The 55971-nt window shown below is 69.1% G+C and carries 54 protein-coding genes and 1 pseudogene (1 of these 55 cut by a window edge); 14 read left to right on the plus strand and 41 right to left on the minus strand.

Annotation, left to right across the window (positions count from 1 at the left end; genetic code table 11):
* Positions 1-395: 395 nt before the first annotated feature.
* Positions 396-2186 carry an ABC-F family ATP-binding cassette domain-containing protein gene (locus ACIBGM_RS22395; protein WP_396386647.1) on the minus strand — a complete coding sequence of 597 codons (1791 nt, stop codon included), beginning with the start codon at positions 2184-2186 and terminating at the stop codon, positions 396-398.
* Positions 2187-2235: 49 nt separating this feature from the next.
* Here ACIBGM_RS22395 and ACIBGM_RS22400 point away from each other — a divergent pair, with 49 nt between their 5' ends.
* A complete protein-coding gene (locus tag ACIBGM_RS22400) occupies positions 2236-3081 on the plus strand; it encodes a fructosamine kinase family protein (protein WP_396386648.1) in 846 nt (281 codons plus the stop codon).
* 4 nt (positions 3082-3085) lie between these two features.
* On the opposite strand, the gene ACIBGM_RS22405 is transcribed toward ACIBGM_RS22400, so the two are convergent.
* The 14 genes from ACIBGM_RS22405 to ACIBGM_RS22470 form a co-directional block, all read right to left on the minus strand.
* Complete coding sequence (locus ACIBGM_RS22405; protein WP_396386649.1) at positions 3086-4984, minus strand: GTP-binding protein; 1899 nt, start codon at positions 4982-4984, stop codon at positions 3086-3088.
* Between the two features lie 226 nt (positions 4985-5210).
* Entirely contained in the window at positions 5211-6149 is a 939-nt protein-coding gene (locus ACIBGM_RS22410; RefSeq protein WP_396386650.1) for a 4-(cytidine 5'-diphospho)-2-C-methyl-D-erythritol kinase, read from the minus strand.
* A gap of 3 nt (positions 6150-6152) precedes the next feature.
* Complete coding sequence (gene rsmA, locus ACIBGM_RS22415) at positions 6153-6971, minus strand: 16S rRNA (adenine(1518)-N(6)/adenine(1519)-N(6))-dimethyltransferase RsmA (RefSeq protein ID WP_396386651.1); 819 nt, start codon at positions 6969-6971, stop codon at positions 6153-6155.
* A gap of 73 nt (positions 6972-7044) precedes the next feature.
* Positions 7045-8163 carry a ubiquitin-like domain-containing protein gene (locus ACIBGM_RS22420; RefSeq protein WP_396386652.1) on the minus strand — a complete coding sequence of 373 codons (1119 nt, stop codon included), beginning with the start codon at positions 8161-8163 and terminating at the stop codon, positions 7045-7047.
* A 215-nt stretch (positions 8164-8378) separates the two neighbouring features.
* Positions 8379-8993: a nitroreductase family protein gene (locus tag ACIBGM_RS22425; protein WP_360525317.1), complete on the minus strand. Its 615-nt coding sequence runs from the start codon at positions 8991-8993 to the stop codon at positions 8379-8381.
* A complete protein-coding gene (locus ACIBGM_RS22430) occupies positions 8975-9886 on the minus strand; it encodes an ornithine cyclodeaminase family protein (RefSeq protein ID WP_396386653.1) in 912 nt (303 codons plus the stop codon). Before ACIBGM_RS22430 ends, ACIBGM_RS22425 begins: the two co-directional genes overlap by 19 nt.
* Positions 9883-10797 (minus strand): TatD family hydrolase, encoded by a 915-nt coding sequence (locus ACIBGM_RS22435; RefSeq protein ID WP_360525323.1) that lies wholly within the window; start codon positions 10795-10797, stop codon positions 9883-9885. The genes ACIBGM_RS22430 and ACIBGM_RS22435 overlap by 4 nt, the downstream gene beginning before the upstream one ends.
* A gap of 17 nt (positions 10798-10814) precedes the next feature.
* On the minus strand, positions 10815-11240 hold the full coding sequence (locus ACIBGM_RS22440; protein WP_396386654.1) for an SRPBCC domain-containing protein: 426 nt from the start codon (positions 11238-11240) through the stop codon (positions 10815-10817).
* A 64-nt stretch (positions 11241-11304) separates the two neighbouring features.
* Positions 11305-13059: a methionine--tRNA ligase gene (gene metG, locus ACIBGM_RS22445; protein ID WP_396386655.1), complete on the minus strand. Its 1755-nt coding sequence runs from the start codon at positions 13057-13059 to the stop codon at positions 11305-11307.
* Between the two features lie 41 nt (positions 13060-13100).
* Entirely contained in the window at positions 13101-14363 is a 1263-nt protein-coding gene (locus tag ACIBGM_RS22450) for an RNA polymerase sigma factor (RefSeq protein ID WP_396386656.1), read from the minus strand.
* Positions 14360-14749: a YciI family protein gene (locus ACIBGM_RS22455; protein ID WP_360525335.1), complete on the minus strand. Its 390-nt coding sequence runs from the start codon at positions 14747-14749 to the stop codon at positions 14360-14362. The genes ACIBGM_RS22450 and ACIBGM_RS22455 overlap by 4 nt, the downstream gene beginning before the upstream one ends.
* A complete protein-coding gene (locus tag ACIBGM_RS22460; RefSeq protein ID WP_396386657.1) occupies positions 14746-15177 on the minus strand; it encodes a hypothetical protein in 432 nt (143 codons plus the stop codon). Before ACIBGM_RS22460 ends, ACIBGM_RS22455 begins: the two co-directional genes overlap by 4 nt.
* A gap of 32 nt (positions 15178-15209) precedes the next feature.
* On the minus strand, positions 15210-15635 hold the full coding sequence (locus ACIBGM_RS22465) for a DoxX family protein (protein ID WP_396386658.1): 426 nt from the start codon (positions 15633-15635) through the stop codon (positions 15210-15212).
* Positions 15636-15741: 106 nt separating this feature from the next.
* Positions 15742-16653, minus strand: coding sequence for an NADP-dependent oxidoreductase (locus ACIBGM_RS22470; RefSeq protein ID WP_396386659.1), 912 nt, complete (start codon positions 16651-16653; stop codon positions 15742-15744).
* Between the two features lie 139 nt (positions 16654-16792).
* Between ACIBGM_RS22470 and sigJ the strand changes: the two genes are divergently transcribed.
* The 4 genes from sigJ to ACIBGM_RS22490 all read left to right on the plus strand — a co-directional run bounded on the left by sigJ (position 16793) and on the right by ACIBGM_RS22490 (position 20873).
* Positions 16793-17737, plus strand: coding sequence for an RNA polymerase sigma factor SigJ (gene sigJ / locus ACIBGM_RS22475; RefSeq protein ID WP_396386660.1), 945 nt, complete (start codon positions 16793-16795; stop codon positions 17735-17737).
* A gap of 90 nt (positions 17738-17827) precedes the next feature.
* Positions 17828-19033: an NAD(P)/FAD-dependent oxidoreductase gene (locus ACIBGM_RS22480; RefSeq protein WP_396386661.1), complete on the plus strand. Its 1206-nt coding sequence runs from the start codon at positions 17828-17830 to the stop codon at positions 19031-19033.
* Positions 19034-19038: 5 nt separating this feature from the next.
* Positions 19039-20307, plus strand: a complete 1269-nt coding sequence (locus tag ACIBGM_RS22485; RefSeq protein WP_396386662.1) for a LuxR C-terminal-related transcriptional regulator — start codon at positions 19039-19041, stop codon at positions 20305-20307.
* 95 nt (positions 20308-20402) lie between these two features.
* Positions 20403-20873 carry a nitroreductase family deazaflavin-dependent oxidoreductase gene (locus ACIBGM_RS22490; RefSeq protein WP_396386663.1) on the plus strand — a complete coding sequence of 157 codons (471 nt, stop codon included), beginning with the start codon at positions 20403-20405 and terminating at the stop codon, positions 20871-20873.
* Here ACIBGM_RS22490 and metG (ACIBGM_RS22495) read toward each other — a convergent pair.
* Together metG (ACIBGM_RS22495) and rsmI are read right to left on the minus strand one after the other, a co-directional pair.
* Positions 20830-22395 (minus strand): methionine--tRNA ligase, encoded by a 1566-nt coding sequence (gene metG, locus ACIBGM_RS22495; RefSeq protein ID WP_396386664.1) that lies wholly within the window; start codon positions 22393-22395, stop codon positions 20830-20832. The two genes, ACIBGM_RS22490 and metG (ACIBGM_RS22495), sit on opposite strands and share 44 nt — an antisense overlap.
* Positions 22396-22424: 29 nt before the next feature.
* Entirely contained in the window at positions 22425-23276 is an 852-nt protein-coding gene (rsmI, locus tag ACIBGM_RS22500; protein WP_396386665.1) for a 16S rRNA (cytidine(1402)-2'-O)-methyltransferase, read from the minus strand.
* A gap of 186 nt (positions 23277-23462) precedes the next feature.
* Here rsmI and ACIBGM_RS22505 point away from each other — a divergent pair, with 186 nt between their 5' ends.
* Positions 23463-25013: a dolichyl-phosphate-mannose--protein mannosyltransferase gene (locus ACIBGM_RS22505; RefSeq protein WP_396386812.1), complete on the plus strand. Its 1551-nt coding sequence runs from the start codon at positions 23463-23465 to the stop codon at positions 25011-25013.
* 63 nt (positions 25014-25076) lie between these two features.
* On the opposite strand, the gene ACIBGM_RS22510 is transcribed toward ACIBGM_RS22505, so the two are convergent.
* Genes ACIBGM_RS22510 through ACIBGM_RS22550 form a run of 9 tightly spaced genes read right to left on the minus strand, consistent with a single transcriptional unit; the run spans position 25077 to position 34150 of the window.
* The gene (locus ACIBGM_RS22510; RefSeq protein ID WP_360525359.1) at positions 25077-25742 is read right to left on the minus strand and encodes a DUF1707 domain-containing protein; all 666 of its coding nucleotides are present in this window, start codon (positions 25740-25742) and stop codon (positions 25077-25079) included.
* A gap of 20 nt (positions 25743-25762) precedes the next feature.
* Positions 25763-26998, minus strand: a complete 1236-nt coding sequence (locus ACIBGM_RS22515) for an MFS transporter (RefSeq protein WP_396386666.1) — start codon at positions 26996-26998, stop codon at positions 25763-25765.
* A complete protein-coding gene (locus tag ACIBGM_RS22520) occupies positions 26995-27804 on the minus strand; it encodes a Rossmann-like domain-containing protein (protein WP_396386667.1) in 810 nt (269 codons plus the stop codon). The genes ACIBGM_RS22515 and ACIBGM_RS22520 overlap by 4 nt, the downstream gene beginning before the upstream one ends.
* Entirely contained in the window at positions 27801-28250 is a 450-nt protein-coding gene (locus ACIBGM_RS22525) for a phytanoyl-CoA dioxygenase family protein (RefSeq protein WP_360525368.1), read from the minus strand. Before ACIBGM_RS22525 ends, ACIBGM_RS22520 begins: the two co-directional genes overlap by 4 nt.
* A gap of 8 nt (positions 28251-28258) precedes the next feature.
* Complete coding sequence (locus ACIBGM_RS22530) at positions 28259-29317, minus strand: pyridoxal-phosphate dependent enzyme (protein WP_396386668.1); 1059 nt, start codon at positions 29315-29317, stop codon at positions 28259-28261.
* Positions 29314-30879: an ATP-binding cassette domain-containing protein gene (locus ACIBGM_RS22535; RefSeq protein WP_360525374.1), complete on the minus strand. Its 1566-nt coding sequence runs from the start codon at positions 30877-30879 to the stop codon at positions 29314-29316. The genes ACIBGM_RS22530 and ACIBGM_RS22535 overlap by 4 nt, the downstream gene beginning before the upstream one ends.
* Positions 30876-31682 (minus strand): ABC transporter permease, encoded by an 807-nt coding sequence (locus ACIBGM_RS22540; RefSeq protein WP_396386669.1) that lies wholly within the window; start codon positions 31680-31682, stop codon positions 30876-30878. Before ACIBGM_RS22540 ends, ACIBGM_RS22535 begins: the two co-directional genes overlap by 4 nt.
* Positions 31679-32617: an ABC transporter permease gene (locus ACIBGM_RS22545; RefSeq protein WP_396386670.1), complete on the minus strand. Its 939-nt coding sequence runs from the start codon at positions 32615-32617 to the stop codon at positions 31679-31681. The genes ACIBGM_RS22540 and ACIBGM_RS22545 overlap by 4 nt, the downstream gene beginning before the upstream one ends.
* The gene (locus ACIBGM_RS22550) at positions 32618-34150 is read right to left on the minus strand and encodes an ABC transporter substrate-binding protein (RefSeq protein WP_360525382.1); all 1533 of its coding nucleotides are present in this window, start codon (positions 34148-34150) and stop codon (positions 32618-32620) included.
* 535 nt (positions 34151-34685) lie between these two features.
* Here ACIBGM_RS22550 and ACIBGM_RS22555 point away from each other — a divergent pair.
* Positions 34686-34835 carry a hypothetical protein gene (locus tag ACIBGM_RS22555; RefSeq protein WP_360525384.1) on the plus strand — a complete coding sequence of 50 codons (150 nt, stop codon included), beginning with the start codon at positions 34686-34688 and terminating at the stop codon, positions 34833-34835.
* 153 nt (positions 34836-34988) lie between these two features.
* On the opposite strand, the gene ACIBGM_RS22560 is transcribed toward ACIBGM_RS22555, so the two are convergent.
* Positions 34989-35552: an NADPH-dependent FMN reductase gene (locus ACIBGM_RS22560; protein WP_396386671.1), complete on the minus strand. Its 564-nt coding sequence runs from the start codon at positions 35550-35552 to the stop codon at positions 34989-34991.
* A 530-nt stretch (positions 35553-36082) separates the two neighbouring features.
* Between ACIBGM_RS22560 and ACIBGM_RS22565 the strand changes: the two genes are divergently transcribed.
* The gene (locus ACIBGM_RS22565) at positions 36083-36568 is read left to right on the plus strand and encodes a MarR family winged helix-turn-helix transcriptional regulator (RefSeq protein WP_396386672.1); all 486 of its coding nucleotides are present in this window, start codon (positions 36083-36085) and stop codon (positions 36566-36568) included.
* Between the two features lie 892 nt (positions 36569-37460).
* Here the strand turns inward: ACIBGM_RS22565 and ACIBGM_RS22570 are convergent.
* The 5 genes from ACIBGM_RS22570 to ACIBGM_RS22590 are packed head-to-tail and all read right to left on the minus strand — an operon-like array spanning position 37461 to position 41124.
* Positions 37461-38480: a copper resistance D family protein gene (locus tag ACIBGM_RS22570; RefSeq protein ID WP_396386673.1), complete on the minus strand. Its 1020-nt coding sequence runs from the start codon at positions 38478-38480 to the stop codon at positions 37461-37463.
* Positions 38477-38989 (minus strand): copper resistance protein CopC, encoded by a 513-nt coding sequence (locus ACIBGM_RS22575; protein WP_360525396.1) that lies wholly within the window; start codon positions 38987-38989, stop codon positions 38477-38479. The genes ACIBGM_RS22570 and ACIBGM_RS22575 overlap by 4 nt, the downstream gene beginning before the upstream one ends.
* Positions 38990-38991: 2 nt before the next feature.
* Complete coding sequence (locus ACIBGM_RS22580; RefSeq protein WP_396386674.1) at positions 38992-39693, minus strand: YcnI family protein; 702 nt, start codon at positions 39691-39693, stop codon at positions 38992-38994.
* Positions 39694-39745: 52 nt separating this feature from the next.
* Entirely contained in the window at positions 39746-40279 is a 534-nt protein-coding gene (locus ACIBGM_RS22585) for a hypothetical protein (protein WP_396386675.1), read from the minus strand.
* A 14-nt stretch (positions 40280-40293) separates the two neighbouring features.
* Complete coding sequence (locus tag ACIBGM_RS22590) at positions 40294-41124, minus strand: alpha/beta hydrolase (protein WP_360525405.1); 831 nt, start codon at positions 41122-41124, stop codon at positions 40294-40296.
* A 135-nt stretch (positions 41125-41259) separates the two neighbouring features.
* On the opposite strand from ACIBGM_RS22590, the gene ACIBGM_RS22595 reads away from it, so the two are divergent.
* The 3 genes from ACIBGM_RS22595 to ACIBGM_RS22605 are packed head-to-tail and all read left to right on the plus strand — an operon-like array spanning position 41260 to position 45076.
* Positions 41260-42102 (plus strand): ROK family protein, encoded by an 843-nt coding sequence (locus tag ACIBGM_RS22595; protein WP_360525408.1) that lies wholly within the window; start codon positions 41260-41262, stop codon positions 42100-42102.
* A 31-nt stretch (positions 42103-42133) separates the two neighbouring features.
* The gene (locus tag ACIBGM_RS22600) at positions 42134-42808 is read left to right on the plus strand and encodes a pentapeptide repeat-containing protein (RefSeq protein ID WP_360525411.1); all 675 of its coding nucleotides are present in this window, start codon (positions 42134-42136) and stop codon (positions 42806-42808) included.
* 51 nt (positions 42809-42859) lie between these two features.
* The gene (locus ACIBGM_RS22605) at positions 42860-45076 is read left to right on the plus strand and encodes an NADP-dependent isocitrate dehydrogenase (protein WP_396386676.1); all 2217 of its coding nucleotides are present in this window, start codon (positions 42860-42862) and stop codon (positions 45074-45076) included.
* A 75-nt stretch (positions 45077-45151) separates the two neighbouring features.
* Here the strand turns inward: ACIBGM_RS22605 and ACIBGM_RS22610 are convergent, their stop codons facing one another.
* A complete protein-coding gene (locus ACIBGM_RS22610; RefSeq protein ID WP_360525417.1) occupies positions 45152-46135 on the minus strand; it encodes a LuxR C-terminal-related transcriptional regulator in 984 nt (327 codons plus the stop codon).
* A 31-nt stretch (positions 46136-46166) separates the two neighbouring features.
* Positions 46167-47006 (minus strand): hypothetical protein, encoded by an 840-nt coding sequence (locus tag ACIBGM_RS22615; RefSeq protein WP_396386677.1) that lies wholly within the window; start codon positions 47004-47006, stop codon positions 46167-46169.
* Between the two features lie 150 nt (positions 47007-47156).
* Between ACIBGM_RS22615 and ACIBGM_RS22620 the strand changes: the two genes are divergently transcribed.
* Positions 47157-48215, plus strand: coding sequence for a hypothetical protein (locus ACIBGM_RS22620; RefSeq protein ID WP_360525423.1), 1059 nt, complete (start codon positions 47157-47159; stop codon positions 48213-48215).
* 342 nt (positions 48216-48557) lie between these two features.
* Here the strand turns inward: ACIBGM_RS22620 and ACIBGM_RS22625 are convergent, their stop codons facing one another.
* Positions 48558-49994, minus strand: a complete 1437-nt coding sequence (locus tag ACIBGM_RS22625) for a GuaB1 family IMP dehydrogenase-related protein (protein WP_396386678.1) — start codon at positions 49992-49994, stop codon at positions 48558-48560.
* A 70-nt stretch (positions 49995-50064) separates the two neighbouring features.
* Between ACIBGM_RS22625 and ACIBGM_RS22630 the strand changes: the two genes are divergently transcribed.
* Both ACIBGM_RS22630 and ACIBGM_RS22635 read left to right on the plus strand, forming a co-directional pair.
* Entirely contained in the window at positions 50065-51015 is a 951-nt protein-coding gene (locus ACIBGM_RS22630) for a phosphotransferase (protein WP_396386679.1), read from the plus strand.
* Between the two features lie 81 nt (positions 51016-51096).
* Positions 51097-51699, plus strand: a complete 603-nt coding sequence (locus tag ACIBGM_RS22635) for a sigma factor-like helix-turn-helix DNA-binding protein (RefSeq protein WP_396386813.1) — start codon at positions 51097-51099, stop codon at positions 51697-51699.
* Here the strand turns inward: ACIBGM_RS22635 and ACIBGM_RS22640 are convergent.
* From ACIBGM_RS22640 to ACIBGM_RS22665, 6 genes and pseudogenes are all read right to left on the minus strand, one after another.
* Complete coding sequence (locus ACIBGM_RS22640) at positions 51659-52018, minus strand: nucleotidyl transferase AbiEii/AbiGii toxin family protein (RefSeq protein ID WP_396386814.1); 360 nt, start codon at positions 52016-52018, stop codon at positions 51659-51661. The two genes, ACIBGM_RS22635 and ACIBGM_RS22640, sit on opposite strands and share 41 nt — an antisense overlap.
* Positions 52019-52079: 61 nt before the next feature.
* Positions 52080-52256: pseudogene (locus ACIBGM_RS22645) on the minus strand (nucleotidyl transferase AbiEii/AbiGii toxin family protein); the annotation flags it as partial.
* Between the two features lie 59 nt (positions 52257-52315).
* Entirely contained in the window at positions 52316-52834 is a 519-nt protein-coding gene (locus ACIBGM_RS22650) for a helix-turn-helix transcriptional regulator (protein ID WP_396386680.1), read from the minus strand.
* Positions 52835-52941: 107 nt separating this feature from the next.
* A complete protein-coding gene (gene katG / locus ACIBGM_RS22655) occupies positions 52942-55161 on the minus strand; it encodes a catalase/peroxidase HPI (RefSeq protein ID WP_396386681.1) in 2220 nt (739 codons plus the stop codon).
* A gap of 33 nt (positions 55162-55194) precedes the next feature.
* Entirely contained in the window at positions 55195-55626 is a 432-nt protein-coding gene (locus tag ACIBGM_RS22660) for a Fur family transcriptional regulator (RefSeq protein ID WP_360525438.1), read from the minus strand.
* A gap of 263 nt (positions 55627-55889) precedes the next feature.
* Positions 55890-55971: the end of a Type 1 glutamine amidotransferase-like domain-containing protein gene (locus tag ACIBGM_RS22665; protein WP_396386682.1), read on the minus strand. 662 nt of this gene lie beyond the right edge of the window; only the last 82 of its 744 coding nucleotides appear in the window; the start codon falls outside the window, past its right edge; its stop codon occupies positions 55890-55892.

Below are 55971 nucleotides of genomic sequence, written 5' to 3' on the forward strand. Positions count from 1 at the left end.
CACCCCGGTTCCGATCGTTGCTAGTTGCAACGAGATCGTGAGACTGCTGTAGCGGTCGACTATCGACACTGAGTGATCGACCGCACTAGGGTCCTCACTGTCGGTGGTTGACCGACCACGAAACGTCAAGAATATGGTGACTTCGGCGGCAAGAGGTGGTCCGCCGAAAGTGGCCGCGCGGTGTCCGGGGCTCGGGGCCCGAACAACGCCGGCCGGCACGGGGCCCGCTCACCCGGAGGCGCGGCGCGCCCTCCGAATCACAGGGGATCGGAGGGTGCGCCGCGACTCAGTTGTGTTTCCACACGTTTTCCACAGGCGCGCGTTGCATATTACTCACCGGTCGTGGTCGTGCTTCGGTTCACAGCCTCGGGAATACGATCAAATGCGGACGCAGCTCATTCAGCGCGTTCGGCGGCGTCGAACCAGGCGGTTTCGAGTTCGGCGCGTTCCTCGGCCAGTTTGCGCAACTCGGTGTCCAGCTCGGCCAGCCGCTCGTAGTTGCTGGCGTTGGTGGCCAACTGGTCGTGCAGCTTCGCCTCGGTCTCGGTCAACTTGGCGAGCTGGCGCTCGATCCGGTTCAGCTCCTTCTTCGCCGCCCGGGCCGCTGCCGCGTCAACCACCGCCTCGGCCGCTGCGGGCTTCGCGTCCACGGCTGGGCTTTCGCTGACCGTCGTACGGCGGGGAGCGGCGTCGCCGAGCTCGTCGATGTACTGGTCGACGCCGCGCGGCAGGTGCCGGACCCGGCCGTCGCCCATGATCGCGTAGACCATGTCGCTGACCCGTTCCAGGAAGTAGCGGTCGTGCGTCACCGTGACGACCACGCCCGGCCAACTGTCCAGGAAGTCCTCCAGGACCGTCAGCGTCTCGACGTCGAGGTCATTGGTCGGCTCGTCGAGGATCAGCACGTTCGGCTCGTCGAGCAGGATGCGCAGCAGCTGCAGCCGCCGGCGTTCACCACCGGACAGGTCGGAGATCCGCGTGGTCAGCTTGTCGCCGCTGAACCCGAACCGCTCCAGCAACTGCGACGACGTCAGCTCACCACCGCGGCCGGCGAGTGCCGCAGTACGGCGGATGGCGGTGATGTGCTCCAGGACGGTCGCCGTACTGTCGATCTCCTCGAGGTTCTGCGTCAGGCTGGCGACGCGGACCGTCTTGCCCTGCTTCACGACGCCGCGGTCCGGCGCGAGCTGGCCGGTGAGGACCCTGAGGAACGTCGTCTTGCCGGCGCCGTTCGGGCCGAGCAGGCCGACCCGGTCGGCCGGGCCCAGGCGGAACGTGACGTGGTCGAGCATGACGCGGTCGCCGAAGCTCAGGCTGACGTCCTCGGCGTCGAACACGTCCTTGCCGAGCCGCGCGGTCGCCAGCTGCGACAGGGCGAGCTTGTCGCGCGGGGGCGGCTCGTTCTCGATCAGGGCGTTGGCGGCGTCGATCCGGAACTTGGGCTTGCTGGTCCGGGCCGGTGCGCCGCGACGCAGCCAGGCCAGCTCCTTCTTCAGGAGGTTCTGCCGCTTGGTCTCGGTCACCTGGGCCGTCCGGGCACGCTCCGCCTTGGCCAGGACGTAGGCGGCGTACCCACCGTCGTACGACGTGACGCGGCCGCCCTGGACCTCCCAGGTGTCGGTGCAGACCGCGTCGAGGAACCAGCGGTCGTGGGTGACGACGAGCAGGGCGCCGGCCCGGTCGACCACGTGCTTGGCGAGCCAGTCGACCGCCTCGATGTCGAGGTGGTTGGTCGGCTCGTCGAGGATCAGCAGGTCGACCTCGGTGAGGAGGAGCCGGGCCAGTGACGCGCGACGGCGTTCACCACCGCTCAGGGTGCCGACCAGCGCTTGGTGGTCGACTCCGCCGAGCAGGTGCTCCATCACCGAGCGCGCCCGCGGATCGGCCGCCCACGTGTAGGTCTCGGCGTTGCCGAGCACTGCGTGCAGGACCGTGTGCTGGGGGTCGAGGTCGTCGGTCTGGCCGAGGTACCCGAGCCGGACGTCGCGGTTGTGGACGATCCGGCCGCTGTCCGGTTCCTCCCGCCGGGCCAGGAGCTGGAGCAGCGTCGACTTGCCGTCGCCGTTGCGCCCGACCACGCCGACCCGCTCACCCCGGCCGATGCCGAGGCTCACAGTGTCGAGGAGTGTCCGAGTCCCGAAGCCCTTGGAAACAGCTTCCAGATTGACCAAGTTAGGTGCCGCCATATCGCGGACCAGAGTATCCGACGCCTGCCCGCGTGCCAGGATCGTCCACGTGCTGACTCGATCCTGGCTGGACGGCCTCGACCTGGGCGACCCGGTTTCCTGCGATCCGCTGGAAGGCGGAGTCGCCAACAAGACCTACCGGGTGCGTACGACGCTCGGCCGGTCGGCGATCGTGAAGACGCACGACGATCCGCCGCCGCGGCTGTACGAGCTCGAGGCCGACGGGCTGAACGCACTGCGGGTGCCTGGTGGGTTCGCCGTACCTGAGGTGTTGCGGGTGGCCGCGGACTTCCTCGTGCTCTCGGATCTCGGCAGCGCTGCGCTGGCGGACCAGTCGCCGGACTTCTGGCGGGACGCCGGCCATCGCCTGGCGATGCAGCACCAGCAGACGTCGGACAAGTTCGGCTATCACCAGGACAACTACCTGGGGCTACTCCCTCAGCGGAACCCGTGGACCTCCGACGGCCACGCCTTCTTCGCAGAACACCGCCTGCTGCGCTTCCTGGAAGTCCCGCGCTGCTACAACGCCCTCCCTGCGACCGACCGCCACCGCCTGGAGCGCGTCGCCTCCCGCCTCCCCGACCTGATCCCGGACCAGCCCCCGTCCCTGATCCACGGCGACCTGTGGCACGGCAACCTCCTCCCGGGTCCCGCCCTGATCGACCCGGCGGTCTACTACGGCTGGCCCGAAGCCGAGCTCTCCATGCTCGACGGCTGCGGCAACATCCCCGACACCTTCTACACCGCCTACGAAGAGCTCAACCCCCTCACCGAAGGCTGGCAAGCCCGCCTCCCCCTCCTCCACCTCCGAGAACACCTAGCCGTCCTCGCCCACTTCGGCAACACCGGCGAAGCCCTGACCAAGATCCAACAAACCCTCAACCACTTCAGCTGAGGCCTCAGGACTGGTTGAGGTGGAGGAGGTATTGCTTTTGGTTTAGGGGGTTGCCGTCGGTTCGGGGGCGGGTGGGGGTTGGGGAGGGGGCGGGGGTGTAGGTGGTGGTTGTGGGGGTGAGGATGCCTTCGCCGTGGGTGGCGCCGGGGAGGTGGGTTTCGAAGGTGTGGGTGGTGGCGGCGGGGAGGGTGCCGGTGAGGTGGGCGGTCTGGTCGGAAAGGGTGGTTTGGTCCACGACGGCTCGGGATTCGGCGAGCAGGGCGAGGACTCGGGAGATCGAGTCGGGTGGGATGTCGAGCTCGAAGTGCTGGACGGGTTCGAGGACGGTGGTGCCGGCCTCGGCGATGGCCTGCATGAGGACCAGTGGCACCAGGCGGCGGAAGTCGGCGGCGACGGTGTCCACGGACGAGTAGCCGGTGTGGGTGACGGCGACCTCCAGGTCGGGAATCTCCCAGCCGTACAGGCCCTGCTGCACCGTCAGCCGGACGGTCTCCTCGATCGCGGTGTGGAAGGCCCGCGGTAGCGCGCCGAGCTCGGACTCGACCCGGTAGTCCACACCAGCCTCCCCCGGCGACACCCGGAAGCCGACGGTCGCGGCCCACAGGTTGTCAGGGGCACCCATTTCCCGGTACGCCGTTCCGACGCCGGTCAGCCGCTCGACATGGATCGGCGTGGTCTCGCTGAAGTCGACGGCCACGCCGTACTCGGACTCCAGGAGCGACGCGATCACCTCCTTCTGCACTTCGCCGTACAGGCTGACCGTGATGTCGTCGGCCTTACGGACGCGGATCAGCGGGTCCTGCTCGGCGAGCTGGGTCAGCGCCTGGAAGAGCTTCATCCGGTCCCGCGCCCGCACGACCGTCTCGAGCGTCGGCGGCGCGAACAACCGCCCGACCCCGTCAGCCCGGACGCCGAGCTGGTCGCCGATCCGGACCTCCTTGAGCCCCAGCAACGCGACGATCTGCCCGGCCTCGGCCCGCTCGACCGGATGGCGAGAGCCGCGCGAGAAGACCTCGACCGCGCTCGGCCGGACCTGGTACGACGTACCTGCCGCCGGGTGCACGTCGACGTACGAACGCGCCGACAGCGTCCCGGCGTACACCCGCGCGGACGCGACCTTCTGCCCGGCCGCACCACGCTCGACCTTGAAAACCCTTGCCGACAAGGGATCTTCGGCAGAAGGAGTTGCCCGTGGCAACCAGGCGCGGATGCCGTCGATCAGCTCTTGCACGCCGACGCCGGTCATCGCGGACCCGAAGTACACCGGATGGACCCAGGCCGCACCCACCTGCCGTCGCAGCTCGGCGGCATAGTCGTCAGCCGCCAAGTCGTCGTCCAGGTAGCGCGCCAGGAAGTCATCGTTGCGCTCAGCAAGTAGCTCGGCAACGGCCTTGTTCATCGAAGGGGCCGACTCGAAGCGTGCTGCGCGAGTGCCGAGATCCGCGACCGACCCCATCGGCACACAGGCAGGCGTCAGCAACCGCGCGATGTCCGCGAGCAAGTCGCCGTACCGGGCTCCGAGCCGGTCGATCTTGTTCACGAACAGCAGGGTGGGGATGCCGAGGCGCTGCAGCGTGCGCATCAGCAGCCGGGTCTGCACCTGCACACCCTCCACCGCAGAGATCACCAGTACGGCGCCGTCCAGCACCGACAGCGCGCGTTCGACCTCGGCGATGAAGTCCGAGTGTCCAGGGGTGTCGATCAGGTTGACGGTCAGGTCGCCCAGCTCGAACGACACCACCGCGGAGCGGATCGTGATGCCGCGGCGGCGTTCGAGGTCCATCGAGTCGGTCTGGGTGTTCCCGTCGTCGACCCGGCCGACCCGGTCGATCACACCGGCGGCGTGCAGCAGCCGCTCGGTCAGGCTGGTCTTACCGGCGTCGACATGCGCCACAATGCCCATCGTCAGAGAGTTCAAGGGTCCTCGCGAATGCGTCGAAGTGATTCGTCCTGTCGAGGTCGAACACCGTGCGGCGCATCCCGTTCTCCGATCACGAGGCATTCCAAGGGGCAAACGCTTGGATGCTAACGCCGCCCCGATGCGGCCGCGACCGATTTTCCGGACTCAAACACTCGCTTGCCGGGCAGGCCCCGAAGGCCTGGTTTCCCAGCCCTGGCCCACCAACTCCTCAGCGGTTGACCGGGGCGGGGAGGATTCGGGCGCCGGGGACTGGGCCTTCGGCTTGGCGGACCATGCGGCAAAGGCCGGACTCGGCGAGTTCGACGGCCAGGTCGACGGCGCTGCGGCTGTCGGCGGCCAGGAAGAGGCAGGTGGGGCCGGAGCCGGAGACCAGCGCGGCCAGGGCGCCCTGGTCGAGGCCGAACTGCAGGGTTTCGCCGAGCTGTGGGCGCAGGGACAGGGCCGCCACCTGGAGATCGTTGCTGAGAGCAACCGCGAGCGCGCCGGGCTGACCGGACAACAGCGCCGAGAGGAGCTCCGGACGGACCTGGGGCGCCTCGACCCGGCGAAGCGGGCGCAGGCGGTCCAGTTCGCCGTACACGGCCGGGGTGGACAGGCCGCCGTCGGAGATCGCGAACACCCAGTGGAAGGTCCCGCGCGACATCACTTCGGTGACCTGCTCGCCGCGCCCGCGACCGAGCGCAGTGTGACCGACCAGGCAGAACGGTACGTCGCTGCCCAGGTCGCCGGCGAGATGCTGCAGCTCGGTCTGCGACAGCTGCAGCCCCCACAGCCGGTTGCACGCGACCAGAGTCGCTGCCGCGTCAGTCGAACCGCCCGCCATCCCGCCCGCGACCGGGATGGTCTTGCGGATGGTCAGGTCGACGCCTTCCTCGACGTCGTACTCCGCCTGCAGCAGGCGGGCCGCCTTGACCGCGAGGTTGGTCTCGTCCGTCGGCACGTCGGCCGCGAAGTCCCCGAGCACCTCGACCGAGATCGACGAGTCGTCGTCCCGCAGCACCGCGGTGACGTCGTCGTACAGGGCGACGGCCTGGTAGACCGTGGCGACGGGGTGGAACCCGTCCGGGCGCGGCGGACCGACCGACAGACCGAGATTGATCTTGGCCGGCGCTCGCACCGTGACCTCAGCAGAAGGTGGCACTCGCACAGGCTAGTGCCTCGCGGCGTCCGCCAAAGCCGCGAACTCGGTGATGCCGAGCATCTCTCCTCGGAGCTTCGGGTCGATCCCGGTACGGCGGAACACCTCGTCGAGCTGCTCGCGGTCCGGCAGCCAGCGTGCCAGCGCGGACCGGATCGTCTTGCGGCGCTGCGAGAACGCCGCCTCGATGACCGCGAACACCTCCTCGCGACTCGCTGCCGTGGCAGGCGGTTCGCGACGCTCGAAGGCGACCAGGCCCGAGTCGACGTTCGGCGCCGGCCAGAACACGTTCCGCCCGATCGGACCGGCCCGGCGGACTTCGGCGTACCAGGCCGCCTTCGCGGACGGCACGCCGTAGGTGCGCGAACCCGGCCCGGCCGCGAGCCGGTCGGCGACCTCCGACTGGACCATCACGAGGCCGTGCCGAAGCGAGTCGGAGACCTTGAGGAGGTGCAGCAGCACCGGTACGGCGACGTTGTACGGCAGGTTCGCCACACACGCGGTCGGCGCGCCGATCTGGTCCGGGCCGACCGTCATCGCGTCGGCCTCGATCACCGTGAACGCACTGGCCTGCCCCGGCGCGTACGACGCGATCGTCGACGGCAGCGCGGACGCGAGCAGGGGGTCGATCTCGACCGCGGTGACCCTGTGGCCCTCGGCCAGCAGCGCCAGGGTCAACGACCCGAGCCCCGGGCCGACCTCGAGCACCGTCTCACCGGGGGCCAGCGAAGCGGCCTTGACGATCCGGCGAACCGTGTTCGGGTCGATGACGAAGTTCTGGCCGCGCTGCTTGGTCGGGCGGACCCCGAGCGATGCGGCCAGTGAACGCACATCAGCCGGACCGAGAAGCCTCGGTCCGGCTGATGTGGATGAATCAGCGCTGCTCACACAGCACAGTCTTGCACTACGCCCGCTGGCCGCAGACCGGCCAGTCGCCGTAGCCGCCCCGCGCCGCCCGGACCTTCTCGGCGATCGCGATCTGCTGCGCCTTGCTGGCCAGGTGGGCGTTCTCCGCGTAGGCGTCACCGCCGTACGCGACCCAGGTCTGGTGGCTGAACTGCAGGCCGCCGTAGTACCCGTTGCCGGTGTTCGTGGCCCAGTTGCCGCCCGACTCGCACTCGGCGATCCGGTCCCACGCGCTCGTGTCGCCGATCGGCGGGTCGGTGTCGGTGGTCGGCTCCTCGGGCTTCGGCTTGGTGCCGACGGTGACCTTGGCGTCGACCGGGGCGGTGACGACCTTGCTCGAGACCACCTTGGTGGCCGACAGCTTGCCGTCCAGGTAGGTGTACAGGTACGTGATCGACTTCTCGCCTGCCTTGCCGGCGGCGGTGGTCTTCTTCGTCCCCACGAGCAGGGTGGCCGACTCGGTCTCGTCGGTGCCGAACGCGATCGCCTCGGTCTTGGTGACCTTCTTCTGGTCGACCTTGACGTAACCGACCTTGTTGACGCCGGGCTTGAGCGCGGTGGCGGCGGCCGGGCTGATCCGGTCGTCCTGGTCCCACACGATCTTCGCCGCGGTCAGGGCCTCACCGACGGTCCCGGCCATCGACTTGATGGTCGCGACCTTGCCCTGCCGCACGATCTGCACGGTCTTCGGGGTCTGGACCACGAGACTCAGCCCCTCGCGTCCGATCGGCGCGCTCCGGCTGGTCGAGAACACGGCCGCGGTGTCGTACCGCAGGCCCAGGTCCGCCAGCGCCTCGTTGACGCTGTCGGCGGTGGTCCAGAAGGTCTTCTTGGTGCCGTCCGCGGTGACGGTCAGCTGGCGACCGTACTGCACCGCGATCTCTTGGCCGTCCTTCAGCTTCGCGTCCAGGCCCGGCGCCACGACATCATGCTCGCCGACCTGAACCTTCTCGGCCTTGAGGGCGTCCGCCACGGTGGAGCCGAAGGTGTGAACCTTCTGCACCTGGCCGTCGACGGAAAGACTGACCGTCTTGCTCTTGCTGGCATATGCCACGGAGCCGCCCGCGACGGCAAACGCAGCCGTCGCACCGACGGCCACGATGATGGACTTACGCACTAACGCTCCCAGGTAGGGCTACCCGGGCACGGGGCAGGACAGCACTGGCACCGACCGCGTGCTCCAGACTGGAGGGCTGGCATCACGATGAACGCCGAGCGGCGTGCTGCCCGGAACCTTCCCCGATCCCGGCCAACATCACGGGACCATAACGAAGAAGTCGCGGAAGTGCCAATCCCCTCGTCGGCGAGTCGCAAAAAGGTGTAATGGACCGATCACGCCTCGTGACGGCCCCAGTGCCCCCGATGAACGACTTCCGCCGTACTCCGGCGCCCTCGTTTGAGCGACGGCGACCGCTTGTCCGGGGCCCGGTAGCCGACCGACAGCAGGCCGATCAGGTCGAACCCGTCCGGCACACCGAACTCCTGGTAGAGCTTGCCCACCTTGTCCGCGGGAGGCCCGAAAAAGCACGCTCCCAGGCCCTCGTCGACGACCGTCTGCAGCATCAGCAGCACGGCCATCCCGGTGTCGACGTACCAGTACGGCGCCGTCCAGCGGGACTCGTCGCGGTCGGTCCAGCCCTTGTCCGGCTCGGTGTAGCGGTCGAGGTACGCGTCCTTGTGCGCGAAGGCCAGGATCAGCAGCGGCGCGCGGCGCAGGCCTGTGATCCATTCCACATACTTGTCGTCGACCTCCTCGGCCGCGATTCCCCAGTACCGCTCGCGGTCGGCGCCCTCCAGCGTCAGGAACGCCCAGCCCTGGCTGAACCCGCCGGACGGCGCGTGCAGCCCGTTCTCCAGGATGCGCTCCCGGACCTCCGCCGGCACCGGCCGATCGGCGTCGTAGTTACGCACCATCCGGCGCCGCCGGACTACCTCACTGAACTCCATGAGGCACTGTCTACCAGCCGCGCCAACAGGTACGCCTCGGTCCCGGCCAGCCCGACCGAGCAGAACACGACGGTCCGGCCCGACGCCGTACCCGTCAGCACCTCGCCCAAGCCGATCAGGCGGTCGTGCTGCGGGGTGCCGGCGAGTATGAAGGGCGGGTCGTACGCATGGGTCTGGGCGACCGAGTCCGTCACCACAAGGTCCGCCCGGTCGATCAGGTCCGGACCGAACTCGGCCCGCCCGACCACCTTCGGCCCGAGCGTGGTCACGAAGGTGCCCGGCGCGATCCACTCGGACTCGATCACGGGCACCGCGCTGCTGGTCGCGAGTACGACGAGATCCCGGTCCTCGACCGCTTCCCGGGCCGATCCGACAGCCGTCACAGGCAGCCCGAACTCCTCGGAAACCCTTGCAGCAAAGGCGTTCCGGCGATCGGCATCACGACTGAAGACGGCGACGGACGAGAGCGGGCGGACCGCGGAGATCGCCCAGAGTTGGGTCCAGGCCTGGGTGCCGGTGCCGACCAGGCCGAGCGTGGTCGCGTCCTTCCGGGCCAGCGCGTCGACCGCGACGCCACCGATCGCCCCGACCCGGCGCGGACCGAGCTCGTTGCCCACAGCAACACCTCGGACGGCGCCGGAGTGCCAGTCGTGTACGACGACCAACTGGCTGCCCGGGTCGGTGTCGAAGGTGTCGTACGAGCGGTAGCCGTACCACTCCCCTGTCAGCGCGCCGGTGGTAAAGATGAGGTTCCCGTCGCCGAGCTCGGCGTACACGCGCGGCGGCGTGTGCAATCGCCCCTCGTACGCGGCAAGGACCGCCTCCCGCATCCATGCGACTGCGTCGGCCGCGGACAGGTGCTCACGGATGTCCGCATCCGTGACGACCCTCACCAGGCGCCGCCGAAGACCTTGTTCGCGTTGGTGTTCAGGGCGTCGCAGAGCTCGGGGACCGAGATGTTCAGGACGCCGGCCATCTTCCGCACGGTGTGCGGGATCAGGTACGACGCGTTCGGCTGGCCGCGATGCGGTGACGGAGTGAGGTACGGCGCGTCCGTCTCGACCAGCACGTGGTCGAGTGGGGTCACGGCGAGCGCGTCCCGGAGCGACTGGGCGTTCTTGAACGTGACCACGCCGGCGAAACTCAGGAACGCGCCGCGGTTCACGCACTCGCGGGCGAACTCGGTGTCGCCGGAGAAGCAGTGCATGATCAACCGGTCCGGCACGCCCTCGCGGTCGAGGATCTTCAGGATGTCGTCGTGCGCGTCCCGGTCGTGGATCATCAGCGCCTTGTCCAGGCGCTTCGCCATGTCGATGTGCGCGGCGAACGACTCGTGCTGCGCGGCCCGGCCGTCCTCGCCGGTGCGGAAGTAGTCCAGCCCGGTCTCGCCGATCACCCGGACCTTGTCCGAGCTCTTCGCCAGCCGCTCGATCTCGGCGAGTGCGCTGTCCAACTCACCGACGGCCTTCAGCTTGGGGGCCTCGTTCGGGTGCAGCGCGACGCCGGCGACGACGTTCTTGTACTGCTGCGCGGCCTCGACCGCCCACAGCGCGCCCGGCAGGTCGCAGCCGACCTGGACGATCCGGGTGACCCCGACCGACGACGCCAGCTTGATCGCCTCGGCCGGGCTCAGCCAGGCCCCGTCCTCGCCGTCGGCGATGTCCAGATGACAGTGCGCGTCGACCACACTCATCGGCAACGGATCAGGCACCGCCGGCCGGCTCCGATCCCGGGACCGCCCGTCCTCCCCCACCGAGGCCCGCTCCCGAGTCGGCCGCCCAACCTCCACACCATCACCAGACATACGCCCAAGGTTACTGACTACTTCTCGGCCGATTCCTTGACCTTGGCTACCAGCATCTCCCACATGCCTTGGGAGTGGGTGGCCTCTTCTTCGGTGGAGTTGTTGTCTTGGGTCAGGGACAGGTGGGTCGACGTACCGTGGTCGTTCAGTTCGTAGGTGAGGGTGTGGTAGTTCTCGGGGACGTCCGGCTGCCCGCTCATCGGGCTGTAGTGGGTCACCTTCAGCAGGCGGCCGGGGTCGACCTCGAGGATCTCGCCCTTGTCCTCGTACGCCTTGCCCTCGAACTCACCGCTCCAGGTGACCGGGCTGCCGGGCTTCCAGTCCGTCTTCACGTCGGCCCCGAACCAGATCGCCTTCAGCTCGTCCGGATCGGTCAGCACCTCCCACACCCGTGCGGGCGAGGCCTCGATATCGGTCTCCGCCGTGGCCAGGAAGTTCGCCATCGTCCTCAACTCCTTTCTCCCCCGACCGTACGACGCCCCCGCCTTACGCGCTTGTAGAAAAGCGTCAACCGAGTCGCGCAAGCTCCTCGTCCACCACCTCGGGCGCGAGCTTGGTGAAGATCGGAGTGGGTGCGCGCACAGGAGTGCCTGGTACGACGGGCTCCTGCACCCAGCGTGGTTGAGCCGAGTAGTCCCCCGTGATGATCGGGTACGGCGCACCGCCGTCGAGATCCTCCACCTCGTGAATCTCCGGCTGCGGCAGGAAGGCACCAACACCGCCAAGCGCCTCGTGGACGCGTTGCGCCGAGTGCGGCAGGAACGGCGCGAGCAGGCGGTTGCTATCGGCCACCACCTGCGCGGCAACATGCAGGATCGTGCCCTTGCGCTCCGGGTCGGACTCCTTCCAGGGCGCCTGCTGGGACAGGTACTGATTGGCCTCGGAGGCGTTCCGCATCGCCTCACCGATCGCGAGCCTCAACCGCTGGTGCCGCAGATGGTCGCCGACCGTCCCGAACGCCTCCTTGCTGGCGGCAAGCAGTGCGCGGTCGGCCGGGGCGAGCTCGCCGGCCGCCGGGATCGCGCCGAAGTTCTTCGCGATCATCGACGCGGTCCGGTTCACCAGGTTGCCCCAGGTGCTGACCAGCTCGTCATTGTTCCGGCGGACGAACTCGGCCCAGGTGAAGTCGGTGTCCTGCGTCTCCGGCCCGGCCACCGAGATGAAGTACCGCAGCGCGTCCGGACCGTACCGCTCGAGCACGTCGCGGACGTAGATCACCACCGACCGCGACGACGAGAACTTCCGCCCCTCCATGGTGAGGAACTCGCTGCTCACCACCTCGGTCGGCAGGTTCAGTACGCCGTACTCGCCGGGCGACGCGTTGTGGCCGAGCAGCTCGGCCGGCCAGATCTGGGCGTGGAAGGTGATGTTGTCCTTGCCCATGAAGTAGTACGACTGCGCGTCGGGATCGCACCACCATTTTCGCCACGCGTCCGGGTCGCCGGACCGGCGTGCCCACTCGATGCTCGCGGACAGGTAGCCGATGACGGCGTCGAACCACACGTACAGCCGCTTGTTCGGGTTGTCCTCCCAGCCGGGAAGCGGGACCGGGATCCCCCAGTCGATGTCGCGGGTCATCGCGCGCGGCCGGACGTCGTCGAGCAGGTTGGTCGCGAACTTCAGCACGTTCGGCCGCCAGCCGGTCCGGGTCTGCAACCAGGAGCCGAGCGCGTCGGCCAGGGCCGGGAGATCGAGGAAGAAGTGCTCGGTCTCGACGAACACCGGTGTCTCGCCGTTGATCCGGCTGCGCGGGCTGCGCAAGTCGATCGCGTCGAGCTGGTTGCCGCAGTTGTCACACTGGTCGCCGCGCGCGGCGCCGTACCCACAGATCGGGCAGGTGCCCTCGATGTAGCGGTCCGGCAGGGTGCGTCCGGTGGACGGCGAGATCGCGCCCATCGTGGTCTTCGGGACCAGGTATCCGTTGCGGTGAACGACTCTGAACAGCTCCTGCGCGACCGCGTAGTGGTTGCGGGTGGTGGTCCGGGTGAACAGGTCGTACGACAGGCCGAGCCCCTGCAGGTCCTCGACGATCACCCGGTTGTACCGATCGGCGAGCTCCTGCGGGCTGACACCTTCCCGCTCGGCCTCCACCAGGATCGGCGTCCCGTGCTCGTCGGTCCCCGACACCATCAGCACGTCATGACCGGCCATCCGCAGGTACCGGCTGAACACGTCGGAAGGAACGCCGAAGCCGGAGACATGGCCGATGTGCCTGGGCCCGTTCGCGTACGGCCACGCCACAGCGGAGAGGATGCTGGTCATCTGCTGACTGTAGGAGTCCGGACGACTGCAGGACCAGGTGTTTACAGCAGCCGAGCGGCGCGGGTGCGGAGGTACCGCTGCTCTGGGGCGCTCGTGGTGCGCTTCGCGGCTTCGATGTAGGCCTCCTGGGCCGCCGGCAGGTCACCCGACTGCTCGAGCAGGTGTGCACGGACGGCGGCCAACCGGTGATGGTCAGCGATCTTCGGGTCCGCAGCCAGCTCGTCGAGGAGTTCGAGGCCGGCGGACGGGCCGCGCAGCATCGCCACCGCGACCGCCGAGTTCAGCCGGACCATCGGATCGGCGGAGATCCGGATCAGGACGTCGTACAGCGCGACGATCTGCCGCCAGTCGGTGTCGGCGAAGCGGTCGGCCTCGGCATGTACGGCGGCGATGGCGCCCTGCAACTGGTAGGGCCCGGGCCGGCGTCGCGGGAGCACCTCCTCGAGCAGACCGATGCCGTCGGCAATCATGGCCCGGTCCCACAGCGTCCGGTCCTGCTCGGCCAGCGGGATCAGGTCGCCGGTCGGACCGGTTCGCGCCGTACGGCGGGCGTGGGTGAGCAGCATCAGCGCCAGCAGGCCGCCGACCTCCGGCTCGGACGGCAGCTTCGCCCAGAGCATCCGGGTCAGCCGGATCGCCTCCGAGGCGAGCTCGACCCGTTGCAGGTCCGCGCCCGACGAGGCGGCGTACCCCTCGTTGAAGATCAGGTAGAGCACCTGCATCACGACGTCGAGACGGTGCCGGCGCTCCGGTCCCTCAGGGAGTCGGAACCTCGCTCCTGACTGCTGAATCCGCTGCTTGGCGCGGCTGATCCGCTGGCCGACAGTGGTCTCGGGAAGCAGCAGGGCGCGGGCGATCTCGGCAGTGGTGAGGCCGCCGACCGCTCGCAGGGTGAGCGTCAGCTGGCTGGCCGGCTGCACATCCGGATGACAGCACAGGAACATGATCACTAGCGTGTCGTCCTGGTCAGCGACGCCTCCGCCGCTGTCGGCGGGCGAGCCGAGGAGATCCTCGGGCAGTCGCCTGGTGGCGTCCAGCTGCTCCCGGCGCCGTCGCGACTGCTCGCTCCGCAACAGGTCGGTCATCCGCCGTACTGCGACAGTCGTCAGCCAGGCCGCCGGGTTCGGTGGGATGCCGTCGGCCGGCCACCCGGTCGCCGCAGCGAGCAGGGCCTCCTGGACCGCGTCCTCGGCGACGTCGAACCGGCCGAACCGGCGGGTGACCGCAGCGAGGACCCGCGGCGCGTGTTCACGCAGCAGGTCCTCGATGCGGACAGGCTCGGCCGGGTCCGGTTCCACGGTCACATCTCCTGGCCGCCCTGCTCCATCACCGGCCGGAGCTCGACCCGAGTCTGGACCAGGGCCGAGAACCGGGCCGCCAGCTCGACCGCGCGGTCGTGCGACGCGACGTCGATGATCCCGAAGCCGGCCAGCACCTCTTTGGCCTCGGCGTACGGACCGTCCGAGGCGACCGGGCGGCCGTCGGAGATCTCGATCGTCATCGTGTGCGAGGGATCGGCCAGCCCGTAGCCGGTGACGAGCTCGCCGTTCGCGGCCAGCTCGCCGTAGAACTCCCCCATCGCCTGGAAGTGCGCGTCGATCTGCTCCTGGGACCAGCTGGCCTCGCGTCCGCCGAGGCCCAGCGTGTCCCAGGCCGACTCGTCTCCGAAGGTCATGATCATGTACTTCATCGGTCGTCACCGTCCTTGCGCGTCATGGTCGACTCGTAGCCGCCCCCCGGCCACTGCCAGGCGCCGGTGTTGACGGTGAAGTCGGCGTCGAACTCGCCCACGAACTTGGCCGGCGAGCCCGGACTGCCGAACCAGATCGTCAGCGTGCTGCCGGCCAGCTCGTAGGTGTACTCCAGGATCTTGCCGTTGGTGCCGAAGAAATGGGACCGGAGCATATCGCTGTCGGGGTCCAGGCCGATGTACTCGACTCCCCGGCCGCCCTCGTCGCCGAGGTCGACCCGCTGGACGATGAAGTTGCCGCCGTCGAACCACTCGTAGCTGACGGTTCCGCTGTGGCCGGGGCCGCTGACGTTCCAGTGGCCGATGAGCGGTGCGAGGGCCTGCAGCGCCTCGGCGGGTGAGCGGTCGGCGGGGTTCTTCTCGGACATGGGAGTTTCTCCTGACCTGTGAGCCGCGGCCGTCAGCGGCGGACGAAGTGGACGAGGGCGGCGAGTTGCCCGCGGCGGCTGGCGGCGACGACGCTCGCCAGGACTCCGAAGGCCAGCGGGATGACCGGTGCGATGCCCAGCACGAAGACGTTGGTGACGACAGCACCGGCCATCAGGGCGACCAGCCCGGTGGCCGCCAGGCCGGTCAGCCGGGGAACCAGCAGGCCGACGCCACCGGCGATCTCCAGGATGCCGACCAGCAGCCGGAGCCATTGCCCCGCGCCGATGTCGTCGAACATCGTCACCATCTGGTCGCTGCCCAGCAGCTTGCTTGCTCCACCGGCGACGAACTGCGCCGCCAAGGCCACCTGGGTGACCAGCTCGGCCACCTTCCGGGCTCGCGCCGCACGACCGGCGGTCGCGGGGCGGGCGGTCGGCCGGATGTCGATCTGCGTCATGGTCTTGCTCCGATTCTCGAGGTGTGGACTTCACCCCGTCATCGGAGCCGCCCGGCTGTTCTCGACAGCCGGGCGGAGATTCCCCGAAGTTTTCTGATCAGCCGCCCTACGGCAGTACGACGACCTTTCCCTGGGCGTGGCCGGACTCGCTCAGGTCCTGGGCCTTGGCGGCGTCGGCGAGGGCGAACGTCTCGGCGATGCGGACCCGGAGGGCGCCGTCGGCGGCTGCCTCGAGCTGTGCCGACAGAGCGGCCGCGATCTCCTCCGGCGTGGCCGTGGCGGCCATCGATCCCGCGACGCCGAGCTCACCGGCGTTCATCGCGGCGATGGTGACGATCCGGTCGGTGCCGCCGCGGAGCTCGATCGACTCCTCCAGCCCGCCCTGACCGGCGGCGTCGAACACCGCGTCGACTCCCTGCGGCGCCGCTTCCCGGACCCGGTCGAGCAGGCCCTCGCCGTACGCGACCGGGATCGCGCCGAGCTCCCGCAGGAACGGGTGGTTGGCGGGCGCCGCCGTACCGACGACCGTCACGCCGGCCGCCTTGGCGAGCTGGACGGCGATCGAGCCCACAGCCCCGGCGGCGCCGTGCAGCAGCAGGGTCTCGCCTTCCTTCACCTTCAGCTCGTCCAGGACGCGCTGCGCCGTCTCGCCCGCGACCGGCAGGCCGACCGCCTGCTCCCAGCTCACCCCGGCCGGCTTGCGTACGACGTTGCCGACGATCGCGTACTCGGCGTACGCCCCGCTCTTGGCCCAGCCGACCACCTCGTCACCGACCGCGAAACCCGCACCCTCGCCGGCCTCGTCGACCACCCCGGCGACCTCGAGGCCCGGCGTGGCCGGGAAGGTCACGTCGATGAACCCCTGGGTCCAGCCGCGGCGGATCTTGAAGTCGATCGGGTTCACACCGGCGGCCCGCACCCGGACCCGCACCTCGCCCGGACCGGCGTGCGGCTCGGCCACATCCTGGGTCCGCAGCACCTCGGGACCGCCGAACTCCTCGAACACCACCGCTTGCATATCCTGCCTCCATCGATTGGTTGATGCTTCAATCGATGGTCGCCGTCCGGCGCCGGATCCGTACTGGCCGTTCGGACAGTTGTGCACCGGTCCGATGGCCAGGAGGCGTCGATCCCCGGAATCTGGATACCGTGGGCACGTGTCCCTGACTCTGAGCGACGTCGACCTGTTCGAGGCTTCCAGGCCCCGGCTGGGCGCGATCGCCTACCGCCTGCTCGGTTCGGCGAGCGAGGCCGAGGACGCCGTCCAGGAGACATTCCTGCGCTGGCAGGCCGCCGACCGCGAGCGGATCGAGGTCCCCGAGGCGTGGCTGACCAAGGTGCTCACCAACCTGTGCCTGAACCAGTTGACCTCCGCACGGTCCCGTCGCGAGACGTACGTGGGCCAGTGGTTGCCCGAGCCGCTGCTCGCCGGCGACCCGCTGCTCGGACCGGCCGACACCGCCGAGCAGCGTGAGTCGGTGTCGATCGCCGTACTCACGCTGATGGAGCGGCTGTCGCCGAACGAGCGGGCGGTCTACGTACTGCGGGAGGCGTTCGACTACCCGCACCGCGAGATCGCCGAGATCCTCGACCTCACCGAGGCGTCCAGCCAGCAGACCTACCACCGGGCCAAGCAGCACCTCGCCGGTGGCAAGGCCCGGATCGAGGTCGACGAGGCTGCGGCTCGCCGGATCGTCGAGGAGTTCCTGGCCGCGGCCGTGACCGGCCAGACCGAGCCGCTGGTGAGACTGCTGACCGACGACGCCATCGCGGTCGGCGACGGCGGCGGCAAGGTCCCGGCCCGCACCAGCCCGTTCACCGGCGCCGTGGCGGTCTCGAAGTTCCTGCGCGGCCTGTTCAAGCCTTCCGAGAACAAGCGCGGCTACCTCGGCGGCAGCCCGAGTCTGTACGCCGAGCTCGCCAACGGCGACCCCTCGATCGTGGCCGTGGTGGACGGTCGCGTCGTCGGCGTCATGCACCTCGAGGTCACCGCCGCAGGCATCACCGCCGTCCGCAGCGCGGCCAACCCCGACAAGCTCGAGCGCGCGACCGCCCGGTGGAACGCGACCGAGCACGGGGAACCGCTGATGACCGCCTGGTAGCGGGTGTGACCTGCTTCATACCGCAGACCTGTCAGGAATCCGTGCGCCGTCCGGTTCAGGACGCGAACCCACGCAGACAGGAGCTCGGATATGAAGCACCGCATCGTCGTCCTCGGCGCCGGCTACACCGGTGCCATCGCCGCGGGCCGTCTCGCCCGGAGGCTGCACGGTGACGACGTCCACCTCACTCTCGTCAACGCCGAACCCGACTTCGTCGAGCGGGTCCGGATGCACCAGCTGGCTGCCGGGCAGGACCTGCCGTCGCGGCCGCTCGACGAGATGCTCGAGGGCACCGGCGTCGTACTGCGCCTCGCCAAGGTGACCGGTGTCGACGTCGACCGCAAGACGGTGACCTTCGCCGACGGCTCGCCTGAGCTGACCTACGACACCTTGGTCTACGCGCTCGGCAGCCGCTGGAACGACCACGGCGTCCCTGGCGCCACCGAGCACGCGTACCAGATCGCGAGCCGGCCGGGAGCGCTGGAACTGCGCGAACGCCTGGCCGGCCTGGAAGCGGGGCAGACGGTCACGGTGGTCGGCGGCGGTCTCACCGGAATCGAGGCGGTGACCGAGTTCGCCGAGGCCCGGCCGGATCTGAGCGTGGCGCTCGTGACCGACGGCGGCCTGGGTGAGTGGGTCTCGCCCAAGGGGCAGGCACACCTGCGGAAGGTGTTCGCGGACCTCGGCATCACCGTCCACGAGCGCGCCGAGGTCGCGCGGGTCGAGGCCGGAGCGGTCGTCACGAAGGACGGTACGGCGATCCCGTCGGCGGTCACGGTGTGGACTGCCGGGTTCGCGGTGCACCCGATCGCGGCGGCGACCGCGCTCGAGACCACCGCAACCGGCCAGATCGTCGTGGACGACATGATGGCGTCGGTCTCGCACCCGGACGTGTACGCCGTCGGCGACGCGGGCTACGCGATGGGCACCACCGGGAAGCCGCTGCGGATGTCCTGCGCCTCGGGTGGCCCGATGGCGTGGCAGGCCGCCGACGCGATCGCCGCCCGCCTGACCGGTGGCAAGCTCCCGCACTCGCCGCTGCGCTACTTCAACCAGTGCATCAGCCTGGGACGCAAGGAGGGCCTCATCCAGTACGTCACCGCGGACGACCGGGCGGTGAACCTCTCGTTGCGGGGCCGCGCGGCAGCTGTGTACAAGGAACTGATCTGCAGGGGCGCGTACTGGGGTGTCGCCAACCCGATGCTCGGGATGCCGGTCCGGCGGCGGCGGATCACGCAGTCGCAGGTGTCGCCGGTTGGACGGGCTCGGGTGGACGCGTCAACCGACGTACTCTGAAGGACATGCTGACGACTGACGAGGTGGTCGACGCGGCGGCGGTGCTCGCGGCGGCGGCGCAGATCATCGACGGACCGCCGAACGAGATCCTCGACCGGCTGTCGACGGCGACCGCGGAGCTCGTCCCGCACCGCGCCGTCGCGCAGCTCGCCTCCCAGTGCGCGTCGACCCCGGTCACCGCGCACGGCGAGCCCGCGCTCGCAGAGGCGATCACCGGGGCCGACCTGGCCGCCTTGCTCGGCACCGTGACGGCCGGTCAGCCGTGGCAGGGCGTCGTACCGATCGCGGGCGCGGAGTATCCCGTCCTGGCCGTGTCCAGCGACCGGGCGCCGCGCGGATCCGTGGTCGTCTTCATCCGGTACGACGAGACGCCGACTGCCGCGGCCGCGGTCGTGCAGGAGCTGTGGGACCTGGTCACCATCCACATGTACCGGCTCACGCTCGAACGCGAACCGGGCGTGCTCGCGCAGAACCGGGCGGTCGCGGAGGCCCGGAACGACGTCGCCGCCGAGCTCGGTGAGGCACACGCGGCCACACTCGCCACGATCCTCGGCGTACTGCGGAACCAGCGGATCGACGACGCCTCGGCCCGGACGATGGCGGTCGAGATGGCGCTGAACGGCCTGTCCGAGCTGCGCAACGACACTCAGCGGGATCGGGTGTGCAGTGGCGAGGAGCCGGCCGGGAAGGCGTTCGACCGGCTCGCCGACTCGCTCCGCGCACTGCTCCGGCACGGCCCGGTCGACCTCGAGCTCGACACCCCGGGCAACGACAAGCTGATCCCGGCCGGGGTCGCGCACCGGGCCCGGGTCGCGGTCCGCTCGGTCGTGCTGGCGATGCTCACGCAGGACGGCGTACGGCGGATCCGCGTCGGCTGGCGGTGGAACGGCACGGACCTCGAGGCGACCGTCCGCGACGACGGCCCCGGCCGGCTCGAGGACGTCCTCGACCTCGGTCAGCTGGCCGAACGCCTCCGCCTGCACGAGGGCGACCTGGACCTGGACGCCGTACCGGGCTGGGGTCTCACCGCGCGCATCACCCTGCACGCCGGCTCCGCGCCCCAGACCGTCACCTCAGACCCGCTGGCGCCCCTCGGCACCCGCGAGCTCGAAGTCCTCGAACGCCTGGCCCAAGGTCACCGCAACCGCTCCATCGCCGACGACCTCCACATCAGCGAGTCCACGGTCAAGTTCCACGTGGCCAACATCCTCACCAAGCTCTCTGTCACCACTCGCACCCAGGCAGCCGCCCTCTACCACGCAACTGCGCTCTAGAACGCCGCCCGTTTGTTAGCGTGGCCAGGGTGAGGCCCGATCGCCGACCCAGACGCCTCCACCGGCTCGTGCGCCGGTCTGCGGCCACCCTGCCGATGGCCAGGTTCTACGGCGTCATCCAGCCACCCCTCGACCGGCTCGTCTATCGCCTGAGCCACGGCCGGACGAGCGCGACGGCCTGGCTGGCCGGGCTGCCGATCACCATGCTGACCACGACGGGCGCGCGGACCGGCCTGCCCAGGACGACGCCCTTGCTGGGGCTGCCGGACGGCGAGGAGATCATCCTGATCGCCTCCAACTACGGCCGCCCCGGCCACCCGGCCTGGTACTACAACCTCCGCGCCGACCAGCACGCCACGATCGTCGTCGACGGCCAGAGCCGCGAGGTCGTCGCCTACGAGCTGCACGGCGCGGAGCGGGAGCGGGACTACCGGCGCGGTGAAGAGGTGTTCCCGGGATTCACCCGGTACCGCCGGTGGGCAGCCGATCGCACGATTCCCGTGCTGCGGCTGCGCCCCGACGTCAGGACTCCTCGAGGCGAGGGAACAGCGGGTCGCCCTTCGTGAGGGTGGCGCCGGCCGGGAGCTGGCCCCAGGTGGCCGCGTCCTGGACGCGCTGATCCTTGAGCGAGCCGAGCTTCTCCTCGGCGCCGAGCAGGGTCCAGAGCTTGGCCGACGTCTTCGGCATGGTCGGGTTGTGGAGTACGGCGACCGCCCGCAGCGCCTCGGCGGACGAGTACAGGATCGTGGCGAGCCGGTCGCGCTTCGAGTCGTCCTTGGCGACCTTCCACGGCTCCTGCTCGGTGACGTAGCCGTTGATCACGCCGACCAGGTCGTTGATCGCGGCCAGCGCGTCGTGGAAGGCCAGCGTGTCGATCGCCTTGTCCGCGGTCGCCACCGTCTGGGCTAGCTTGTCCGCCAGCGCCTTCTCGGCCGGGCCGTGGTCGGTCGGCTCCGGCAGCGCGCCGTCGAAGTACTTGCCGACCATCGCCGCGATCCGGCTGGCCAGGTTGCCCAGGCCGTTGGCGAGCTCGGAGGTGTAGACCGCGCTCAGGTGCTCCCACGAGAACGAGCCGTCCGAGCCGAACTGGATCGTGCGCAGGAAGTAGTACCGAAACGCGTCCGAGCCGAAGTGGTCGGTGATCTCGTGCGGCGCGATCGCGGTCAGCTTGGACTTGCTCATCTTCTCGCCGCCGACCAGCAGCCAGCCGTGCGCGAACACCTGCTTCGGCACCGCCACCCCGGCCGCCATCAGCATCGCCGGCCAGATCACCGCGTGGAACCGCAGGATGTCCTTGCCGACCAGGTGCACGTCGACCGGCCACAGCTCCTCGAACCGCTCCGGGTCGGTGCCGTAGCCCGCAGCGCTCACGTAGTTGAGCAGCGCGTCGATCCAGACGTAGAGGACATGCTCCTCGTCCCACGGGACCGGGATGCCCCAGTCGAAGGTCGACCGGGTGATCGACAGGTCCTGCAGGCCCTGCTTGACGAACGCGATCACCTCGTTGCGGGCGCTGGCCGGCGCCACGAAGTCGGGCTGCGACTCGTACAGCTCGATCAGCTTGTCGGCGTACGCCGAGAGCCGGAAGAAGTAGTTCGTCTCCGCGACCGTCTCGAGCTCGGTGCCGTGGATCATGCACCGCTGGGTGCCGTCCTCGTCGACCCGGATGTCCGCGGGCAGCTTGAACTCCTCGCAGCCGACGCAGTACAGGCCCTCGTACTGCCCCTGGTAGACGTCGCCCTTGTCGTAGAGCGTCTGCCAGAACTCGCGGACCCGCTCGGTGTGCCGCTGCTCGGTGGTCCGGATGAAGTCGTCGTACGCGATGTCGACGTCGACCCAGGCCGGCTTCCAGGCCTCCTCGACGAGCTTGTCGGTCCACTCCTTCGGCGACATGCCCTGGGCCTGCGCGCTGCGCATCACCTTCTCGCCGTGCTCGTCGGTACCGGTCAGGTACCACTTCCGCTCGCCGCGCTGCGCGTGCCAACGGGTGAGGACGTCCCCGGCCACGGTCGTGTACGCGCTGCCGATGTGCGGCGCGGCCGTGACGTAGTAGATCGGGGTGGTGACGTAATAGGCCTTCTCGGACATAAGGAAAAGGGTAGTGCCGCGCGCCAGCGCTATTTACCAGGGTCCCGGGCGGCGAGCACAGCGTCGTACACGGTCCGTTTGGGAACGTTGAAGCGCTTGGCCACATCCGCGATGGCCTGTTTGCGGGGTGTTCCGGCTTCCTCGTCCGTCGCGACCTCCCGGGCGAGGTCTTCCGGGGTCAGCACCTTGTGCGGGTCCGCGCCCGCGACGACCACGGTGATCTCGCCGCGGACGCCGTCCGCCGCCCACTCGGCCAGCTCGGTGAGCGGGCCGCGCTTGACCTCTTCGTACGTCTTGGTGAGCTCGCGGCAGACCGCCGTACGACGGTCCGCGCCGAAGGCCTCCGCCATCGCCTCGAGGGACGCGGCCAGCCGATGCGGGGCCTCGAAGAACACCATCGTCCGCGGCTCGTCCGCCAGCTCGCCCAGCCGCCGGGACCGCTCCCCCGGCTTCCGCGGCAGGAACCCCTCGAACGTGAACCGGTCCACCGGGAGCCCGGACAGCGCCAGCGCGGTCAGCACGGCAGACGGCCCCGGTACGGCGGTGACGTCGACGCCGGCCTCGATCGCGGCGGCCACCAACCGGTAGCCCGGATCCGACACGCTCGGCATGCCCGCGTCCGTCACCACGACCACGGTCTGTCCCGCGGTCAGCGCGTCCAGGAGCTCGGGGGTGCGCTCCCGCTCGTTGCCCTCGAAGTAGCTGACCACCCGGCCGGCGACCACGACCCCCAGCTCCGAGGTCAGCCGCCGCAGGCGCCGGGTGTCCTCGGCCGCCACCACATCGGCCTCGCCGAGCACTCGCCCGAGCCGGGGCGACGCGTCCAGGACGTCGCCGATAGGACTCCCCGCCAGTACCAATCGCCCGGTCACGGGCCCCATCATCGCAGTCCCAGGACGCACGGCGGGGCGCAGTGCTACTGGGGGCTCCGTACCATGGCGGTCGTGACTGCTGTGATCGAGGACGGTACCGCTCGGCGGGGAGACGCTGCCGAGGGGCGGGAAACGCTCGGGCGGGACGTGCTCGGGAGGCGGCTGCCACCGCTCAAGGAGCGGTTGTACCCGCCGATGCCGAAGGACTTCGAGGGCGGCTGGATCGCGACCCTGGCGATCACCGCGCTGGCCGGGTTCCTGCGGTTCTGGGACCTCGGCAACCCGGTGAAGTTCGTCTTCGACGAGACGTACTACGCCAAGGACGCGTTCAGCCTGCTCAAGTTCGGCTACGCGCGGCAGTTCATCGACCAGCCGGAGGGCGCCGCGGACAAGGCGATCCTGGCCGGCAACCTGGACGTCTTCAAGGACACCCCGAGCCTGACCGTGCACCCCGAGGTCGGCAAGTGGATGATCGCGGCCGGCGAGCAGCTGTTCGGGATGAACACGTTCGGCTGGCGGTTCATGCCGGCCCTGTGCGGCACGCTCACCGTGCTGCTGCTGATCCGGACCGTACGGCGAATGACCCGGTCGACCCTGATCGGGTGTGTCGCCGGCCTGCTGCTCGCGGTCGACGGCCTGCACTTCGTGATGTCCCGGGTCGCGCTGCTCGACATCTTCCTGGCGTTCTGGCTGGTCGCCGCGGTCTCCTGCCTGGTCGCCGACCGGGACTGGACCCGGCGCCGGCACGCCGACTCACTCGACACGCCGGTCGCCGACGGCGAGCGCCGTAGCCTCGGCCGTTGGCTGCTGATCCGGCCGTGGCGGCTCGCGGCGGGTGTCTGCTTCGGGCTCGCGCTCGGCACCAAGTGGTCCGCGGTCTGGGTGATCGCCGGCTTCGGCCTCCTGACCTTCGCCTGGGACCTCGGCGCGCGGCGGGCGCTCGGCGTCCGGCACGCGTTCGTGAAGTCGGCGCTGGTCGACGGCATCCCGGCGTTCGTCAGCCTCGTGCTGGTCGCGCTCGTCACCTACACCGCGACCTGGACCGGCTGGCTGCTGCACGACAACGCCTACGACCACGACTACGCCTCCAAGAACCCGGCGCACGGCGTGATGAAGGTGGTCCCGGACGACTTCCGGTCACTGATCCACTACCACCAGGAAGTGCTGGCCTTCCACACCGGCGACTACATCAAGAACGCCACCCACCCGTACGCCTCGAACCCGGCCGGCTGGCCGATCATCGCCCGCCCGATCGGGTTCGACGCGGTCAACGACATCAAGCCCGGCACGAACGGCTGCACCGCCCCGGCCGGGACGAACTGCCTGTCGGTGATCTCCGCCCTCGGGACACCGCTGCTGTGGTGGGGTGGCGCGCTGGCGCTGCTCGCCGCGCTGGTGCTCTGGGTCGCCCAGCGGGACTGGCGGTTCGGCATACCCATCGTCGGCTTCGTCACCTGCTGGGTGCCGTGGTTCGCGTTCGACGACAGACCGATCTTCTTCTTCTACGCCGTCACGATGGTCCCGTTCACGGTGATGGCGCTGTCCCTCGTCCTCGGCAAGATCCTCGGCCCGGCCCGGACGGCATTCGGCCAGGCCAGCCCTCGCCGCCTGATCGGCAGCGCGGTCGTCGGCGCCTTCGTCGTACTGGTCGTCCTGAACTTCGCCTACATCTGGCCGATCCTGACCGACCAGGTCATGCCGCACCCCGACTGGCTGCAGCGAATGTGGTTCAAGACCTGGATCTGAGGCCTTGTCCGGCAATTCCGTGCCGCGCAGTAGGCGGGGAATTGCCGGACACGGCCTCGCCGGTCAGTGGTCCAGCCGGCCGTGGCCGCCGTGGTTCTTGAAGCGCTTCTTGTGGCGCTTGGAGGAGACCTGGCCGCCGACGCCGCCGAACAGGGCCAGGCCCTTGACGATGACCACGGGGGCGTTCGGGTCGGGTGAGTCGCCGCCGCGGGCGCCGAAGCCGCCGAAGATGCCGACGCCCTGGTTGCGGACCTCGACCGAGTCCGGGACGGTCAGGTCGATCCCGCCGAACACCGCGAACGCGTAGATCGTCACCTCGCGGCCCTCGAACACCGCGTCCGTCATGTCCAGGTCGTGCCCGCCGAAGATCGCGACCGCGTTGGTCCGGCGCTTGACCCGCCACCGGCCCTTCCGCTCGCCACCGCCGAAGACCGCGAACAAGGTGTCGAAGCTGTCCGACGGGTTGGCCGGCTCCTCGATCGGCACCGGGCTGCTCGACGGTACGGCGACCGGCGTCGCCTGCGCCGGGATGACGAGGTCCTGCGTGATCGGCTCGAGCTCGCCCAGGGTCCGCGCCTGCAGGGTCTGCTCGAGCCGCTCGGCGTGCTCGTCCTGCGTCAACCGGCCCGACATCAGCGCGTCCCGCAGTACGTCGACCACGCGGTCACGATCGGTGTCGGAAGCACGCAGGTGCGCGTGCGGGTGCTGGCGGTCGGGCAGGTTCTCCATAGCACCGAACGATAACTCCCTCAGCGTCGCACCCGCAGCGCAAATCCGACCGCTATCAGGGTGATCGACGCGAAAGTCAGGGCGGTGCCCGGGTATCCACCGAGCCCGAGGCCCAGACCACCGAGCGCGGCGCCGAGGAAGGTGCCGAGGCTCATGCCGGCCGCGTTGACGCTGAGCGCCGAACCACGCAGGTCACCACTGCGGCGGACGAGCAGCGTGGTGACGCAGGCGGCGACCGTCGCGTGGCTCGCGCCCATGAGTGCGGTGAGCAGCAGGGTCAGCGGGAGGCTGGGCGAGAAGTAGAAGGCGGAGACGCTGGTCAGGGCGACGGCGAGACCGACCAGGAGCATCTTCTCGGGGCCGATCCAGGGGCGCTCGAGGGCGATGTAGCGGCCGGCCAGCAGGTTGCCGAGGAAGAACGACGCACCACTCAGCGACCACACCAGCGCGAACCAGCCCGGCGCGAGGTCGAATTTCTCGTCGTAGAACGCGGCGAGGTAGGCCAGGTAGCCCATGAAGGCGGCTGTCCGCAGCATCGCGACCACGAGCAGTGGCAGCGCGCCGGGAATCCGGGCCAGCTCCCGGTAGGTCGCGAGGTAGCTCACTCGCTCCCCGGTCCTGAGCGGAGCCTTCCGGCCACGACCACGCCAGAAGAATGCCGCCGACAGCGCGAGCGAGATGACGGCGGCGGCGAGCAGATTGCCGCGCCAGCCCCAAAGCATCCCTGGTACGGCGAGCAGCGGGGCGGCCAGCATCGCCATCGCCGACGTGGTCGCGGACACCAGCGTCGCCGCCCGGCCGGCCGCCGCCAGGGTCTTGAACCGGTCCGCCGCGGCGGCCCCGATCGACGGCGCCAGGATCGAGGTGGACGCCCCGATCAACAGACAGAACGCCGCCAGGGCAAACACGTTGCCTACAGCACCCAGCGCCGCCGAGATCCCCAGCAGCGCCAGCCCACCGGCGGCCACCAGCTCCCGTGCCATCCGATCGATCAACGGCGCCAACGAGAACCCCACCACCAACGCCGCCAGACCACCGAGCCCCCGCAGCCCGCCGATCTCGGCCACGTTCCCACCCGCCGCCGCAGCAATCGGCACCAGGTACATCCCGAACACCGTGAACGGAATCAAACTCACCGCCGAAGCCACCAAGAACGGCCACAACCGCCGTGCCATCCGCCAGTCGCCCGGCACCTCGGCGGGAAGTGGTGGAACGACAGGCGTCGCGATCGCGGGGTTCTGACTGGGGCTGCTCATGTGTCCGTCCTGGGGTAGCGGTAGAGGCTGCTCGGGCGGGAGCTGAACTGGGAGAAAGGGAAGGGCTCGGCGGAGAGGGCTGTGACGCCGTTGCCAAGGAAGGACCGGATCACGGCGCTTCCGGTCTGAGCATAGACCGCCAGCGGCTTCTCTTGCTGACGGCAACGATCAAGGAGTACGTCGAAAGACCCGTTGGACAAGGTCATCCCGGTAGCCACGACCGCATCGGCGGCATCGACAACCGCCGTCATGTCGCGGGAAACCGGCAACCCGGACGCGGTCTCGCGGAGGTTGAAGTCACACGGCAAACAGGTCCCACCCCGGGCCGTGATCGCGTCGACCAGCGGGTTCACCACCCCGATCAACGCGACCTTGGTGCCCTCCGCAACCTCCAGCAGCCCGGCGACCGCCGCATCCCGGGCGCGTGCACGCACCTCCGGCGTACCGGCAGGAAGCACGATCTCCTCAGCCTCCGCCGATACGTGATGCGGCTCGACCGCGGCCAGGTAGGCGTCCAGCGCCGCGATCTTTACAGGTAGCGGGCTGTCGGTGATCAGCTCGGCCAGCGATCGGCCCGAGGCCTCGGCGCAGTACGACGGGTCAAGCTCATCCGCCTCGAACGAGCATGCGCCAAACACCTCGCCGACCCGCAACAACACGTAGTAGTTCCGGTAGGTCACATCAGCCCCGGGCAGCCGGGTGGTGTGGTGCAGCCAGAAAGCACTCACCACGGGGAGCGTGGACGGGTCGGGACCGAGCGCACCAGCGAGGACGTCGGAGGTGAGAGCAGCCACGGAAGCGGTCATGGCAGATCGGCCAGCCTTTCGGGGTCGTAAGTCAGGGCGGACAACTCTGGACGACCCGCGGGCTGGAAGCAGTACAGCAGCGAGCGGCGATCGGACGCGGTCCGGTTCGGCGCCGAGCGGTGCACCATCAGCCCGGGGAACATGAGGACCGACCCGGCCGGCGCCTCCACTGTCACCGCGCGGGACGCGTCGACGACCAGTGGATCCACCAGCAGACCGGTCGGGTCCTGCGGATCCCGGCGTACCGGGCCCTCCGCAGGACTCCCTGGAATCAACGTCATCGCGCCGTTGGCCACGGTGTTGTCGTCGAGCATCACGATCGCGGTCGCGATGTCGTACGCCGCCTCGCCGGCAGCCGCTCGACTTCCGTTGCCGTGAACAACTCCCGCAGCACCACATACGCCATATAGATTCCTTCCCCGCCCCACCACCCCGGTCAGGCACACACTCCAGCTTAATGCGACGGGGTCGCAGATGGGAACTCTTCACGCCGGAGCAGCGCCGACTCCCGCCGGTCCCAGGTCATCGCCGACCACGGCACCGCGAGCTCCTCCAGCGAGGCGATCTCCCACGGCCGCATCGACGCCATCGGCCGCGCCTCGGCATGACGGGCAAAAGCGGACTCGACGTACCGCGTGCCTGTGTCAGCCGCGAGGAAGACGTGCTTGCGACCGCTGTCGCAGTTGTGCTCCCATAACGCCGACAGGTACGCCGCCCCCGCCGACAGTCCCGCGAAGACACCAGACGTCCGCAGCAGGTCCACAGCCGCCGACATCGCGTACTCGAACGAGACCCAGTGCAACCGGTCGTACAGCTCGTGCCGCACGTTCCGGAACTCGATCGAGCTGCCGATCCCGGCGATGATCATCTCCGGGTCCTGGGTGTGCCCGGCCCCGAACGTGATGCTGCCGAACGGCTGCACCCCGACCAGGTTCACGTCCCGGCCGCGGTTGCGCAGGTACTCCGCGATCGCACCGGTCGACGCACCGGTCCCGACCCCGCCGACCAGGCACAGCGGCCCGTCCGGCACCAGGTCGTTCACCAGGTCGGCGACTGCGCCGTACCCGAGGTAGTGGATGTCGTCGTGGTACTGCTGCATCCAGTGGTACGTCGGGTTCTCGCGCAGGATCTCGCCGATCCGCCGGACCCGCAGGTTCTGGTCGAGCTGCAGGTTGTTCGACGACGGCACCTGCTCGACGGTCGCGCCGAGGATCTCGAGCTGGATCTTCAGTGTCCGGTCGACCGTGGTGGAGCCCACGATGTGGCACCGCATCCCGTACCGGTGGCAGGCCAGCGCCAGCGCGTGCGCGTAGATCCCGCTCGAGCTGTCGATCAGCGTGTCGCCGGGCCGGACCGCGCCGGTCTCCAGCAGGTGGCGTACGGCGCCGAGCGCGGAGTACACCTTCATCGTCTCGAACCGCAGGCAGATCAGGTCGTCCCCTGATCGGGAACTGACCCGGATCGGATCCGGGTCCTTGATCGCCTCCGCCAGGTGGTCGTGCAGTCGCGTCATCGGCGCGATTCGCTCCTCATGTCGGGGGTCGGCACGGGCGGAGATTCGGGGCGTCCGAGCCGGGCGGCGCTCACCAGCCGCCGGGTCAGCTCGGACGTGGGGCCGGACATCACGGTCGCCGGTGGGCCCTCCTCGACGACGCGGCCGGCGTCGATCACCAGGACGTGATCGGACACCGCCGCGACCAGGCCGAGGTCGTGGCCGATCCAGACCAGCGCGGTGCCGCGGTCCTTCAGCTCGGCGAGCAGCTCGACGACGAGCGTCGTACCTCGGTCGTCGAGGGCGGTCGTGATCTCGTCGCAGATCAGCACGTCGGGGTGTGCGAGGACGGCCCGGGCGAGCGCGGCGCGTTGGAGTTCGCCGCCTGACAACCGGCTTGGCGGTCGGGCCGCGGTGATCGCCGAGACTCCCAGGCGAGCCAGAATCTCTACGGCCTCGGCATGGGCTTCTTTTGCGGGGAGGTCGCGGAGGCGTTGGGCGGTCCGGGCGACCTGCTGGTCGACGGTACGGCGTTCGTCGAACGAGCCGCGGACTTCCTGCCAGACGTACTGGACTCGGCGATTCTGCTCGAGCGATCGCTTCCGGAGGACGGGGAGGTGTTCGCCGTCCAGCAGGATCTTGCCGGTGTGGCGTTCGTGGAGGCCGGCCAGGGTACGGGCGAGCGTGGTCTTGCCGCTGCCGGAGCGGCCGACCACGCCGATGCACTGGCCTGGCCGGACGGCGAGGTCGACGTCGTGCAGGATCGGGTCCCGGCCGCGGGTGAGTGATGCCGTGAGGCTTGTTGCCTGGAGCAATGGTTTGGCCGGCGCGGGGGTGCTTGGTCGCGGGAGCTCCAGCTTCGCGGGCAGCACCTCGGGACCGCCGGCGTCCACGACCTGCCCGGCGGACAGTACGACGACGTGCTCGGCGAGCGCGCGGACGAGATCGAGGTCGTGGCTGAGCAGCAGAATCCCGAGCCCGTCGGCCGCCAGGTCTTCCAACTCGTTGACCAACTGCAGCCGGGTGATCGAGTCGAGCCCTGTGCTGGGCTCGTCCAAGACGAGCACCTTGGGCCGGCAGGTCAACGCCTGAGCCAACGCAATCCGCTGCCGCTGCCCACCCGAGAACTGATGCGGAAACCGCCGCAACGTCTCCCGATCGTCCGCCAACTGCGCCGCCCGCAACGCCTCCCGCACCACCCTCTCCCCCGGATGGTGCAACCCCTCCAACTCCCGCAACGTGGCCCCCACCCGCCGCGCCGGATTCAACGCACTCCCCGGATGCTGAGGCATGTAAGCCACCACCCGCCCCCGGACGCCGGCCGCCTGGTCCGTAGGCCCGCCCCCGTCAACAACCACCCGCCCCTCAACCTCAACCGAGCCTTTGAGCCGCACCCCAGTCCCGTGCTCACCAAGCAACGCGAGGGCGGAGGTCGTCTTTCCAGACCCCGAGGCGCCGACGAGTGCCGTCACCCGCCCGCCCCACACCTCAAACGAAACCCCATCCACCAGAATCGCCGACCCAGCACTCGCCTCAAGCCCAGCAACCCGCACAAGCACCCGCCCAGCAGGCGGGGCGTTCATCGGGTCACCTCCGCCGGGCGGCGGGTTTGGTGGACGAGGCGGTCGGCCAGGAGGTTGAAGCCGAGGGTGAAGGAGACCAGCAGGAGAGCCGGGGCGAGGACCGACCACGGTTGGAGTAGGAGGCCTTCGCGGTTTCGGGAGACGCTGACGGCCCAGTCGGGGGCGGTGGGGCTCAGGCCTAGGCCCAGGAAGTTGACTGAGGCGACCAGGAAGACGGCCAGCGTGATCCGGGTCCCGATGTCGGCGGCGACAGGGCCGAGGACTGCGCGGCCGACGTACCCGAGTTGAACGCCGATCCAACTCTCCCGCTGCATCCGAAGCGCCTCGACGACCGGGCTGCTCGCGGCATCCAACGCCGCCGCCCGCACCAACCGCGCCACCGTCGGAACGTTGACCATGGCAACAGCCAGCGTGATCGCGAACGCCGACGCCCGCCACCCGACGGCCACCACACTGATCACCAGCAGCGACGGCAACGGCAGCAGTACGTCGAGCGGCCGGATCAACGCCTCGTCCAACCACCGATGCCGAGTCGAAGCCGCAACCAACCCGATCAATCCGCCGACGACATATGCAATCGCCACCGCACCAAAGGCCATCCCCAGCGCCGTCCGGCCACCGTCCAGCACCAACTGCAGAACATCCCGCCCAAGCCCATCCGTGCCCAGCAGACCCTGCGAGTCATAGGGCAGCCCAGGCGTGGCCCGCACGTCGATGAAGGGCCCAAATACAGCCACAACCAGCGGCGCGACGACCAGCGTCGCCGACACCGCCACCGGGAACCGCGCAGCAAGCCGCCTCATCGCAGCAACTCCGTGCGCGGCACCAACCGGTTGCACACCAAGTCCGCGCCAAGGTTGATCACCAACGCAGCCACCGCCAGCACCAGCGTCAGTCCCTGCACCACCGGCACGTCCCGCGTCTCCACCCCATCCACGAGCGCCGTGGCAAACCCAGGAATCGCGAAGATCGCCTCCACCACCAAAACTCCACCCAGCAAGGTGTCCCCGGTCCGCGCCAACTCCTGCACCCCAGGCACAGCCGCATTCGGCAACACGTGCCGCAACAACAACCGCCGCCGCGGCACCCCGAGCCGCCGAGCCTGTACGACGTACTCCGCCTGCAGAGCCGTGATCGTCCCCGCCCGCACCTGCCGCGACAGCAGACACACCGTCCTACCAAGCAACACCGCGACCGGCAGCACCAGCAACACCGGACTCGCCAGCAGATCGTCGCCGATCCACGTGGCCGGCAGCCAGCCGAGCTTGAGCGAGAACACCGCCACCAACAGCACCGCGATCACGAAGTCCGGAATCGCACTCAGGGCCAGCGTCACCGACGTGATCGCCCGATCCAACCGCCCGTTCTCCCGCGTCCCCATCACGATGCCCAAGGCAACGGCCAGCGGGACCACAACGGCCAGGGTGGCCAGCGTCAGCACCAGCGTCGCCCCGACCGAAGCCTTGACGATGTCGATCACCGGCCCGCCACTGATCAGCGACGTACCCAGATCTCCCGTGAGCACATTGCCGAACCAGTGCGTGAACCGCTCGACCGCAGGCTGATCCAGCCCCAGCTGCGCCCGCATCCGATCGACCTGCTCAGGCGTCAGCGTCTCGGTGAACCGCATCTCGGCCGCATCACCAGGAAGCAAAGCGGTCAGGACGAAGACGAGCACGGACAGTACGGCGAGCTGGACGACGGCGAGCGCAGCACGGTGCGCGGCGTACGACCGCATTCAGGCCAGCCACACCTTGTCGAACCGGCCGAAGTCCACGGTGTTCGGCGGCACCGCGTCGACACCCTGCACCTTGGACGACACCGCGACCAGGTAGTCCGGCAGGCCCCAGGCCAGGATGCCGCCCTCGTCCCGGAGCGTCTTCTGCAGTACGCCGTACTTCGCCGATCGGGCCGCCTCGTCGGTCAGCACCTGCGCGGCGGCGAACTCGGCGTCGAACCCGGGCCGGCGCCAGTGCGTGACGTTGAACGGCGACTTGGTCAGCAACCGGTCGGTGACGTACTGCGGGATCGGCATCGCGCCGGACCGGTGGTTGCCGATCACGCCCTTGGTCAGCAGATCCTTGGTGTAGGTCAACGGGCTGCCGGTGGTGACCTTCAGCCTCACCCCGGCCTCGGCGACCTGCTCCGCGAACAGCGTGGCCGCCTCGACGAACCCGGCCGACGCGTCGGCGGTGAAGATCTCGATCTCCTTGCCCACCAGGCCGGCCTTCTTCAGCAACGTCTTCGCCTGCTCGACGTCACGCTCCCGCTGCGGCAGGCCGTCGGGGTAGTACTGGTAGCCCTTGCCGAACAGATCGTTGCCGACGGCACCACGACCGGCGAGCACCACGTCGACGAGCCGTTGCCGGTCGGCGAGCAGCTTGAACGCCAGCCGGACGTCCGGGTTGTCGAACGGCGGCCGGTCGCACTTCATCACGAACGCCTGCATGGTGCTGGCCTTCGCGGCGACGATCCGGATCGTCTTGCCGGCTTCCGCCGTACGCGCGAAGGTCGCGGTCATGTCGTTCGCATACTCGGCCTGTCCACCCTGTACGGCGTTCGCGCGGGCCTCGGAGTCGGCCGAGAGGATGTGCAGCTCCTCGATCCGCGCCGGGTCTTCCCAATAGTCGCCGTACCGACTGGCAAACATCGACCGGCCGGCCTCGAACGAGACGAACCGGAACGGGCCGGTGCCTACCGGCTTGGTGGGATCGGTGAAGCCGTCGCGGACGATCTGGGTGCCGATTCCGGCCAGCAGGGCAGGGAATTCGGCGTTCGGCGCGGACAGCGTCAGCTCGACGGTCCGCGGGTCGATCGCCTTGGAGCGACGCAGATCCACGGTGGCCAGTGACGACTGGGCGACCCGTTCGGGCGTCTTCGGGTCGGCGATCCGGGCCAGGCTGTAGAGCACGTCCTCGCTGGTCAGCTTGTTGCCGTCGTGGAACATCGCGTCCCGGAGCGTGAACCGCCAGGTCGTTGCCTGCTTGTCGCTCTCCCACTTCTCCGCCAGCCGCGGCACCGGCTTCAGGTCGGGGCCGAGCTCGACCAGCTTGTCGTACATCGCCTTGTGCCGCGCGATGTCGACAAACAGGCTCTGGACATGCGGGTCGAGCACTTCCTTGGCACCGCCACCGGCGTACACGGCCCGCAGCCGGCCGCCCTGCGTGGGTTGGGCCGCGGCCTGGCCGTCGGATCCACATCCGGTCAGCGCCGCCAGACCCAGTCCGCCGGCCACCCCCAGGAACGCTCGTCTGTTCAGTCGGTCGGACATGCGCGTTTCCTTCACGGTAGAGGTCCGGCGACGCCCCACGGTCACCCGCCGCCGGTCATGCATCCTGCCGTTAATGAAAATCGTTGTCAAATTCAGCGCGCATCCGAACCAGACGACTCATTCTTTCCGCCGAAGTCCCCCCTTGCCCTCCGTAACGGCGTGTCACCATCCCCTACCTCCGAGCACCCGGAGTCACCTGCGACAGATCCACAACTCAGGCCGCCCGTCCGGCACCGTCATTCACCCGCGACCAGCGGACGTTCCGACAATCCGCAGCGGCCGGCGAACTCGACACACCTTCGCGACGCGAGCTCGACGTGCCTGCAGGGCGCGCGTCGCCGCGCGACCGTTGGCTTGCGCTCACGCTGCTGCTCGGCCCGTGCTTTGCTGACCGCCGGCTCGACTCCCAGGCTTGGCCTCGCGAGATCGAGCAACTGTCCGCGACAGCCTCTGGGACAGCTGTACTTCGTGGCGCCGGAAGGGTCCGCCCTGCTCGGCGTCGGCGTACCGGCACTCGCAGGCACTGGTCGTCGGTATGGCGTTGCCCGCCGCAACGATCCTGATCGCACTCGGCCTCGACTCCGGCAACCAGTCCGCCGGCCATCTGCTGCTGGGCGGTCTGCTACTGATCGGCGGCGTACCGACTGTTCTCCTCGGCTGGAGGCGGTCAGCAGACGCCCGCTGACTCCTGATCGGCGGCGCCACCATCCTCGCCCTCACCACCCTGCAGCTACCAGCCGCCTCCTCATCCACCCACCGAGGCGACTGAGACACCAGTCGCCGGGACCCCGGCGACCGACCGTCCGGCCGCTGCCGCATTGGCAGCGGCCGGACGGTTTCAGGCGGCGGTCCGTACCGTGGCGAGGGCGTTGCTCCAGCTGACCACCTGGTCGAGCATCGCGTGCACCGCCGGCTCCTGGTACGCAGCCGGCGTGAACTCCCTGTAATCCTTGAAGTCCGTGGCCAGCGACAGCGTGACCTGATTACGTACGTCAGCCACCTTCAGCTCCCCCATCACCAGCCGCAGATGCTCGACCGCGCGAGCACCGCCGACCGCCCCATAGCTGACGAACCCCGCAGCCTTGTCGTTCCACTCCTTGAACAGGAAGTCGATCGCGTTCTTCAGCGCACCCGAGGTCGAGTGGTTGTACTCCGGCGTGACAAACACGAACCCGTCGAAGCCGTCGATCTTCTCGGCCCAGGCCAGCGTGTGCGGCTGCGTGTACTGCCCCATCGACGGCGGAATCGCCTCATCCAGGTGCGGCAACTCGTACTCCGCGATATCGACCAACTCGAACTCGGCGTCACCACGCTGCTTGGCGATATCCAGCACCCATTTCGCCACGGCCTCACCGTTCCGACCAGGCCGAGTGCTACCGAGGATGATCCCAATCTTGGGCATGACAGTTCCTTCACAAGGAGGAGCCAACAGGCTCTTTGATGATGCATCATCAAAATACCCCATCGAGATGACACGTCAACCCGAAGGACACCGCAGCGACAGCCTCCTTGCCGCCTCCGGCGGGTGCGCGCAAACTGTGTCCACCGCCAGCCCGGCTCGGCGCCGAACCATGGGGTCAGTCACAGGACGCACGACGGACACCGCAACGCAGCGGCGGTCTTCTCCCCCCTTCGGCGGATGCGCGAACTGCATCAAGCCCCGCCACGTAGGCGCCCATCCCTGGGTTTGTCGCACGACGATGGCCAAACACCGCTACCCGGCGACTGCCTTGCTACCGCCTCCGGCGGCGTGCGCAAACCGCGTCACGCTCCAGCCACGTTGACGCCGAGTGCCCGGTGGCCAGTCAGCCGGCCGACGCCGCTACCCAGGGACCTCCTGTCCGCCGCCTCCGACTGCAGCCACAAGACAGCCGCCGCGGTGTCGGTTCGTGTACTCGGTGATATGTCAACAGAAGTCCGTATGATGGTTGAATGACGGATTCGCGGTGGCTGGATACGCGGGAGGCGCGGCTGTGGCAGTCGTACCGTGACGCGTACCGCGAGTTGATGCGTGCGCTGGAGACCCGGCTGATCAGCAACTCAGGCCTGTCCGGTGCGGACTACGCGCTGCTGCACCCGTTGTCTGTCGCGGAGGACGGCGTACTGCGCACCCGCGACCTCGGCAAGTCAGTCGGCTGGGAGCGGAGCCGCCTCTCGCACCAGGTCAGCCGGATGGAGAAGCGTGGCCTGGTCTGCCGCGAGGAGTGCGTCTCCGACGCCCGGGGCTCGATGGTCCGCCTGACGGACATCGGCCGAAAGGCCATCGAGGCAGCCGCCCCCGACCACGTCGACGCAGTACGCACGTACTTCTTCGACCATCTGACCCCCGAAGAGCAGGACCAACTAACAACCGTCCTCGAACGCATCGTCAACACCATCCCCACAGACCCCTGCGCGTCCTCTAGCTGCGACGAATAACCCGCCCACGCCGGCCGCCGCCGCAGCCCCCTCGGACCGCCCGCAGCAACCACACCACGCCCCCAAGCGGGATCCATCACGCACCCCGCGAGCCACCTAGTGCAGGCGCCAACCCTCCCCAACCCGTGGCTTGGCAAGCGAACCGGCGACCCGGGCCCACCCCAACCGGCGAGGCACCGCGCTGGAATCGGCGATGTTGCCGAGTCGTCGATTTCGGTTCTTCTCCGAGCGGATCCACAACAGAAATCCACAACTCGACGAACCACCTCCGTTTGTACGGCGGCGTCGCTGGAGCGGGGGGTGTGCTCCCCAGTTCAGTCCAAGGCGGCCGACAGGACGACCGCCGCGAGGCGGAGTGCTCCAAGCGACCCGCAAGCCACCCAGCACCCGGCCCCAGACGGCCGACGCAGTCCCGCAAACCGCCGAGGCACCCAACACAGCCGGCACCTCAGGCGGCCAACAACCAGCCGCCACCCAGCGGTGACCGATCCGCGACCTTGCCGAATCGTCGATTTCGGTTCTTCTCCGAGCGGATCTACAACAACAATCCACAAGTCAACGAACCACGTCCGGTCGTGCGGCCAGGCTGGAGCGGGGTGCGCTCCCCGGTTCAGTCCAAGGCGGCCGACGGATGACCGCCTCGAAGCGGAGTGCTCCAAGCCACCCGCAACCTATCGAGCGCCCGGCGCGCCAGACGGCCGATGCCGGAGACAGTCCCGCAAACGCCAAGGCGCCTAACACTGCCGGAGGCGGTCGGCAGGCGGGTGTCGCGCGGCGGTGTTTGGTGGGCGGCGTGCTGTCCCAGGAGGCTGGCGCCGAGGCGGTCGATGGCGGAGACAGTTCGCGCCGTCGGAGATGGACGACAGGGTGGGCGTCGCGGAGCGGGGAGTAGTCAGGGGGTGCGGGATAGGGCTATTGCTAGGCCGATGGTGGCGGACATGATTAGGAGTTCTACCAGGGCGAGGCGGCGGAAGGCGGTGGGGTTGCCGGTGGCTAGGTCGGGGAGGGTTGTGCGGCGGTGCCACCAGCCGACCGTGACGAGGATGGCGAAGGCGATGGCTTTGGCGAGGACGAGGGCGCCGTACCCGGTTGTCACCCATTGGGTGATCAGGGCCCAGCCGTCTTCGCGGCCGCCTAGGTGGATTTCGGCGGTCAGGAGGCCGGTGGTTCCGATGGTGATCGCGCAGATCAGGGCTAGGCGGCTGAAGCGTTCGACTGCGGTTCGCTCGCGGGCGTAGCGCAGTACGCCGCCTAGGCCGCCGATCCACGCGGTGGCCGCGAATACGTGGATGACCAGGGACGTGGTCGCGAGGATCGTCCAGAAGCTGGTGTTTTCGATCGCGCCGTGGCCGGTGAGCAGCGGTGGGATGAGCGCGAGCGCGGTCAGGAGCAAGGCGAAGCGGGCTCCTCGCTGCGTCCGGCAGCCGCTGAGGATCACTGCGAGGATTGCCGTGAGTACGACGGACACGGCGAGGGCCCGGACCTGGTCGAGCTCGCCCGCCGCGGACGCGTGATCGGCCAGGTGGGACAGCGGGACGCCGAGGATCACCGCCGCGGAGGTGAGCAGACCGCCGATGCTCGCCACCGCCCAGACGCCCGCCGCAACAGCCGCATCCTGACACGCCCGCAACCCCTGCGGCCCAAGCTCCCCGCCGGCAGCTGGGTTTGCAGTGGTTGCTGGTAGCAAGAGGGTGGTGGCTAATAGGGCGCCGGCTGTGGTGATGGCGGAGATGTCGGCGATGAAGCGTAGGAAAGGGACTGCCCAGGAGGTGGGTTGGCCGGCGGTGAGCAGGCCGGGGGGTGGGGGTTGGGGGGCGCCGCCGGCGGCGATCAGGGCGACGACGAGTACGACGACGCCTGCGGTGAGGATGGCCGTGATCAGGAGCGGGCGGCGGCTGTGGGGGCGGGTCATTGGGAGGCCGGGCGGCGGCGGACGATGACTACCGCCAGGGCGACGACGACCAGCATGACCAGGAACATGGCGACGATGGTGACTGTGTTCGAGTTGTTGTCGCCGGCAGCCGGCGTGGGGCCGGCCGGTTGCTCCGGTGGGTGGCCGGCGTGGGTCACGGTGAAGGATGCGGTGACCGTGACCGGGTGGCCGTCGGCGGAAACGACGCGGGCGTCGACCTGGTAGCGGCCGGCCTCGATCATCGCGCCGACCGGCTGGGTCACCTTGTTGTCGATCACCTGTACGTCTCCGGAGGCGACGTTCTTGCCGCTGGGCGACTTCACCTGGACCTGGGCGCCGTTGCTGCCGATCGGTTCGCTGAACGTCAGTACCACCTGGGTCGGCGGCGCCGCCATCGACGAGCCGTCGGCCGGGGTGATCGACTCGAGCTTGGCGTGCGCCGCCGCCACCCCGGTGGAGACCACCAGGGCTAGCAGCGACGCGACAAGGACTGCAATCAACCGGCGCACGATTACGACTGTGCCTTTCCGGCGTCCGCCGTACCAGCCTGTGCGGCCTTCCGCGACCGCAAGCCGAACGCCAGGCCGAAGGCCAGACCGAGCAGACCGACGAGCAGACCGACGCCGCCAAGCCAACGGGCCACCGGATCGACCGGGTCCGACGAGGTCGTCGCAGCGACCGGCGTGGTCGCGGCGGCCAGCTTGAGCGTGGGGGCGGGGCGCTCGGCTTCAGCGCCGTCGGCCCATTTGACGACCTCGCCGTCGCTGTAGGTCTGGTCGGCCGGGAAGGTCAGCGAGTCGACGCCCTCGGGCAGCCGTCCGACGGACAACGCGAACTCGTCGAAGTCGTTCGGCGGGATGCCGGCGGCGATGGCGGTCCAGGTGACGGTGGTGACCGCCTCGGACAGCGTCACGTCCCCGACCTTGACCGGCGTCGGCAACTTCTCGGTCTTCTTCTCGACCTTCCACCCATCCTTCACCTGCGCGCCGACGTGCGCGAACGGGCGGTCCTTGGGCAGGGAGACGACGAGCTTGGTCGTGCTGGTGTCGTCGGACTCGGTCGGGACCCGGAAGACCAGCTTGGCGTACCCGCCGGGCTTGGCGTCCGGCGACGACACCGTGACATGGGCCGACGCCGAGGTGGCGGCGCCGGCCAGGACGAGCGTGGAGGCCGCGACGATCGCGGCGGCACGCAGGACGAACCTCTTGGACATGAAGGGACCTTTCGCGGTCACACGAGTGCTCCCGGCGTACGACGGCGCCGGGTCAGAACGGAAGCGGGAGGTCTTGTGTGACCGGCGGTCCACGCCGGGAGACATTCGCCGTTAGCCAGCGCCGAAGCAGCCGAGGTGCCGTCAAGACAACAGTTGCCACGGCGGCAGACCGCCGTACCGTGACCAGAGCAGGGAGCCGCGGCAGGAGACGCGCGAAGATGCGTACGACGCGATGGGCCCAGCGATGAGCCTGGCTGACAGCCAGAACCCCGGCCATCAGCGCGGCCAGGTGGGTCGCAGTCATGAACAGACTGCCGCTGATCCCCCGATGCATCCCCGCGTGCCCAGCATGGGACGCATCCAGCGTCACGTGGACGAAGAGCTGCACACCGGTCAGAACCAGCGCAGTCAGCACGCGTTCGCCGGCCAGATACTCACCGAGCAGCCAGCAGACGCCCATCAACGCCAGCAGCGGCGGAACCACCCCGAGCGGAACCGACCCGCCACCTGCGAGAACATGCCCGGCCATCGCGACCACGACACTCAGCGCCGCGACCACGGACGTCGTACTGCTCTCGGCGGGCAAGTCCAGTCCTGTCTTCAGTGGGCTACGACGAAGCGTAGTACGGCGTCCCGGAACGCATCCGGCTCCTCCAGATGGGTGAAGTGCCCGCTGGAAGCGAACACGACCAGCTCAGCCCTCGGGATCCCGTCCGCCAGTTCACGCGCCGAGTTCTCCGGCGTGATGAAGTCCGCCGCCCCCACCAGCACCAGCGTCGGTACGGCGACCTCGCCGAGCCGCTCGCGGATGTCCCAGCGCTCCTCCTGCCGGTCCGGATCCATCGTGATGTCGATCGTGTCCACCCAGTCGGTGAGCCGGTGCACCGCCTCCCGGTCGTGGAAGTACATCGGCAACAACCGCAGAAAAGCGGCCAGGTGCTCCTCACGTCCCGGCGGATCGTCGTGCCAGGCCTGGACGATCTGGGCCGACAGCGGATCCCCCGCCGGACGGCCGGCGACGAACGCCTCGATGTTGCGGTACGCCTGCTCGAAAAGCTCGGGTCCGTAGAACGCGGCCCCGCCGTACACCATGATCCCGGCCAGCCGATCGGGAAAGTCCAGCGCGGCCTGCAGGGCGATGAAGGCACCATGCGAGTGGCCGAGCAGAAACACCTGCTCGGAGCCGAGGTGCGAGACGAGCCGGTCGACGAAGGATGCGTACCGCCCGATCGCGTAGTCGCCTCCGGGGAGCAGGTCCGAGTGACCGCTGCCCGGCGGCTCGACGTACACCGTCGTCAGGTGTTCCTCGAGCATCGGCAGCCGCACGTACCGCCAGTCGAAGCCCGGGCCGCCCGGGATCACCACGCACACCGGACCGGTGCCGTGGCGGTGGTAGGCGACCCGCAGGCCCTCGACCGTTAACTCCTGCACATGAGAATTATCCGCACGCGAACCGCAGAACGGCATCCGGGAAGACCACGAGTTCCGCGCCGGGGGCGCCGGGGTGGACCAGGCAGACCGGGCCAGTGAAGTTTGCCTGAGGCCCGCACCTGAGATGATGACCGGATGGACGTACCGGTGCTGGAGGTCGGGGGCAGCCACGTGACGGCAGCGGTCGTGACGGCGGACACCTGGGCCGTGAACGTGGTGGAGCGGGCCGATCTGGAGTCGCAGAAGGCGGCCGAGGTGGTCATGGACCAGCTGGCCACGGCGGCCCGGAAGTTGCCGTTGGCAAACGGTCTCGCGGTCGCGCTGCCGGGTCCGTTCGACTTCGCGACCGGCGTCGCCTGGTACCGCGGCCAGGGCAAGTTCGACAACCTCTACGGCTACAACGTCGGCGACCGCCTCCGCGACCTGCTGGACCTCGACCAGATCCTGTTCATGAACGACGCCGAGGCGTTCGCGGTCGGCGAGTGGACGGCCGGCGAGGTCCGCGGCCTGGCTCGCTGCGTCGGCGTCACCATCGGCACCGGCATCGGTACGGCGTTCCTCGCCGACGGCCACGTGGTCCGCGAGGGCGCGACCGTGCCGCCGGGCGGTGAGCTCTACAAGACGTCGTACGCCGGCCGCCCGCTGGAGGACTCGATCTCCGCCCGGGCGATCCTGCGCGCCTACTTCGCCCGGACCGGCCGGGAGGAGCCGGAGATCGGGGTGAAGGAGATCGCCGACCGGGCTCGGGGCGGCGCGGAGGACGCGCGTGACGTGCTGCTCGAGGCCTTCGGCGTACTGGCTGCTGCTTTGACGCCTTGGCTGGAGCGGTTCGGGGTGACGAAGGTGGTGCTGGGCGGCTCGATCTCCGGGGCGTTCGACATCGTCCGCGAGGTGTTCGATTTCGAGGTCGCGGCGACCGAGGACACCGAGCACTCGGCCCTGATCGGCGCCGCCGCGCACTACCTCCGGTCGCAGTGAACTGTCGGCGGCGCTGGCTACGGTCGGCGTCATGAAGATCGCCGCACCCCGGTTGCGCGCCCAACTCGACCCGGCGTCGCTCACCCAGGACGACATCGACGACGAGACCCGGCTGCTCGATCTCGCGCTGGAGGATGTGGATCTGAGCGATGTGGCCGCCGAGCACGTCGAGCTCAGCGGCTGCCGGCTGACCCGGGTCAAGCTCGCCGGGTCGGACCTGGACAAGCTGATCCTGGTCGACTCCGAGCTGACCCAGTGCGATGTCGCGAACGCCCGCTGGGCGGACGCTGCGGTCACCCGGCTGGCGATCACCTCGTCCCGGCTGACCGGGTTCGCCGGACCGGGGATGAGCCTCCAGCACGCCACGATCCGTGACAGCGTGCTGGACTTCGGCTCGTTCCGGTTCGCGAAGTTCGTCAAGGTCGAGCTCACCGACTGCCGGCTGCAGAACGCCGACTTCGTCTCCGCCGACCTGAGCGGCACAGTCTTCCGCGGCTGCGACTTCACCGGCGCCGAGTTCTCCCAGGTCAAGGCAGCGGGCGCGGTCTTCGTCGACTGCACCTGGGACGCCGCCCGCGGTCTCACCTCGCTGTCCGGCGCGACCGTCGCCGCCTCCTCCCCCATCGACACCCTCACCTTCACCACCGCGGTCACCACGGCGACCGGGATCAAGCTCACGCACCCGGACGACCTCGACGGAAGGTGAGCCTGCCCACGTGGCGGCGGTGGCGGGCGGGGCGCCCATTAGGGTGGGGCTGTGACTGACTCGACGATCATCTACACCCACACCGACGAGGCGCCCGCGCTGGCGACGTACTCGTTCCTCCCCGTGATCCAGGCGTACGCCGGTCAGGCCGGAGTCCGGGTGGAGACCCGGGACATCTCACTGGCCGGACGCATCCTCGCCGTCTTCCCGGAGTACCTCCAGGACAGCCAGCGGATCCCGGACGCGCTGGCCGAGCTCGGCGACCTGGCCAAGACGCCGGCCGCGAACATCATCAAGCTGCCGAACGTCTCCGCCTCGATCCCGCAGCTCAAGGCCGCGATCGCCGAGCTGCAGAGCCAGGGCTACGCACTGCCGGCGTACCCGGACGAGCCGAAGACCGACGAGGAGCGCGACCTCCGCGCCCGGTACGACAAGGTCAAGGGCTCCGCGGTGAACCCGGTCCTGCGCGAGGGCAACTCCGACCGCCGCGCGCCCGCCTCGGTGAAGAACTACGCCAAGGCGCACCCGCACCGGATGGGCGCCTGGAGCGCCGAGTCGAAGACCAACGTCGCGACGATGGGCCAGGACGACTTCCGCTCCACCGAGAAGTCCACCGTGATCGAGGCCGACGGCTCGCTGCGGATCGAGCTGGTCGGCGACGACGGCACCACGACCGTACTGCGTGAGTCCGTCCCGGTGCTGGCCGGTGAGGTCGTCGACGCGTCCGTCATGCACGTGGCGGCGCTGCGCGAGTTCCTGACCGCCCAGATCGCCCGGGCGAAGGCCGACGACGTGCTGTTCTCGGTGCACCTGAAGGCCACCATGATGAAGGTCTCCGACCCGATCGTCTTCGGCCACGTGGTCCGCGCCTTCTTCCCGAACACCTTCGCGCAGTACGGCGAGGTGCTCGCCAAGGCCGGCCTGACCCCGAACGACGGGCTCGGCGGCATCCTGAACGGCATCGCCGCGCTGCCGGAGGGCGCCGAGATCAAGGCCTCCTTCGACGCCGAATTGGCCGCCGGCCCGGCGTTGGCGATGGTCGACTCCGACAAGGGGATCACCAACCTGCACGTGCCGTCCGACGTGATCGTGGACGCCTCGATGCCGGCCATGATCCGCACCTCCGGCCACATGTGGGGCCCGGACGGGCAGGAGCACGACACTCTCGCCGTACTGCCGGACAGCAGCTACGCCGGCATCTACCAGGTCGTCCTCGACGACTGCCGCGCGAACGGCGCGTTCGACCCGGCCTCGATGGGCTCGGTGCCGAACGTCGGCCTGATGGCGCAGAAGGCCGAGGAGTACGGCTCGCACGACAAGACGTTCGAGATCCAGACCACCGGCACCGTCCGGCTCGTGGACGAGACCGGGAACGTCGTCCTGGAGCAGACCGTGTCGGCCGGTGACATCTTCCGCGCCTGCCAGACCAAGGACGACCCGATCCGCGACTGGGTCAAGCTGGCCGTCACCCGGGCCCGGGCCACCGGCGACCCGGCGGTGTTCTGGCTGGACGAGACCCGGGCGCACGACGCTCAGATCATCACGAAGGTCCAGCAGTACCTGTTCGACCACGACACCGAGGGCCTCGATCTGCGCATCCTGGCGCCGGTGGACGCGATCAAGCTGTCGCTGGAGCGGATCCGCCGCGGCGAGAACACGATCTCGGTGACCGGCAACGTGCTCCGCGACTACCTGACCGACCTGTTCCCGATCCTCGAGCTCGGCACCAGCGCGAAGATGCTGTCGGTCGTCCCGCTGATGGCCGGCGGCGGCCTGTTCGAGACCGGGGCCGGCGGCTCTGCGCCGAAGCACGTGCAGCAGCTGGTCAAGGAGAACTACCTGCGCTGGGACAGCCTGGGTGAGTTCTTCGCGCTGGCCGCGAGCTTCGAGCACCTGGCCCAGGCGGCCGGCAACGCCCGCGCGCAGATCCTCGCCGACACCCTCGACCGGGCCACCGCGACGTTCCTCGAGGAGGACAAGTCGCCGACCCGCCGGGTGGGCGGGATCGACAACCGCGGCAGCCACTTCTACCTGTCCCTGTACTGGGCCCAGGAGCTGGCCAAGCAGACCGACGACGCCGAGCTGGCCAAGGCGTTCGCCCCGCTGGCCGAGACCCTCGCGACGAACGAGCAGGCCATCGTCGACGAGCTGATCGCCGTCCAGGGCAACCCGGTCGACCTCGGCGGCTACTACCAGCCCGACCCGGCCAAGGCCGCCGCGGCCATGCGCCCGTCGAAGACCTGGAACGACGCGCTCGCGTCGCTCTGACTCTTGTAAGGCTCGGCCTCCAGCTCCCGTCGGAGCTGGAGGCCGAACTTTTGGCCGTGACCTTGCTGTGCGGGATCAGCGGGCCAGGTACTTGCGGACGTCGTCGGCGACCTGGGCCCGGTTGGCCATCCCGTACTTGCGGAGAATGGCGCTGAGGTGGGTCTTGACGGTGTTGAGGCTGATCCCGAGCTCGGCCGCGAGCTGGTCGTTGTCGAGGCCGTCGACGAGCAGTACGGCGACACCCTGCTGCGCCTTGGTCAGGCTCAGGTACCGGTGCTCCGGACCCTCGTCGGTGTCCATCAGCATCTCGATCAGCTCGGACTGGATGTGCTCGGTGGCGTCGACGATCCGGGACAGGTGGCTCTGCACCGCCGCGGTCGGCTCGGCCTCGTTCAGGGCCTCCGCCGCGATCTCCCGGATCGACGCCACCCGGTGCGCCAGGTACTCCATCACGTGGTCGGACGTCAGCACGTTCGGCCCGACGTCGCCGGCCGGCAGCCGGCGCAGCGCCTCCCGGTCCTCGCCTTCCCGGGTCAGCACCCGCTCGACCACCCCGCACAACCACTCGAACGCCCGGATCGCGTTGTCGTCGTAGGTGCTCGCCGCGTAGCTCTGCATCGACAGCATCCCGAACAACTGGTCCGGACCTTCCTTCACCGGCCGGAAGATCGGCACCGTGACGGCGTCCGCCGATCGCTTCTTCACATCCCCGATCGGTACGCCGGCATGCAGAGCGGCCCCGTTGTCGTAGGCGAACCGGTACGTCTGCCGGCGCCGTACCAGCCACGCGGTCTGGCCGTTCGGCCCGAAGATGTGCGTGTCCGGGTCGACGTACAGGCCGTCGTCGTACCCATAGGGGTAGCGGACCCGGCTGTTGCCCTGCAGGAAGCCGACGAAGAACGTGTCGACACGTGCGAACTTGCCGGCCACCACGCGTACGTAGTCGTACAGACCGTAGTGGTCGCTTCGGAACAATGCCTCGATCTTGTGGTACGCCTCGCGCAGGATGATCGCGGTCTCGGCGTCAACCCGCAGCGGGACGCCCTTCTCCCCTTCCACGACAGCGGCTCCCGATACTCTGCTGTATCGATCACTCGACTATGCCGCCGTACTTCGGTTGTTGCCAAGGGCTGCCCGTCAGGCGAGACCAACTGGCGTTGTCGATCCAGATCGACGCGGGTTCGACGTACGGGCGAAGCAGCGCGCTCACCTCGGCGTCGTCGGATCCCTTGAGCTGGTCGGAGGCGATCTTGCGCGCCACTCCGGCGAGGAAGTCGGCCACCTGGACTCGTGAGTCCGTGAACGAGTCCACCTGCTCGAGGCCGGCGAAGTTCGCGGCCCGCAAGGTGCGGACGCGCTCGGGGGACAACGTGGTCTGGCGGTCGTGCGCGACCGCGACCGGCCGGCCGCCGGCGCCCCAGTACTCGACGGCCCGGACGATCGCGGGCAGCAGCGGGTCGAGCGGCGAGACGACGGGTTGCTCGTCGCGGAGCGTGATCCGGAGAAAGTCGTTGGCCGCGATCAGGAACGCTTCGGCTTCCGCCGTACGGCGGGAGGCGTCGTACAGGAACCGGGTCAGCTCCGGACGGGCGCCGAGCCAGGTGACGAGCGCATCGGCCAGGAAGTACGTCTTGTCGACCAGGAACACCCGTGCGTTGCCGAGCAACGGACCGTCGTCCCCGAGCAGCCACAGCAACACCGCGCGGTGCTTGGACCTGAGCAGATGAGTGGCTTTGTACATCGTCGCGGGCGACCGGATCCGCCGCCGCAACTCGGCGACACAGGCGGCCGCGTCGGCCTCGCTGATACAAACGCTCGCATGCGCGAACACGTCGGTCACACCACCGACGAGCTTCTCCCCTTCGTACCCGGACTCGTCACACGCGACCTCGAGAGCCCCCACCGGCTCCACCCGCGCTGCATCCACCACGCCAAGACTCTCTCACCCCCACTGGCGCACTGCACCTGATTACCGCGTGACCCAATCGAGGCCGGCCACCCTCTGGACGGGATGGCTACGCAGTGTCACCCTCACATGAAGTGGGATTTACAAAAGAATGTGCGAACCGTGGGGGGAACCATGGAGAAATTCCGGGAGGGAGAAAAGCTCCGCAAGCGGGTCTGGGTACAGAATGTCGCCGTCAACGCCACCGTGCTGGAAGCGAAGCTGAGGGCGATCCGCGCACGGCAGTCGGGCGACACGACGGTCGACGAGTTGCTCGACGGCGCCGAAGAGTTGATCCGCCGGGCCAAGGACGCGGCCTATCGCGACAATCCCATACCGACGCGGGTCGGGAACTGGGTGCGAGGCACGCTCATCGAGGCGGCGTACCAGAACCTGCATGCTGCCGAGGCGATCCTGGCGGCGCACTACAGCTCCGAAGAGGTCGAGGCAGAGATCCCGGAGGCCGTCGGCCGAGTCGAGGTCTCACTGCATCGCGACGACCTACGCCGACGGGATGCGCGAAGGATCCTCACGATGCCGCCGGAGTCGGACAGGGCGGTGTTACTGAGCAAATTGATCGAGATCGGTTACGCCGCTGCAGACCGGCAACATTCCCGGCTGCGCAGTTTCCGCAACATGATCTTGTTGTCCGCGATCATCCTCGGTGTTTTCGTCGGCCTCTTCGTACTCGCGGTCGCCATGAACCCGACCGCCGTACCGCTGTGTTTTCAGCCCGACGCGGACGGGCCGCAGTACTGCCCGACCGGCGGACAGCCCTCCAGCGACGACGTCCTCGTGGTCGCCCTGCTCGGACTCCTCGGTGCCGCGATCGCAGCCTCGCTGGCGATCAGGAAGGTCACGGGTACGTCAACGCCGTACCACGTCCCGATCGCGCTTGCCGTGCTCAAGGTTCCGTTCGGGGTGGTCACCGCGATCGCAGGCCTGATTGCCATTCGGGGCGAGTTCGTACCAGGCCTGAGCGCATTGGACTCGCAGGCCCAGGTGCTCGCGTACGCGCTGCTGTTCGGGTATGCCCAGCAACTCTTCACTGGACTCATCGACCATCAGGCCGAGGCGGTCCTCGCCCGTGTGCCGGGCAAGTCGGCCGTCGTCGCCCGGCCGGAGGCTCCGGCACAGGCGCTACCCAGACCCGAGACCCACGCCCGACCGGCCGCCGGCACCGTGGAAGGCTGAGCCACAGCAGTCGCGGGTGGTGGGTCCGAGTTCCCGAGTCGCCCTCCCAAGCCTCGGTCGAACTGAACACCACCACCCGCGACCACGGTGTGGGACGCCTAGCTGTGAGCCCCCCGCGTCGTTCGATCCCACGCCCCCTGCGAGATCGGCGACCCCGGACAGTGTCTGCGGCGTCCTCCCCTCCACCCCGTTGACTACACAGTGCCACGGGCGTCACCGCCTGCCTATCGCCCTGGGAATGAAGCCGTTCTGGCCTGGACGTCACCCCGGGAATGAGACTCTCTGTAGTCGTTTACGCAACCGTCGAAGCGCGGAAATCGCCGTCCGGCGGAAACGCCACTGTCACCAACTGGTGTCGAGAGGCTTGCCTTCGGTGTAGCCGGCGGCGGTCTGGATGCCGACGACGGCGCGCTGGTGGAACTCCTCGAGGGTGCCGGCGCCGACGTACGTGCACGAGCTCCGGATGCCGGAGACGATCGAGTCGAGCACGTCCTCGACGCTCGGGCGCTCGGCGTCGAGGTACATCCGGGCGGTCGAGATGCCCTCGCCGAAGAAGCCCTTCCGGGCCCGCTGGAACGGGGTGTCGTCGGCCGTCCGCGACCGCACCGCGCGGGCCGAGGCCATCCCGAAGCTCTCCTTGTAGATCCGGCCGTCGTTGTCGCGATGCGGGTCGCCGGGCGACTCGTACGTCCCCGCGAACCAGGACCCGATCATCACACTCGATGCCCCCGCGGCCAGCGCCAGCGCGACGTCCCGCGGATGCCGTACGCCGCCGTCCGCCCACACGTGCTTGCCGAGCTGACGCGCCCGCTCGGCACACTCCAGTACGGCGGAGAACTGCGGCCGGCCCACGGCCGTCTGCATCCGCGTCGTACACATCGCACCCGGTCCGACGCCGACCTTGATGATGTCCGCACCGGCCGCGACCAGGTCGCTGACGCCCTCGGCGGTGACCACGTTCCCGGCGACGATCGGGACGTCGGGCCCGAGGGCGCGGACCTGTTTGAGCACCTCGAGCATCCGCTCCTGGTGACCATGCGCAGTGTCGATGACCAGTACGTCGATTCCGACGTCCAGCAGCGCCTTCGCCTTCTGCTCGGCGTCGCGGTTGATCCCGATCGCGGCGGCGATCCGGAGCTTCCCGTTGGCGTCGACGGCCGGGTCGTACAGGGTCGCCCGCAGCGCCCGCTGCCGGGTGAGGATGCCGACGATGGTGCCGTCCGCATCGACCACGGGCGCGAGCCGGTGGCGACCGTCGTGCAGCAGGTCGAAGGCATGCTCGGGATCGATCCCGGCGGGCAGGGTCTGCAGCTCGCGGGACATGATCCCGTCCAACTGGGTGAAGCGGTCCACGCCGGCGCAGTCGGCGTCGGTCACCACCCCGACCGGGCGGCCGTCGTCGACCACGATCACCGCGTTGTGACCGCGCTTCGGTAGCAGGTTCAGCGCCTCGCCGACGGTCCCGGTCGGCGGCAGCACCAGCGCGGTGTCGTGGACGGTGTGCCGTTCCTTGATCCAGGCAACGACGTCGGCGACCACGTCGACCGGGATGTCCTGCGGGATCACCGCCAGCCCGCCGCAGCGCGCGATCGTCTCGGCCATCCGGCGGCCGGACACCGCAGTCATGTTCGCCGCGACGACCGGGATCGACGTCCCGCTGCCGTCGCTCGTGGACAGGTCCACGTCCAGCCGCGATACGACCGCGGACCGGTTCGGGACCAGGAAGACGTCACTGAACGTCAGATCCCCGGCCGGCTCTCGATCATGGTGAAAGCGCATGGCATGGCCCCTTCCGGCGGATGGCGTCACCATGGTCCCACGCAGTACCAGCTGGGTCGGGAGCCGGGCGATGAGCGCAATCCTCGAACGAGTGGTCGAGCGCACCATCCTCGACGACCACGACGGCCGCTCCGGCGCGCGCCTCGAACGCGTCCGCCTCGACGACGGGACCCGGCTCGTCGTCAAGTACGCCGATCCTGCTGCAGACCTCACCGTTGCGCTCACTGGCGGTGTCGATCGCGAGCGTCTGTTGTGGTCGTCGGGCGTCCTCGACCGGCTGCCGGCGGGCCTCGGTCACGCGATTGTCGACGTCTCCGACGAGGACGGTACGACGGTCACCGTGATGCGCGACCTGGGCGACGCCGTACCGGGCTGGAAACGCACGCTCACCACGGGTGAGTGCGATCGCATCCTCACTGCCCTGGTGGGTATGCATCGTGCCTTCGCTGGGGACGCTCCTGCCGGCCTCTGCCCGTTGGAAACGCGGCTGACTCTGCTGTCCCCTGAGGTCGCAGGCTCCCAACCCGGCGAACTGCCCCGCCTCATCCTGCGCGGCTGGGACCACTTCGCCGACCTCCTCGACCCGTCAGTCGTCGACGCAGTCTTCGCCCTGCACGCGAACCCGGCCACTCTGGCGACGGCGCTCCGCCGCGGCGGCACCACCCTCCTCCATGCCGACCTCTGGCCCGTCAACCTCGCCTTACTCCCCGACGAGCTCGTCTTCCTCGACTGGGCCTTGGCCACCGAAGGCCCTCCCGCCCTCGACCTAGCCATCTTCCTCTCCGGCTCCGCCGCCCACATCACCCCCACCCGCGAATCCCTCATCACCCGCTTCCGCGCCCTGAACCCCCACATCACCAGACCCGACATAGACCTCGCCCTCCTAGCCGGCCTACTCGACCTCGCCTGGAACAAGGCCCTAGACGCCACCACCCACAAACACCCCCAAACCCGCACCCAAGCCCACGCCGACCTGATGTGGTGGGCCCAGCACGCCCGCCCAGGCCTCGACCACCTCTAGGCGACAGCCCCCGGCGGCCGGCAACCGACACCCCGACTCCCGGCACGTCGACGACCGGCACCCCCGCCGCCTCACCAGTCCCTGAGTCCGGCCGAACCTGCGGTCTTCGTCCTGCACCAGGCGTTCGCCTACCCGTACACCGAGATCGCCGACATGCTCGGCCGCACGCCCGAAGCGATCCGCCAGGTCGCCCACCGGGCTCGCGAGCATGTCACCGCCCAGCGCCCCCGCTACCGAGTCACCGCCCGCGTCCAGCAGAAGGCGACCGAGCGCTTCATCGAAGCGACCCTCGGCGGCGACCTCGAAGCCCTGCTCGACGTCCTGGCCCCCGACGTCACGCTGTGGACCGACGGCGGCGGCAAGGGCCCCGCCACCAGCCTGCTCCCCGTACACGGCCGCGACACCGTCGCCGACCTGCTGATCACAGTCGCCCTGAACGTCCCCGCCGACGCAACCGTTGCCTACCGCAACATCAACGGCGACCTCTCAGCCGTCCTCTTCACCGCCGGCTCCCCCTTCGCCGTCCTGATCCTCGACCTCGACGGCCCCACATCACCGGCGTCTACTCCATCACCAACCCCGACAAACTCACCCGAATCTGACAAAACCGGCTCCGCGGGACGCAGGGTCGGACTTCTGTCAGCTAAGACTCAGGCGTTCGCAGCTCGGCCGCCCAGGCTGTAAAGAACTTCCGCAACGCAGCGGTTTCCTCAGCATTCACGGGCAGTTCGTCGTCGCCGAACCGGGACACCGCACCGGTCATGTCAGCGAAGACAGCTAGGCTGAACCCGGCGTCCACCTCGGCGGCCCAGGCCAGCAGGCGGTCCTTGTCGTACCGCTGCGCCAAGACGTACACGTCCGCGAAATCCCGGGCCTCGCCTCGATCGAAGAGCGCGATCACCTTGCGGCCGGCATGTTCTTCGAGACCGAACGTCGGGCCCGCGACGCTCGCAGTTTGATGGCCCGTTGGGCGCCGAGTCGAGCGCGAGGTCGACCAGCAGATCTTCGGGGCCGCAGACTACGATCCGGCAGAACGTGTCGCTGTCATGCACCCGATCTACCGTCCAGCCTCGGGCCTGCACCGCAGCCTCGAAGGCATCTCGGGCCGCCGCAACGTCCCCACGACCAGGCCCGGTGAAGAAGTCGAGATCCCGGGTCGGCCGGCTGGTGAGGCGCTGGGCTGCCAGCGCTGCGCCTCCGGCGAGCAGGAACCCGGCGCTGGCCGGCAGACTGAAGAACATCTGCGCGACGTCGAGCTGGAACGGGGTCAGACCGCCTGGGACATCGGCCGAATCGGCGGTCACGCCGCCGCCACGATCGCGTCCTCAACCGTTTCTGCCCAGGCGGCACGGACCGCGCGCGGGAGCACCAGGTCGTCCCACAGGTCGATGAGAAGGGCACCATCGACGTACTTGAGGATGTCTTCAGGGCCGCCTTCGCGCAAGACGATCTCGTACGCCCGCGCTCGCTGCGCCCGGTCCCGCAGGTTGAACTGCCTTCCCGGGTCGGACCAGTTCAGATGCAGCGGGAGCTTGACGGATGCCAGCGCCTCCTGGATCGGGAGTCTGGGCAGTGTCGTAGGCACCACGATCACACGACCCCGGGACGTTCCACGCTCGACGAAGGTCACCCGCGGTCGGATGTCCAGCTCGAAGCCGGCTTCTCCGAGCAGTCGCGTCGCTGTCTCCAGCGTTGGCGACTTCCTGCCGTGTTCGTAGGCCGACAAGGTCGGGCGCGACGTACCGGCCCGTCGGGCAAGCTCCTCCTGGTTCAGGCCCGCCTCCCGCCGAGCGCGTCGCAGTATCTCCGCTGTGCTCATGGATCCACCACCCTCGATGTATCCGAAAGGATACCTCACAGATTTCAGACAGCAGAAGGCCGGCTCCCTCTGGCGTGAGGGAGCCGGCCTGTGTGCTGGTACGGCGGTCAGCGGAGGTCGAAGCGGTCGAGCTCCATGACCTTGGTCCAGGCGGCGGCGAAGTCCTCGGCGAACTTCTGCTTCGCGTCGTCGCTGGCGTAGACCTCGGCGACGGCGCGCAGTTCGGAGTTGGAGCCGAAGACCAGGTCGGCGCGGGTGCCGGTCCACTTGACCTCACCCGACGCGTCACGGGCCTCGAAGACCTCCTGGCTGTCGTCGACCGCGGTCCACTCCGTGCCCAGGTCGAGAAGGTTCACGAAGAAGTCGTTGGTCAGCGAACCCGGGGTGTCGGTGAAGACGCCCAGCTTCGAGCCGTCGTAGTTCGCGCCCAGCACACGCAGGCCGCCGACCAGGACAGTCAGCTCGGGCGCGCTCAAGGTGAGCAGGTTGGCCTTGTCGAGCAGCAGGTACTCGGCCGGCAGCCGGTTGCCCTTGGCGTAGTAGTTGCGGAACCCGTCGGCGGCCGGCTCGAGCGCGGCGAAGGAGTCGACATCGGTCTGCTCCAGCGACGCGTCCACGCGGCCCGGGGTGAAGCCGACCTGTACGTCGTACCCGGCGTTCTTGGCCGCCGCTTCGACACCCGCCGTACCGGCGAGCACGATCAGGTCGGCCAGCGAGACCTGCTTGCCGCCGGCGGCGTTGAAGGACTTCTGGATGCCCTCGAGCGTGTTCAGCACGGTGGCCAGCTCGTCCGGGTTGTTGACCTCCCAGCCGCTCTGCGGCTCGAGGCGGATGCGGGCGCCGTTCGCGCCGCCGCGCTTGTCACTGCCGCGGAACGACGACGCCGCCGCCCACGCGGTCGAGACCAGCTGCGCGACCGACAGGCCCGACGCGGTGACCTGAGCCTTCAGGGCGTCGATGTCGGCGGCGTCGATGAGCTCGCCCTCGACCGCCGGCAGCGGGTCCTGCCAGATCAGCGTCTCGCTCGGAACCTCCGAGCCGAGGTAACGCACGACCGGACCCATGTCGCGGTGGGTCAGCTTGAACCAGGCGCGGGCGAACGCGTCCGCGAACTGGTCCGGGTTGTCCTTGAAGCGCCGCGAGATCTCCTCGTAGATCGGGTCGAAGCGCAGCGACAGATCGGTCGTCAGCATCGTCGGCTTCTGCTTCTTCGCCGCGTCGTAGGCGTCCGGGATGATGTCCTCGGAGTCCTTCGCCACCCACTGGTGCGCGCCGGCCGGGGACTTGGTCAGCTCCCACTCGTAGCCGAACAGGATCTCGAAGAAGTCGTTGCTCCACTCGGTCGGCGTCGTGGTCCAGGTGACCTCGAGGCCGCTGGTGATCGCGTCCTTGCCCTTGCCGGTGCCGTAGGTGCTCTTCCAGCCGAGCCCCTGCGCCTCGATCGGCGCACCCTCCGGCTCCACCCCGACGTGGTCGGCCGGGCCGGCACCGTGGGTCTTGCCGAACGAGTGGCCGCCGGCGATCAGCGCGACGGTCTCCTCGTCGTTCATCGCCATCCGGCCGAAGGTCTCGCGGATGTCGCGGGCCGCGGCGATCGGGTCCGGGTTGCCGTTCGGGCCTTCCGGGTTCACGTAGATGAGACCCATCTGTACGGCGCCGAGCGGGCTCTCCAACTCGCGGTCGCCGGTGTACCGCTCGTCGCCCAGCCAGGTGGTCTCCGGACCCCAGTACACGTCCTCGTCCGGCTCCCACACGTCCGCACGGCCGCCGGCGAACCCGAAGGTCTCGAAGCCCATCGTCTCCAGCGCGACGTTCCCGGTCAGGATCATCAGGTCGGCCCAGGAGATCTTCTGACCGTACTTCTTCTTCACCGGCCACAGCAGCCGGCGGGCCTTGTCCAGGTTGCCGTTGTCCGGCCAGCTGTTCAGCGGCGCGAACCGCTGCTGGCCCGCGCCGGCGCCACCGCGGCCGTCGCTGATCCGGTACGTGCCCGCGCTGTGCCAGGCCATCCGGATCATGAACGGGCCGTAGTTCCCGAAGTCGGCCGGCCACCAGTCCTGGGACGTGGTCAGCACCTCGGCGATGTCCGCCTTCACCGCCGCCAGGTCGAGGGTCTTGAACTCGGCCGCGTAGTCGAACTCCTCGCCGAGCGGGTTCGCCACGGCCGGGTTCTTCGCGAGGATCTTCAGGTTGAGCCGCTCCGGCCACCAGCCGCGGTTGCCGCCGCCCTGGGTCGGGTGCGGCGCCCGGGTGGTGTGCGCGACCGGGCACTTGCCCTGGCTCTCCGTGGACGCTTCCGCCGGCAGCGGCGGGTGGTTCTCAGACATCGGATCCCTTCCAGACTGGACGTTTCGAGGAAGTCATGAACTACGTGCGGTGGAGCAGTCGGAGCACAGGCCCCAGTAGATGACCTCGGCCTCGTCGATGACGAACCCGTGGTCGTCGGACGCGGTCAGGCACGGCGCATGACCGACCGCACAGTCGACATCGGCGATGACACCGCACGACCGGCAGACGACGTGATGATGGTTGTCCCCCACCCGCGACTCGTACCGCGCGACCAGGCCGTGCGGCTGAATCCGCCGTACCAGCCCGGCTGCGGTCAACGTGTGCAGCGAGTCGTACACCGCCTGGTGCGAGACCTCGGGAAGTTCGTTGCGCACGGCACCGATAATCGAGTCCGTGTCGGCATGCGGATGCGCATGTACGGCGCCCAGCACAGCCAACCGCGGCCGAGTCACCCGCAGCGCAGCGCCCCGCAACAACCCCTGAAGCTCCTCACCCGACGGCACGCCCCGAGTCTGCCCCCTTTTCTGGAACCAGTCAAGATTAGCTTCCACAGCATGTTGCCGGTGTCGCCCCCACGCGCCAGCTCCACGCGCTCCTACGTCGCGTGCTCGGCCGGCGCTCCCACCCGCCCCTCTTGCGCGGCTACCACCGCTCGTCCGACCACACTTGCGATCCGCAAACCGCAATCAGCCCACGCAGCCGCCACGCCCGCTCCTGCGTCGCGTGCTCACGGCTTGCTGGATCCCGGGTTCGGCGGGCTCCGGGTTCAGGAGTTGGCTGGCTGGAAGAGTTTCCACTGGCCTTCGGAGACGATTTCGACGGTGCCGTCGACCACCTTGATCGCGGTG

The organism is Kribbella sp. NPDC050470, from assembly GCF_044458365.1.
Lineage (GTDB): Bacteria > Actinomycetota > Actinomycetes > Propionibacteriales > Kribbellaceae > Kribbella.

What these genes read in the sequence shown, in the direction of transcription:
- ACIBGM_RS22395 (WP_396386647.1), bottom strand. Translation starts at nt 2,186, where the DNA reads ATGGCGGCACCTAACTTGGTCAATCTGGAAGCTGTTTCCAAGGGCTTC.
- ACIBGM_RS22405 (WP_396386649.1), bottom strand. Translation starts at nt 4,984, where the DNA reads ATGGGCATTGTGGCGCATGTCGACGCCGGTAAGACCAGCCTGACCGAG.
- ACIBGM_RS22425 (WP_360525317.1), bottom strand. Translation starts at nt 8,993, where the DNA reads ATGGAGTTCAGTGAGGTAGTCCGGCGGCGCCGGATGGTGCGTAACTAC.
- ACIBGM_RS22435 (WP_360525323.1), bottom strand. Translation starts at nt 10,797, where the DNA reads ATGTCTGGTGATGGTGTGGAGGTTGGGCGGCCGACTCGGGAGCGGGCC.
- ACIBGM_RS22440 (WP_396386654.1), bottom strand. Translation starts at nt 11,240, where the DNA reads ATGGCGAACTTCCTGGCCACGGCGGAGACCGATATCGAGGCCTCGCCC.
- metG (WP_396386655.1), bottom strand. Translation starts at nt 13,059, where the DNA reads ATGACCAGCATCCTCTCCGCTGTGGCGTGGCCGTACGCGAACGGGCCC.
- ACIBGM_RS22455 (WP_360525335.1), bottom strand. Translation starts at nt 14,749, where the DNA reads ATGAAGTACATGATCATGACCTTCGGAGACGAGTCGGCCTGGGACACG.
- ACIBGM_RS22460 (WP_396386657.1), bottom strand. Translation starts at nt 15,177, where the DNA reads ATGTCCGAGAAGAACCCCGCCGACCGCTCACCCGCCGAGGCGCTGCAG.
- ACIBGM_RS22465 (WP_396386658.1), bottom strand. Translation starts at nt 15,635, where the DNA reads ATGACGCAGATCGACATCCGGCCGACCGCCCGCCCCGCGACCGCCGGT.
- ACIBGM_RS22470 (WP_396386659.1), bottom strand. Translation starts at nt 16,653, where the DNA reads ATGCAAGCGGTGGTGTTCGAGGAGTTCGGCGGTCCCGAGGTGCTGCGG.
- ACIBGM_RS22480 (WP_396386661.1), top strand. Translation starts at nt 17,828, where the DNA reads ATGAAGCACCGCATCGTCGTCCTCGGCGCCGGCTACACCGGTGCCATC.
- ACIBGM_RS22485 (WP_396386662.1), top strand. Translation starts at nt 19,039, where the DNA reads ATGCTGACGACTGACGAGGTGGTCGACGCGGCGGCGGTGCTCGCGGCG.
- ACIBGM_RS22490 (WP_396386663.1), top strand. Translation starts at nt 20,403, where the DNA reads ATGGCCAGGTTCTACGGCGTCATCCAGCCACCCCTCGACCGGCTCGTC.
- metG (WP_396386664.1), bottom strand. Translation starts at nt 22,395, where the DNA reads ATGTCCGAGAAGGCCTATTACGTCACCACCCCGATCTACTACGTCACG.
- rsmI (WP_396386665.1), bottom strand. Translation starts at nt 23,276, where the DNA reads ATGGGGCCCGTGACCGGGCGATTGGTACTGGCGGGGAGTCCTATCGGC.
- ACIBGM_RS22505 (WP_396386812.1), top strand. Translation starts at nt 23,463, where the DNA reads ATGCCGAAGGACTTCGAGGGCGGCTGGATCGCGACCCTGGCGATCACC.
- ACIBGM_RS22510 (WP_360525359.1), bottom strand. Translation starts at nt 25,742, where the DNA reads ATGGAGAACCTGCCCGACCGCCAGCACCCGCACGCGCACCTGCGTGCT.
- ACIBGM_RS22515 (WP_396386666.1), bottom strand. Translation starts at nt 26,998, where the DNA reads ATGAGCAGCCCCAGTCAGAACCCCGCGATCGCGACGCCTGTCGTTCCA.
- ACIBGM_RS22520 (WP_396386667.1), bottom strand. Translation starts at nt 27,804, where the DNA reads ATGACCGCTTCCGTGGCTGCTCTCACCTCCGACGTCCTCGCTGGTGCG.
- ACIBGM_RS22530 (WP_396386668.1), bottom strand. Translation starts at nt 29,317, where the DNA reads ATGACGCGACTGCACGACCACCTGGCGGAGGCGATCAAGGACCCGGAT.
- ACIBGM_RS22535 (WP_360525374.1), bottom strand. Translation starts at nt 30,879, where the DNA reads ATGAACGCCCCGCCTGCTGGGCGGGTGCTTGTGCGGGTTGCTGGGCTT.
- ACIBGM_RS22540 (WP_396386669.1), bottom strand. Translation starts at nt 31,682, where the DNA reads ATGAGGCGGCTTGCTGCGCGGTTCCCGGTGGCGGTGTCGGCGACGCTG.
- ACIBGM_RS22545 (WP_396386670.1), bottom strand. Translation starts at nt 32,617, where the DNA reads ATGCGGTCGTACGCCGCGCACCGTGCTGCGCTCGCCGTCGTCCAGCTC.
- ACIBGM_RS22550 (WP_360525382.1), bottom strand. Translation starts at nt 34,150, where the DNA reads ATGTCCGACCGACTGAACAGACGAGCGTTCCTGGGGGTGGCCGGCGGA.
- ACIBGM_RS22555 (WP_360525384.1), top strand. Translation starts at nt 34,686, where the DNA reads ATGGCGTTGCCCGCCGCAACGATCCTGATCGCACTCGGCCTCGACTCC.
- ACIBGM_RS22560 (WP_396386671.1), bottom strand. Translation starts at nt 35,552, where the DNA reads ATGCCCAAGATTGGGATCATCCTCGGTAGCACTCGGCCTGGTCGGAAC.
- ACIBGM_RS22565 (WP_396386672.1), top strand. Translation starts at nt 36,083, where the DNA reads ATGACGGATTCGCGGTGGCTGGATACGCGGGAGGCGCGGCTGTGGCAG.
- ACIBGM_RS22570 (WP_396386673.1), bottom strand. Translation starts at nt 38,480, where the DNA reads ATGACCCGCCCCCACAGCCGCCGCCCGCTCCTGATCACGGCCATCCTC.
- ACIBGM_RS22580 (WP_396386674.1), bottom strand. Translation starts at nt 39,693, where the DNA reads ATGTCCAAGAGGTTCGTCCTGCGTGCCGCCGCGATCGTCGCGGCCTCC.
- ACIBGM_RS22595 (WP_360525408.1), top strand. Translation starts at nt 41,260, where the DNA reads ATGGACGTACCGGTGCTGGAGGTCGGGGGCAGCCACGTGACGGCAGCG.
- ACIBGM_RS22600 (WP_360525411.1), top strand. Translation starts at nt 42,134, where the DNA reads ATGAAGATCGCCGCACCCCGGTTGCGCGCCCAACTCGACCCGGCGTCG.
- ACIBGM_RS22620 (WP_360525423.1), top strand. Translation starts at nt 47,157, where the DNA reads ATGGAGAAATTCCGGGAGGGAGAAAAGCTCCGCAAGCGGGTCTGGGTA.
- ACIBGM_RS22625 (WP_396386678.1), bottom strand. Translation starts at nt 49,994, where the DNA reads ATGCGCTTTCACCATGATCGAGAGCCGGCCGGGGATCTGACGTTCAGT.
- ACIBGM_RS22630 (WP_396386679.1), top strand. Translation starts at nt 50,065, where the DNA reads ATGAGCGCAATCCTCGAACGAGTGGTCGAGCGCACCATCCTCGACGAC.
- ACIBGM_RS22650 (WP_396386680.1), bottom strand. Translation starts at nt 52,834, where the DNA reads ATGAGCACAGCGGAGATACTGCGACGCGCTCGGCGGGAGGCGGGCCTG.
- katG (WP_396386681.1), bottom strand. Translation starts at nt 55,161, where the DNA reads ATGTCTGAGAACCACCCGCCGCTGCCGGCGGAAGCGTCCACGGAGAGC.